Below are 55,545 nucleotides of genomic sequence, written 5' to 3'. Positions count from 1 at the left end.
TTGCCGGTCAGGAGACCGGCGGCGAGCGGCGAATAGGCCAGCAGGCCGACATCCTCGTTGACCGACAGCTCGGCGAGATCGAGGTCGAACAGCCGGTGCATCAGGCTGTATTCGTTCTGGATCGAGGCGACCCGCGGCAGGCCCCGCGCCTCGGCGAGCTGCAGGAATTTCTGCGTGCCCCAGCAGGTCTCGTTGGACAGGCCCACATGGCCGATCTTGCCGGCCTTCACCAGTTCGTCCAGCGCTTCCAGCACCTCGACCATGTTGGCCTCGACAGCGGCGGGGTCCTGGCCGCTCGGATCGTAGGTCCAGGACTGGCGGAAATGGTAGGAGCCGCGGTTCGGCCAGTGCAGCTGGTAAAGATCGATGCGGTCGGTCTGCAGGCGCTTCAGGCTGGCCTCCGCCGCCGCCCGGACGCTGGCGCCGGTGATCGGCTCGCCGCCGCGCACCTTGGCATTGCCCTGGCCGGTGATCTTGCTGGCAAGGACGACATCGTCACGCTTGCCGGACGCGGCGAACCACGTCCCGATGATCTCCTCGGTGCGGCCGACCGTCTCGGCGGTCATCGGCGTCGTCGGATACATTTCGGCGGCGTCGAAGAAATTGACGCCCGCCTCCACCGCGTAGTCCATCTGCTGATGGCCCTCGGCTTCGCTGTTCTGGCTTCCCCAGGTCATGGTGCCGAGACAGATCTCGCTGACGCTCAGGCCGGTCCGGCCGAGTGGACGGTACTTCATGCGTGTCCTCGCTGATGGGGAATCGTTCGGGCCGGACCCTAGCCAATTCTCCCCCCGGCACAAGCAAACGGCAGGGTTGCAGGGGTGACGGCGAGTTCAGTCGAAGGCTTCGGCGAGGTCGAGCAGCCGGAAACGCACTTCCTCACGCCCCCGGTACCTGTCCAGCGACAGGGTCCCGACGGCGTGGACCGGGCGGTCGCGGGAATTGAGGAGCCTCTGGCCAACTTCGGTTTCTGCCGTCTTGAAGGCGATCGCCGAGACGCGGGCGCCGTCGGCGCCGCGCAGGGTCGCCCGCACATGGCCATTGCCGACGATCGAGGAGGAATCAATCCGGTGCCGGGCGAGCGCGAAGATCGGTGACGCATGACCCGAGCCGAAGGGTCCGGCCCGCATGATCGTCGCATAGAGCTCGGGCGTCAGCCCGGCCGCGCTGACCGTGCCGTCGATCTTGAGCGAATCGCCCTCGCGCAACGCGGTCACGGCCGCAGCGGCGCGTTCTTCCAGGAAGCCGCGGAAATCGCCGAGCCGCTCCTTCTGGATGGTCACGCCGGCCGCCATCGCATGGCCGCCGCCCTTGACCAGCAGCCCTTCGGTCACCGCCTCGCGCACCAGCCGGCCGAGATCGAACCCGCCGATGGAGCGGCCGGAACCGGTGCCGCGGCCCGAGCCGTCGAAGGCGATGGCGAAGGCCGGGCGGCGATAGCGCTCCTTGAGGCGCGCCGAGATCAGCCCGACGATGCCCGGATGCCAGTCGTTCGAGCCGACGACCAGCACGGCCGGGCCCTCCCCCGAGCCGATCTCGGCGGCAACCTCGGCATCGGCCTCGGCCAGCATGGTCTGCTCCATCGCCTGGCGCTCCTCGTTGAGGGCGCTGAGGCGCGCGGCGATCTCGTCGCAGGCCGCGTCGTCGTCGAGGCAGAGCAGCCGGCTGCCGAGGGCGGCGTCGCCGATCCGGCCGCCGGCGTTGATCCGCGGTCCCAGCATGAAGCCGAAATGATGGGTCTCCATCGGTCCGGACAGGCGCGAGACCCGGCCGAGCGCCGCCAGTCCGCCATTGCGCTGGGCATGGGCGACCTTCAGTCCCTGCACCACGAAGGCGCGGTTGAGCCCGACCAGCGGGACCACGTCGCAGACCGTCGCCAGCGCCACGAGGTCGAGCAGGCCGAAGACGTCCGGCAGCTTCGACTGGGCCATGCCCCGCCGGCGCAACTCGCGCGACACCGCCACCAGCGTCATGAACACGACGCCGGCCGCGCACAGATGCCCCAGCCCCGAAAGGTCGTCCTGGCGGTTCGGATTGACCAGCACATTGGCGTCGGGAAGCTCGGGCCCGGTCTGGTGGTGGTCGAGAACGACCACGTCGACGCCCTCGGCGCGCGCCGCCTCGATCGCCTCGAAGCTGCCGGTGCCGCAGTCGACGGTGACGATCAGCGTCGCGCCGTCGGCCGCGAGTTCGCGCATCGCGGCAGGATTCGGGCCGTAACCCTCGGTGATCCGGTCGGGAATGCGGATCGCCGCGTCGATGCCGAAATGCTTCAGGTAACGCCAGAGCAGCGCCGAGGACGCCGCGCCGTCGACGTCATAGTCGCCGAAGATCGCCACGGTCTCGCGCCGGCCGATGGCGTCCGCGAGGCGGTCGGCGGCCGCGTCCATGTCGGTGAGGCGCGAGGGATCGGGCATCAGGTCGCGAATGCGCGGATCGAGGAAGCCCGTCGCATCCGCCTCGGCGATGCCGCGCGCCGCCAGCACCCGGCTGACGATGTCCGGCAGGCCCAGCGACTGCGCCATCTTCAGGGCGGCGCCTTCGGCCCGCTCGTCGAGCGCGTTCAGCCAGCGGCGACCGCCGATCGAGCGATCGACGTCGAGAAATGTGCGCAGGGGTGCGGCCATGGATGCTGTTGTGGCGATGGCGACGGGGCGGCGCAAGGCCGTCCCCGCGACTGCTCACAGATGAAACTTGGACTTGTCGTGGTGATAGGCGCGCATCTCGCGCACGGTGCGCGAGCGCGACCGCATCAGCAGCGTGTGGGTGACGATGCGGTCGTTGTAGAAGCGCACGCCGTCGAGGAGATTGCCGTCGGTCACGCCGGTCGCGGCGAAGATCACGTCGCCGGAGGCCATCTCGTTTGTCGAGTAGATCCGATAGGGATCGGAGATGCCCATCTTTTCGGCGCGGGCGCGCTTGTCGTTGGTGTTGAGCTGCAGGCGGCCCTGGATCTGCCCGCCGGTGCAGCGCAGCGCCGCGGCGGCCAGGACGCCCTCGGGCGCACCGCCAATGCCCATATAGATGTCGATGCCGGTCTGCTCGGGATCGGTGGTGTGGATGACGCCGGCAATGTCGCCATCGCCGATCAGGCGGATGGCGGCGCCGGCCTCGCGCACCGCCTCGATCAGCGGCGCATGGCGCGGCCGGTCGAGGATGCAGGCGGTGATCTCGGAGACCGCGACGCCCTTCGCTTTGGCCAGCGCCTGCAGATTGACCTCGGGCGGCTGGGCCAGATCGACGACGCCCTCCGGATAGCCCGGTCCGACGGCGATCTTCTCCATGTAGACGTCCGGCGCGTTGAGCAGGCTGCCGCGTCCGGTCATGGCGATGACGGCCAGCGAGTTGGGCAGGTTCTTGGCGCAGACCGTACGGCCCTCGAGGGGATCCAGCGCCACGTCGACCGCAGGCCCGTCGCCGGTGCCGACCTGTTCGCCGATGAACAGCATCGGCGCCTCGTCGCGTTCGCCCTCGCCGATGACGATGACGCCCTCAATGGCCAGCGTGTTGAGCTCCGAACGCATGGCATCGACGGCGGCCTGGTCGGCGGCCTTCTCGTCGCCGCGGCCGCGCAGATGCGCCGCCGCGACGGCGGCCCGCTCGGTGACCCGCGCGATTTCGAGCGTCAGAATCCGGTCCAGCGTGCCGGTCTCGTCAGGTGCCCTGGTCATCGCGCGTCTCTCCCTCGTCGCGTCCCCGCCGCCCGAATCCTGTCAGTGCCGGGCGTGCAGGCCTGATATGCGCCGGATGTGCGAAAGCACAATGTCACCGGTCACAATGCCGGAGAAGCCGCCTCCCGGGCCCTCCGGCGAATGAAGCGGTCAGTCGAGCGCCTCGATGCGGATCATCTTCGGCTCGCCGGACAGATGCCCGTCCTTGGACACCATCTCCAGCGCCTTGCGGACGGCCGCCTCGGTGGTCTCGTGGGTGACGAGCACGACCGGGGCGATCGACGCGTCGGCGGTCTCGTCGCGCCGCCGCTGGACGATCGATTCCAGCGAGATCTTGCTCTCGGCCATGCGCCGCGCGATCGAGGCGAAGGCGCCGACCCGGTCGAGCACCGACAGGCGAATGTAGTAGCCGCCCTCATGGGCGCGCATGCGGGCCCGCTTGTAGGGCGCCAGATTGGCCGCCGGCATGCCGAGCGTCGGCCGCAGGGTGCCGCCGGCGACGTCCATGATGTCCGACAGCACCGCCGAGGCGGTCGCCTCACCGCCGGCACCCGGGCCGGCCAGCAGGATCGAGCCGAGGAGGTCGCTGTCCACCGCCACCGCATTGGTCACGCCGTCGACCCGCGCCAGGGCGGAATCGGCCGGGATCATCGCCGGATGGACGCGCTGCTCGATGCCGGTATCGGTGCGCATGGCGACGGCAAGCAGCTTGATGCGGTAGCCGAGCTCGGCCGCGGCGGCGATGTCGTCGTTGGTCACCGTCTCGATGCCCTCGATGAACACCGATTCCAGGTCGAGCTCGCAGCCGAAGGCGAGCGAGGTGAGGATCGTCAGCTTGTGGGCCGCGTCGAAGCCGCCGATGTCGAAGGTCGGATCGGCTTCCGCATAGCCAAGCCGCTGGGCGTCGGCGAGGCAGGCCTCGAAGGCGATCCCCTCCTTCTCCATGCGGGTCAGCATGTAGTTGCAGGTGCCGTTGAGGATGCCGTAGACGCGGCTGACATCGTTGCCGACCAGCGCCTCGCGCATGGTCTTGACGATCGGGATGCCGCCCGCGACCGCCGCCTCGAACAGGATCTCGGTCTTCTTGCGGGCCGCCAGCCGCGCCAGGGTCACGCCGTGATGGGCGAGCAGCGCCTTGTTGGCGGTCACCACCGGCAGGCCGCGGTTCAGCGCCGCCTTCACCGAATCCAGCGCCGGGCCTTCCGATCCGCCGATCAGCTCGACGAAGACGTCGATGTCGGCCTCCGCCGCCAGCTTCACCGGATCGTCGAACCAGGCGAGGCCGGAACTGTCGAAGCCGCGGTCGCGGCTGCGGTCGCGGGCACAGACCGCGGTGGTGCGGATCGCACGGCCGGCCTTGTTGGCCAGCGCCTCGGCCCTGGTCTCGATCAGCCGGGCAAGGCTCGCGCCGACCGTTCCAAGCCCGGCAATGCCGAGCCGCAATGGGCTGTTCATGACGTCCCTGTCGATGTTTGCGTCGAAATAGCCGGCGAGGTCAGGAGCCGGCGCCGATGGGTTCGACCTTCTGCCCGGCTTCGGCGCCGGTGGCAAGAAAGCGCTTGATGTTGCGGGCCGCCTGGCGAATGCGATGCTCGTTCTCGACCAGCGCGATGCGCACATGGCTGTCGCCATGCTCGCCGAAGCCGATGCCCGGTGCGACGGCCACATCCGCCTTCTCGATCAGGAGCTTGGAGAATTCCAAGGAGCCCATGTGGCGGTAGGCTTCGGGCAGCGGGGCCCAGGCGAACATGGTCGAGGACGGCGACGGCACGTTCCAGCCGGCGCGGCCGAACGAATCGACCAGCACGTCGCGGCGGCGGCGATAGATGGTCCGCACCTCCTCGATCGCCTCGTCGCCGGCGTTCAGCGCCGCGGTCGCCGCGACCTGGATCGGCGTGAAGGCGCCGTAGTCGAGATAGGACTTCACCCGCGCCAGCGCCGCCAGCAGCCGCTCGTTGCCGACGGCAAAGCCCATCCGCCAGCCCGGCATGGAGAAGGTCTTCGACATGGAGGTGAACTCCACCGCCACGTCCATCGCACCCTCCACCTCGAGGATCGAGGGCGGCGGCGAGCCGTCGAAGAAGATTTCGGCATAGGCCAGATCCGACAGGACGACGATCTCGTGCTTGCGCGCGAAGGCGACGATCTCGCGATAGAAGTCGAGATCGGCCTCGAAGGCGGTCGGATTGGCCGGGTAGTTGAGGATGATGGCGATCGGCTTGGGGATCGAGTAGCGCACCGCCCGGTCGATGGCGACGAGGAAGTCGTCGTCCGGCTTGGCCGGGATCGCGCGGATCGTGCCGCCCGACATGATGAAGCCGAAGGCATGGATCGGATAGGTCGGGTTCGGGCACAGCACCACGTCGCCGGGCGCGGTGATGGCCTGCGCCATGTTGGCGAAGCCTTCCTTCGAGCCGAGCGTCGCCACCACCTGGGTGTTGGGGTTCAGCGTCACGCCGAAGCGGCGGGCGTAATAGGCCGCCTGCGCCTTGCGCAGCCCGGCGATGCCCTTGGAGGCCGAATAGCGGTGGGTGCGCGGATCGCGGATCGCCTCGCACATCTTGTCGACGATGAATTTCGGCGTCGGCAGGTCGGGATTGCCCATGCCCAGATCGACGATGTCGGCGCCGCCGGCGCGGGCCGTCGCCTTCAGGCGGTTGACCTCCTCGAAGACGTAAGGCGGAAGCCGGCGGATCTTGTGAAATTCTTCCATGATATTCGGTCCTCGGCGCAATGCCGGTCGGGGATTGGGCCGGTCGTCGGGTGGGCCGGTCGCGGAAATTTAGTCGGCGGAAGGCCTGTTACTGCCCGGCCTCGATCTGGCGCAAGACTTCCTCGGGCGTCGGCCCGGTGCGCGCCGGCCGCTTGCCGGCGGCGTCGCGCGGCGTCGGCTCGGTGGCCAGCACCGCTTCCATCTCCGCGGCCTGCTGCTGGCGCACCGACTGGGCGCGCTGGATCTTGCCGTCGAAGCCGCTCGGCTGCGCCGCCGCGTTGGCATGCTGGCCGGCCGTGGCGGCGAGCCGGGCCTGCTCGGCCTGCACCTCGGCATCGGTCAGCTGCTCGGCGGCGCGACCCGGATAGGCACCGAGCAGCGGATAGCCGTCCGCGTCGGTCCGCTGCGAACTCGGCACGTCCGGCGAGGCCGCGAGCCGCAGGGCGCCGACGGACGTGTTCTCCGACTGACAGGCGGCGGCCGGCAGCAGCGCCAGCACGATCGCGAACGGACGGATAACGGAAAGCGGAAGCATAGCCATCAGGCCTTCTTGAAACAGCGTCACACCTCATATCCTAGAGGTCGGGCTTTGACAAAAGCTTGGGTGCCCGATTGTGGCGGGAGCCGATCCTCGACACAATGGCCGGGCACCTCGGGCCAGACTGGGAACCAGCACGCCCGTACCGCATGGGAGGATGCCGCATGACGACGACCAAGCAGCCGAACGACGCCGGACCGCAAAACGGCGCCGGTCCCGACCCGGACTTCGTCGTCAAGGATCCGGAAGCCTTCGCGCGCAACATGGCGCATGTTCTGGAAGAGGTCGGCAAGGCGGCCTCGGCCTGGGTGGGCCCGCGCGAGCGCGGCGAGATCGTCGAGGACAATCCGGTGTCGCTGGGCGAGATCGTCCAGACCCTGTCGAAGGTGTCCGAATACTGGCTGACCGATCCGACCCGGGCGGTGGAAGCCCAGACCGCGCTCTTCTCCAACTACATGAATGTCTGGAACAACTCGATCCGGCGCATGGCCGGCGAGGCGCCGGTCAATCCGGTCGAGACGCCCAAGGGCGACAAGCGCTTTGCCGACAAGCAGTGGAGCGAGCACCTGTTCTTCGACTTCGTGAAGCAGGTTTACATCCTGACGACGCGCTGGGCCGACGACCTTTTGGAGCGCACCGAGGGCCTCGATCCGCACACGCGCCACAAGGCGGAATTCTATCTCAGGCAGGTGAGCAACGCCCTGTCGCCGTCGAATTTCGTCCTGACCAATCCCGAGCTCTACCGCGAGACCGTCGCCTCCAACGGCGAGAACCTGGTGCGCGGCATGAAGATGTTCGCCGAGGACATGCAGGCCGGCGGCGGCACCCTGCGCCTGCGCCAGTCCGACGCCTCGACCTTCAAGGTCGGCCGCGACATGGCCCTGACCCCCGGCAAGGTGGTCGCCCAGAACGACGTGTGCCAGATCATCCAGTACGCGCCGCAGACCGAGACCGTGTTCAAGCGGCCGCTGCTGATCGTGCCGCCCTGGATCAACAAGTTCTACATTCTCGACCTGAAGCCGGAGAAATCCTTCATCAACTGGCTCGTCGGCCAGGGCCACACGGTGTTCGTCATTTCCTGGGTCAATCCCGACGACCGGCAGGCGATGAAGGACTGGCAGGCCTATATCGAGGAAGGCATCGTCTTCGGCCTCGACACCGTAGAGGCGGCCACCAATCAGAAAGAGGTCAACACGATCGGCTATTGCGTCGGCGGCACGCTGCTCGGCGCCTCCCTCGCCTATCTGAAGGCGACCGGCGACACGCGGATCGCCTCGACCACCTTCCTGACCACCCAGATCGACTTCACCCATGCCGGCGATCTGAAGGTCTTCGTTGACGAGCCGCAGCTCCAGACGCTGGAGCGGGCGATGGAGAAGAAGGGCTATCTGGAAGGCTCGCAGATGGCGACGGCCTTCAACCTCCTGCGCTCGGGCGATCTGATCTGGCCCTATTTCGTCAACAACTACCTGCGCGGCAAGGAGCCGCTGCCCTTCGACCTGCTCTACTGGAACGCCGATTCCACCCGCATGCCGAAGGCGAACCATCTGTTCTACCTGCGCAATTGCTACCTGGAGAACCGGCTGTCGCGCGGCGAGATGGAGATCGGCGGCCACCGGCTGGACCTGTCGCAGGTTGATATCCCGATCTACAATCTGGCGACCAAGGAAGACCACATCGCCCCGGCCCGCAGCGTCTTCACCGGCTGCCGGGCCTTCGGCTCGAAGGTCACCTATGTCCTGTCCGGCTCCGGCCACATCGCCGGCGTCGTCAATCCGCCCGAGAAGAACAAGTACCAGTACTGGACGGGCCCGGCCCCTAAGGAGGTCGACACATACGAGGACTGGCTGCTGGCGGCGAAGGAGACGCCCGGATCCTGGTGGCCGCACTGGCAGGAATGGATCGCGCCGCTGTCCGGCACCAAGGTCAAGGCGCGCAAGCCCGGCGGCCGCAAGCTGAAGCCGATCGAGGATGCGCCCGGCAGCTACGTGCAGATCAAGGCCTGAGGCTATGATCGAATACAGTTAGCGTTGGATCAAAAGTGGGTATGCCCTGAATATATTCTTGCCCCGGCGCCCCTCGGTCGGGCGTGGGGGCCTTGTATAACGTGCCCTCAGCTCGTCGACAGCTTGCGTTCGGTCTTCAAGGATACGAGCTGAACCTATTGAGCGATCGTCTGATCGCCACCGTTTTGTTCGCGCCGAACGCTTAATAACAGCGGCGACCTTAACGGGTTTTCCTTGATTTGATGCGCTTTCTTGCTTCAATCGTTGTGACATTTTCCTTTCGCGATGTAACGATGGCTTCGCGCGTTCAGTCGTGTGTTCAATGCGGTCGCCTCTCCCAATTTGGTCTAGGGACAATGTATCCATTGAGTGCGGCAAGCGGTTAGGTAGGATCATTACTGCCCCTCTAAGTACCCACCCTTCACGCCGCATTGCTGCGTAATCCTCGTAGTCAAGGATGTTTATATTAACCGACCGAACCATCACGCCCCCTCCCACCTGCATTCATTTCGATCTCACACCATTTCAGCCAATGGCGCAAAACCAAGTGGCAACAGGGAGAGGTGTTCTCTCGAATTGACGCCGGCCGACCGCCGCCGCTATCGGCAGCCATGGTCAGCTTCCCCTCTCCGCTCATCCCGGCGCGCCTCGTCCTGCGCTACAAGCGCTTCCTCGCCGATGTGGTGATCGACGGCGAGAGCGAGCCCGTCACCGTTCATTGCCCGAATCCCGGCGCGATGATGGGGCTGAAGGCGGAGGGCTCGCGGGTCTGGCTGTCGCGCTCGACCAATCTGAAGCGCAAGCTGCCGCTGACCCTGGAGATCGTCGAGGCCGACGGCACGCTGGTCGGCATCAACACCGCCCTGCCGAACCGTCTTGCCGAAGAGGCCATCGCCGCCGGGCTGGTGCCGCCGCTTGCCGGACTCGGCACGGCCCGCCGCGAGGTGAACTACGGTCGCCGGTCGCGCGTCGACCTGCTCTACCAGGCGCCGGACGGCCAGCCGATCTATGTCGAGGTCAAGAACGTCCACCTGATGCGCCGGCCTGGGCTGGCCGAATTTCCCGACTGCGTGACCACCCGCGGGGCCCGACATCTCGACGAACTCGGCGATCGCGTGGCGGCCGGCGACCGGGCGATGATGCTCTACATCGTCCAGCGCGGCGACTGCGACCGGGTGGCCTTCGCCGCCGATCTCGACCCGGCCTATGCCGCGGCATTCGCCCTCGCCCGCGAACGAGGGGTTGAAGCCCATGCCGTTCGGTGCGACATCAATCTGTCAGATATCCGACCCACGACCATCCTTCCGATCGTCGACAGCGCGCGCCAGCCATGACCACCTATCTCGAAGCCGAAGCGAATCCGACCCGCAACACGGGGGCGATCCGTCTCTATGACGAAGCGGCCTTCGCCGGCATGCGCAAGGCCTGCCAGCTCACGGCCCGCTGCCTCGACGGGCTGGCCGGCATCGTCGAGCCGGGCGTGACGACGGATGCGATCGATCGCTACGTGATGGAGTTCGGCCTCGCCAACGACGCGGTGCCCGCGACGCTGAACTATCGCGGCTACACCAAGAGCGTCTGCACCTCGATCAACCACGTGGTCTGCCACGGCATTCCCAACGACAAGGCCCTGAAGGAAGGCGACATCGTCAATATCGACGTCACCTTCATCGTCGATGGCTGGCATGGCGATTCCTCGCGCATGTATCCGGTCGGCCGGGTCAAGCGCGCCGCCGAACGGCTGTGCGACGTGACCTACCGCTCGCTGATGATCGGCATCGAGGCGGTGCGGCCGGGCGGCCATATCGGCGACATCGGCGAGGCGATCCAGACCTATGCCGAATCCGAGCGCTGCTCGGTGGTGCGCGACTTCTGCGGCCATGGCGTCGGCAAACTGTTCCACGACGCGCCGAACATCCTGCATTACGGCCGCCGCGGCGAAGGCGCCGAGATACGCCCCGGCATGATCTTCACCATCGAGCCGATGATCAATATCGGCCGCCCGCATGTGAAGATCCTCTCCGACGGCTGGACCGCCGTGACCCGCGACCGGTCGCTGTCCGCCCAGTACGAGCACACGGTCGGCGTCACGGAAACCGGCTACGAGGTGTTCACCCTGTCGCCGGGCGGCTTCGACACGCCGGGCCTGACGGTCGAGCCGCTGACCGCCGCCGCGGCCAGCTAGTTCCGGCACGATGACCTCCGCGGCCTCCGACGACGAACCGGTAATGACCGGTCTTCAGGAGGCCGGCACGCCATCGGGCGGACGCTCACGCAAATCTCAAGACGCGGCGAAGACCGACCATCATCTCGGCCATCGCGACCGGCTGCGCGCCCGCTTCACTGATGCCGGCGCCGATGCCCTGGCCGATTACGAACTGCTCGAACTCGTCCTTTTCCGCACCATTCCGCGCCGCGACGTCAAGCCGATCGCCAAGGCGCTGATCGCCCGCTTCGGCTCGCTGGGCGAAGTGCTGAACGCGCCGCCGCGGCGGCTGACCGAGGTGCCGGGCGTCAAGGACAGCGTCGCGCGCGACATCGCCATCGTCGCGGCGATCAACCAGCGGGCCATGCGCTCGGCCGTCAGGCAGCGCGAGGTGCTGTCGTCCTGGTCGGCGGTGCTCGACTATTGCAAGGCCGCCATGGCCTACGAGACCCGCGAGCAGTTCCGCATCCTGTTCCTCGACAAGAAGAACGCCCTGATCGCCGACGAGGTGCAGGGCACCGGCACGGTCGACCACACGCCGGTCTACACCCGCGAGGTCGTCAAGCGCGGGCTGGAACTGTCGGCCACCGCCATCATCCTCGTCCACAACCACCCGTCGGGAGACCCGACCCCGTCACGGGCCGACATCGAGATGACCCGCACCATCATCGACACGGCGAAGCCGCTCGGCATCGCCGTCCACGACCACATCATCATCGGCAAGAACGGCCATGCCAGCCTGAAGGGGCTGCGCCTGATCTGAGGATGAGAGCCACCCGCCCGCCGCCGCCTCGTCCGGCGGCAGCGATGCGAGGGGTGCCTTCGCTCAGTGCAAGTGACCGCCATCCTTGACCAGCCGGATCTCGCGCGGCCGGATCAGGCCGGCATGCATGACCCGGACGGAGTGGATCGCCGCCTCGATCTCGCGGTCCCAATGATCGAGGAAGCGCTTCAGGCGCGGATAGCTCGGGGCCATGTCCTCGAACTGCCAGGAAAAGCTCTGCAGGAAGTCGGGATGATCCGGCATCCGGTAGAGAACTTCGGCTGTGGTCAGGCCGAAGCCCTTCAGCATGTTCTCGAACTGGGGATCGACGTTGCGGGTGTGCATCGGCAAGCTCCTTGGCTGTGCCGGCCGGCATGAACCGGCACCTGGATGCTCTGCCCCTATGGTTAACGCTTCGTTAAAGCCTGGCAAGCCGGTCGCGCATCCGTGACCCGCAAACCGAACCTCGCGGCGACTTGCCCGCCCCTGCCCCGGTCAGCCGCGTGCGACGCGGAGGGTCGAACGTCCGCCGTCGATGCCGATGACCTGCCCGGTGATCCAGGACCCGGCATCGGTGAGCAGGACCTCGCCCATCGCCGCGATGTCGTCGGGCCGGCCGAGACGCGGCAGCGGATGCATCTTGGCCACCGCCTCGGCCATCTTCTCGCTCGATGCGACGCGCTTGCCGAGCGGGCTGTCGACCAGCGACGGCGCGATGGCATTGACCCGGATCTGCGGCGCGAACTCGGCGGCGAGCGAGCGGGTCAGCCCGACGACGGCGCCCTTGGCCATGGCGATCGAGGCATGGGCGGCAAAGCCCTGATCCACTGCAACCGTGGAGAACAGGAGGACGCTCGCCCCGTCCGGCGCCTTCTGCAATGCCGGAAGCGACGCCTGAATCGCTTTCGCAGCAGCCAGCGCGTTCAGGTTGAAATCATTAAGAAAGTCCTCGCCCTTCAATCTGGCGAAGGGCTTCAGATTGATCGTGCCGACCGCGTAAACCAGCCCGTCGAGGATCTCCCCCGCCGCCTCGGCCGCTGTTGCGATGGCGTTGTCGTCGGTCACGTCGCAGGTCACTGTCTGCGCCCCGATCTCGCCGGCCAGCGCCTGCAGTTCCTCGTCGTTGCGGCCGGCAAGGACAAGGTCGTGACCGGCCGTCGCCAGGCGCCGGGCGATGGCTTCGCCGATACCGCCATTGCCGCCGTAGATGAGATATCTGCCCATGATCGTGCCGGCCTTCCCTGATTGCGTCGAGACCGGCAGATGCCGCCGCAGGCCGAACGATCAACTGCGACGCGATGGCGCGCCGAGGCGACGTGTCAGGCGGAGACGATGGCGCCGCCCGCCGCGCGCATGGCTTCCGGCGTATCGACATCGACGCTGGCCGCCGCGCCGATCTCCACCGTGACCAGGGCGTCCGGATGCGCCGCAATCACCGATTGCGCGCCGACATCGCCGGCAATCGCCGCGATCTCGTCGGCAAAACCGGTGGCGAGAAGCACCGGGTTGCGCCGCTTGCCACCATCCGAGGCGGCGACGATCGCGCCTCTGCCCTCGGGCGCGAAGGCGGCGATCAGCCGGTTGAGATCGGCGGGCTCGAGTTGCGGCTGGTCGGCGAGCATGACGAGCACGCCATCCGCGCCCGCCGCCACGGCCTCCGCAAAGCCCGCCTTCAGCGACGTTGAAAGGCCGTCGGCATAGGCGGGGTTCTCGATGAGCGACAGATCGAGCCCGGCGAGCGCCGCGCCGATCTCGGCGCGCATATGGCCGACGACGACGCGAACATGGCGAGCGCTCGAGGCGAGCGCGGTCTCGGCCGAGCGGCGCACCAGCGGCACGCCGTCGAAGGTGGCGAGCAGCTTGTTCGGTCCGCCCATGCGGCTGGACCGGCCCGCGGCGAGGATCACCACGTCGACGGCCGGCCGGGCATCATCCGGCATCTGCCGGGCCTCGCGTCTCGCTTTCCTTCGGCAGCGCCTCGCGCGGCTGCGGACGCGAGGCGATCTCCATCAGGAGACCGCCGACGCCCATGCGCCTGATATCCTCGCCCGACACCGCAAGATCGGCCAGCAGGCGATTCAAAACCCAGTCGAATCCGTTTTCCTTGGGACTGCGGGCGCAGCCCGGCGCGCCCAGCACCGGACGTCCCTCCAGTCGGCCGAGCAGCAACAGATTGCCGGGATCGACCGGCATGCCGAGATGGTCGACGGCGCCGCCGGCCGCCACGATCGCCGCCGGGATCACGTCGCCGGCGTCGATCACCGCCGAGGCGCCGAAGACCAGCGTGATGTCGGCGGGCCCGAGCCCTTCGAGCGCGTCCCTGAGCGCCACCGTGTCGTGGGCGCAGCGGATCTCCTCGCTGATTGTCGAGCCGGACAGCGCCAGCCGCGCCTCCGTCGCCCGCCGCGTCTTGTCGAGGACGCTCGGCTTGACGCCCGGCAGTTCGGTCTGGATCAGCGCCACGCGCCGCGCCGCGAAGGGCGCCAGCCGGAAGGCCGCCCTCTCCGCGACGAGCTGCACCGCCCTATCGACGGCCGCGCCGGGGACGGCGAGCGGGATGATCTTCACCGTTGCCACCATCTGGCCGGCATCGACCGGGGCATGTTCGGCCAGCGTCGCCAGCGTGATGCCCGGGTCGATAGCGTTCAGCGCATCGACGACGCGGCGATCCGGCAGGAACAGCCCGGCAGGCTCGGCGAAGAGATTGACCCGCCCGGTGGCGGCGGCCCCGGCCCGCACGCCGGCGCCGGCCAGTGCCGCGCCGATCGCGGCGGCGGCCTCGTCCTCGGTCAGGTCGCCCGGCTCCAGCCGCGCCGCCACCACCGTCGCGATCCCCGCCGCGCGCAGCCGCGCGACATCGTCGGCGGACAGCCGCGTGCCCTTCTTCAGGCGGCCACGGTCGAGCGCCTTGGAATGGGCGAGGATCGCGCCCTCGGCATCGGCAAGAGCCACCTCCCCGAAGATCATGCGGCCTCGGTCTCGCCCCGGCGATCGGCGAACATCTTGCGCTTGCGAAAAGCCTCGACGACCGAGGCCATGATGGCGACGGCGATCTCGCCCGGCGTGGCGGCACCGATATCGGCGCCGATCGGCGCCTCGATCCGCTCGATCAGATGCGGCGCGATGCCGGCCTCCACCAGCCGGTCGACGCGTTTGGCATGGGTCTTCCGGCTCCCCAGCGCGCCGATATAGAAGCAGCCGGCTTTCAGCGCCGCGATCAGCGGATAATCGTCGATCTTGGGATCATGGGTGATCACGCAGACCGCCGTATAGGCGTCGAGCGGACGATCCTTGAGCACGTCCTCCGGCCATTCGGCATGGAGGGCGATGTCGGGAAAGCGCTCCGGCGTGGCGAAGGCGGTGCGCGGATCGATGATCTCGATATCGTAGCCGGCCAGCCGCGCGATCGGCGCCAGCGCCTGGCTGATATGGACGGCGCCGATCACCACGAGCCGCGCCGGCGGCAGATGGGCGTTGAGAAACGCCTCGCCGTCGCCGGTCTGGACGATCCCCGACTTGCCGGAGCGGATCACCCGGCCGATCTCTTCGGCCAGCGGATCGGCCGCCACCTCGGCCTCGCGCACCAGACGCTGCGTGCCGGTGGCGAGCTCGGTCACGACGACCGCGGCCCGCCGGGCCTCGCGCTCTGCATTGAGTGCGGAAAGAAGCGCGCGGTCCATCAGTTCACCCGTTCGACATAGACCCGGATCCGGCCGCCGCAGGACAGCCCGACGCGCCAGGCGGTCTCGTCGGCCACGCCGAATTCCAGCATGCGCGGCGCGCCGGCCTCGATCACGTCCACGGCTTCGGCGACCACCGCCCCCTCGACGCAGCCGCCGGAGACCGAGCCCTCGAAATTGCCCTCGGCATCGATCACCAGATGGCTGCCGGTCGGACGCGGCGCCGAGCCCCAGGTCTCCACGACGGTGGCCAGCGCGAGGCTGCGCCCCTCTCCTGCCCAGGCTTCCGCGGTCTTCAGGACGTCGAATTCGGGTTGGCTCATCTTGCGTCTTCCTTCAAGCATCCTGCCGGTCCGCCTGCGGCTCAGGCCGCCGCGGCTGCGCGATCGGCCGCCGCGATCCAGCGGCGCGGATCGGTGTTGCGGTCGCCGCCCTCCGACAAGGCCGCGCAGAGCGCGCCCATCGCCTCCAGCGAATGCACCGCGCGGAACTCGTCGACATGCGGCAGCATGGCCCGCACGCCCTTCGCCCGTGCCGAGAAACCGTCGAACCGCAAGAGCGGGTTCAACCATATCAGCCGCCGGCTGGATTTATGCAGCCGCTCCATCTGTTGCGAGAGGTCATCGACACTGTCGCGTTCCAGCCCGTCGGTGATCAGGATCGTCACCGCGCCCTGCGTCAGCACCCGGCGCGACCAGACCCGGTTGAACTCGGCCAGCGCCTCGCCGATCCGCGTGCCGCCGGACCAGTCCCGCACCGCGCCGGCGCAATCGGCCAGCGCCTCGTCGGGGTCCTTGTGGCGCATCTGGCGGGTGACGTTGGTCAGCCGCGTGCCGAACAGGAAGGTGTGCACGCCCCGCCGCTGCTCGGTCAGGGCATGCAGGAAATGCAGGAAGATCCGGCTGTACTGGCTCATCGAGCCGGAGATGTCGGCCAGCACCACCAGCGGCGGATGCACCTCGCGCGGCGAGCGGAACTTCGGCAGGACAAGGTCGCCGCCGGTACGCATCGACGCGCGCATCATCGCCCGCGGGTCGATCTTGGCACCGCGCGGATCGCTGCGGAAGCGCCGCGTACGCACCCGGTCCTGCGGCAGCCGCAGGGCGGCGATCGCCCGCTTGGCCTCCTCGACCTCGGCGACGCTCATCTGGGCGAAGTCCTTCTGGCGCAGCACCTCGTTGCCCGAGACCGTAAGGCTCGCGTCGATCTCGATTTCCGGCTTTTCCTGCTTCGTCACCCGCTCCTTGGCGCCCTCGAACATCGCCTCGGCGGCGCGGTCCTCGCCGGCGCGCTTCTTCTCCGGCTTGGACGGCCGCGGCGGCGCGGTCGGCGAGAACATCGCGATCATCTTCTCGATGAGTTCGCGCGAGCGCCAGAACAGCCGGAACGCCTCGTTGAAGACGGCGTCGTCCTCGTGCCGCGAGACCAGCACGGCATGCAGGGTCCAGTAGAAATCGTCGCGCGAGGACAGGCCCGCCGCCTTCACCGCCGCGATGGCATCCAGCGTTGCCGACGGACCGAGCTTCAGCCCGGCCTTGCGCAGCGCGCGGGCGAAATAGGCGATGTTGTCGGCCAGCCGGCCCTCGGGGTCGGCAATTGCCGGCGCGCCATCCTCCGGGTCCGAATCCGCCATGGCGTCAGGACGCCTTCGCCAGTTCGCGCTTCACCTCGGTCAGGATCTCGCGGCTTTCGCCCCGTTCCATGCGCTGGATGTCGTCCTGGTATTTCAGCAGCACCCCGAGCGTGTCGGAGACATGGGCCGGGTCGAGGGCGATGGCGTTCAGCTCGGTCAGGGCATTGGCCCAGTCGATCGTCTCGGCGACGCCCGGCGCCTTGAACAGGTCGATGCCGCGCAGCCGCTGGACGAAGGCGACCAACTCCGCCGCCAGCTCGGCATTGGCGCGCGGCGCCTTGCGGCGCACGATATCGAGCTCGCGGTCCGAAGCCGGATAATCGACCCAGTGATAGAGGCAGCGGCGCTTCAGCGCGTCGTGGATCTCGCGGGTGCGGTTGGTGGTGATGATGACGATTGGCGGCTCGGCGGCGCGGATGGTGCCGAGCTCGGGGATGGTCACCTGGTTGTCGGAGAGGATCTCCAGCAGGAACGCCTCGAAAGCCTCGTCGGTCCGGTCGAGTTCGTCGATCAGCAGCACCGGCGCGCGGCCCGGCTCGCCCTCCAGCGCCTGCAGGATCGGCCGGCGGATCAGGAAGCGTTCGGAGAAGATCTCCGAGCGCATGGCGTCGCGGGAAATGTCGCCCGAGGCCTCGCGCATGCGGATCTCGATCATCTGCGCGGCGTAGTTCCACTCGTAGAGCGCCGAGGAGACGTCGAGCCCCTCGTAGCATTGCAGCCGGATCAGCGGCCGGTCGAGCGCGGCGGCCAGCACCTTGGCGATCTCGGTCTTGCCGACGCCCGCCTCGCCTTCCAGGAACAGCGGCCGGCCCATCTTCAGAGCGAGGAACAGCACCGTCGCCAGCGCCCGGTCCGCCACGTAGTTCTGGCTGTCGAGCAGCTGTTCGGTCTCGTCGATGGATGCCGGCAATGAATGTGTCACGTCGCTTCCTTCACGCAGATGGCGTCGTCGGCCGGCTCGCGGCCGCTCAGAGGTGGCGGTAGGCCCGGTCGAGATAGACCAGCGACGCCGCCCTTGGATTGGTGCGAACCGCCACGACCTCGCCGATCAGCACCCGGTGGGTGGCGACGACGCTCGCCTCGATCAGCCGGCAGTCGAAACTTGCCAGCGCCGAGGTGAGGACGGGCGCGCCGGTCTGCAGCGTGTCCCACTCCGCCTTGGCGAACCGATCTTCCGGCGCCAGCTGGCCCTCGCCGGCGAAGGCCCGGGCCACCGGCTCGTCGGCGGCGGCGACCAGATTGACGGCGAAATTGCCATTGGCCTCGAAGCGGTCGTTCTCCGGGCTCGACATGTTGAGGCACACCAAAAGCGTTGCCGGCGAATCGGAGACCGAGCAGGCGGAAGAGACCGTCAGGCCCCGCTGGCCGGCCGGCCCGTCGGTGGTCACCAGATGTACCGCCGCCGCAAAGCGGCTCATCGCGTCGCGGAAGCTGTCGCGGTCGATTGTCGAAGTCGTCAGCAAACCATCGTCCATACATTGCGGGAGCGAATCCCGGAGCTTTGCGGGTAAACATAGGGCGCGCGGATCGGTTTCGCACGGGGGCGCGCCGCAATCCCGCCGGCAACGCACTGTCCTTTGCGGTGGGCGTGCCTGCCGGCCGGCGAAAGCCGATTCCGCTCGGCCGCTCGCTGCTGTAGGCTCGCCCCATGACCATGCTGCAGTTCCGTCCCGGCCCCTTCGGCCCCACCGCCCTCCTCGCCATCCTGACTGTTGCCGGCCTCTGGTCCGCGTCCCCGGCAGTCGCCCAGACGGCCGATGCCACGACCGCGAGCCCACCGGTGCTGCTTGGCGTCGCCGCGCCGCTGAGCGACAGCCAGGCGATTCTCGGCACCCAGCTCGTCGCCGGTGCGCGGGCCGCCGCCGGCACGACTGGCCAGGGCGCCGGCATCGAGATCGTCGAGGCCGACACCAAATGCTCGACCGAGGGCGGGCGGCAGGCCGCCGAGACCTTCGTTGCGATGAACGCGAGTGCCGTGGTTGGCTTTCTCTGCGCCGAGGCGATCGAGGCGGCGCTGCCGGTGCTGACCGAGGCCGGCATTCCGGTGATCGATGTCGGCGTGCGCGCCAACCGCCTGACCGACCGGCGCGAGCGCACCGGCCATCTGGTCTGGCGCATCGCCCCGCGCTCCGACGCCGAGGCCGCGGCGATCGCCCGGACCCTGACCGATCGCTGGGCGGGCGAGCCGCTGGGCCTGATCGACGACGGCTCCATCGCCGCGCGCGGCCTAGCCGACACGGTGCGGCGGCTCCTCGGCGACCGCGGCATCGAACCCCAGAGCGTCGACAATTACCGCCCGGCCGAGGAGAAACAGTTCGGCCTCGTGCGCCGGCTGGAACGCACCGGGATCAGCCGCTTCTTCATTGCCGGCAACCGGCCTGACGTGGCGATCATCATCCGCGACGCAGCCGCCAACGGTCTGGCGCTGCAGGTGATCGGCGGCGAGGAACTGCTCGACGAGACCAGCCTCGACGCGCCGCTGCCCGAGGGCGTCATCGCCGTCGCACCGCGCACCAGCTTCCCCGAACTGGCATCCGCCGAGGACGCAGATGCGGACCTGCCGCCGCAGGGTTATTTCGGTCCGGCCTTCGCCGCGACCGAGATCGCCGTGACGGCCGCCCGCCGCGCCGCCGAGACCGGCCGCCCCCTGCCCGACATCCTGAAGGCCGACAGCTTCCCGACACGTCTCGGCGAGATCCGCTTCGACGCCAAGGGCGATTCCGATCTCGATCTCTACCGGGTGTTCGAATGGCGCGGCGGCCGCTTCGCCGAAGCCGGCGGGAGCTGAGACCCTGACCGGCGTCTGGCGCCCGGGACCGCGCAACAGCCTGACGGATATCGCGGGCGTCCGTGTCGGCCATGGCGGTGATGCGGCGCTGAAGAGCGGCACGACGGCGGTGCTGTTCGACCGGCCGGCAGTCGCCTCCGTCGCCGTTCTCGGCGGCGCGCCGGGCACCCGCGAGACCGATCTGCTGGCGCCCGAAAACACCGTTGCCGGCATCGACGCGCTGGTGCTGTCGGGCGGCTCCGCCTTCGGCCTCGATGCCGCCTCTGGGGTGCAGGCCTTCCTGCGGGAGGCCGGCCGCGGCTTTGCCGTCGGCGATGTGCGCGTCCCCATCGTGCCGGCGGCGATCCTGTTCGACCTCGCCAATGGCGGCGACAAGCGGGCCGGCTGGGACCGCTATCCCCCCTATCGCGAGTTCGGCTATGCCGCAGCCAGCAGCGCGTCCGCCGACTTCGCCATCGGCACGGCCGGCGCCGGCATCGGCTGCACCACCGCGACCTTCAAGGGCGGCCTCGGCACCGCCTCGACGCTGCTGCCAAGCGGCATCGTCGTGGCCGCCCTCGTCGCCGTCAACGCGGTCGGGTCCCCCACCATCGGCACCGGCCGGCATTTCTGGGCAGCCCCATTCGAGATGGCGGACGAGTTCGGCGGCCTCGGCCTGCCCATGCCCCTGCCGGCGGATGCGGCCACGGTTCGCACCAAGCTCGCCCCGCGCCCCGGCACCAACACCACGATCGGGATCGTCGTCACCGACGCCGTGCTCGACAAGGCGGCGGCCAAACGCCTGGCGATCGCCGGGCAGGACGGCTTCGCCAGAGCAATCTGGCCCGCCCACACCGATTTCGACGGCGATCTGGTCTTCGCGGCGGCCACCGGCACCAGCGGCATCGGGCCGGCCCCCATCGATCGAATGGAGCTCGCCGCCGCGGCCGCAGCGACCATGGCGCGCGCCATCGCCCGGGGCGTATCGGCGGCGAACGCGACGGCGTATGATCGGCTGCCGGTCTGGTCGACGGCCTAGGGCGGACCGGACACAACGACATCGGGAGAGACCACATGCCGACGCGGTTCACGACGGGTCTTTTTCGCTGGCTGGTCCTGGCGGCCCTCGCCCTCGCCCCGACCATGGCGAAGGCCGGCGATTTCGCGAGCCTCGAATCCTACGGCTTCTCGTCCAACGGCCAAGTCTACGCCTTCGGCCAATCGGGCATCCATGACGGTTCGGGCTTTCCCTATGCCCATATCTTCTTCCTGGATCTGACCGAGGACCGGTTCATCGCCCCCTCGCCGATCCGCGTGCGGCTCGACGACGAGAACGCGACCCTCGACATGGCGCGCGAGGAGGCCCGCAGCCGGGCCGCGCCGCTGTTCGCCGAGCACGATCCCCGGCCCGAGGCAGGCCTGCTCGTCTTCGCGAAGCCTGCGACCGAACTGTCGGACGATCCGCACCGGGCGCGCTTCCTGCCCCGTGCCATCGCCCCCTCGCCGGATCGCCCGGTCGAGCTGCGGATCGAGACGGTGTCCCTCGCCGGCCCGAGCTATTGCGGCGATTTCGGCGAGACGGTCGGCTACCGGCTGGTGCGGATCGCCGCCGAGCCCGGCGCCACGGCGCGCCTCGTCCATGAGGATACGAGCATTCCCGAGAGCCGCGGCTGCCCGCTCGACTACAGCATTGCCGAAGTGCGGGTGCTCGAGCGCCCCGAGGGCGGCTTCGCCGCGGTCGCCATCATCGCCGTCGAACAGGTCGGCTTCGAAGGCCCGGACCTGCGCTACATCGCCAATCCCGTACCGATGGACTGAACACCGAGTCCGTTGAGGCGATTCGAAACGTCTGGTAGACGGCGCGCATCCCTTCTCCTGCTCGTCTTCGAAAGATATCAGCCGATGATCCCTCGCTATTCCCGCCCCGACATGGTCGCCGTCTGGTCGCAGGAGACGAAATTCCGGATCTGGTTCGAGATCGAGGCCCATGCCTGCGATGCGCTGGCGAAGCTTGGCGTGATCCCCGAGAGCGCCGCGAAGACCATCTGGGAAAAGGGCGGCGCCGCGACCTTCGACATCGACCGGATCGACGCGATCGAGGCCGAGACCAAGCACGATGTCATCGCCTTCCTGACCCATCTGTCCGAGATCGTCGGCCCCGACGCACGCTTCGTGCACCAGGGCATGACCTCGTCCGACGTGCTCGACACCTGCTTCAACGTGCAGCTGACCAAGGCGGCGGACATCCTGCTCGCCGACATGGACGCGCTGCTGGCCGCGCTGGAGCGCCGCGCCTTCGAGCATCGCGACACCATCACCATCGGCCGCTCGCATGGCATCCACGCCGAGCCGACCACCTTCGGCGTCAAGCTGGCGCTTGCCTATGCCGAGTTCGAGCGCTGCCGCGAGCGGCTGGTCGCGGCCCGCGCCGAGATCGCCACCTGCGCCATTTCCGGCGCCGTCGGCACCTTCGCCAACATCGATCCGCGGGTCGAGGCGCATGTCGCCAAGGCCATGGGCCTGACCGTCGAGCCGGTCTCCACCCAGATCATTCCCCGCGATCGCCATGCGATGTTCTTTGCCACCCTCGGCGTCGTCGCCTCGTCGATCGAGCGCCTCGCAACGGAAGTCCGCCATCTGCAGCGCACCGAGGTGCTGGAAGCCGAGGAGTATTTCTCGCCCGGCCAGAAGGGCTCGTCGGCCATGCCGCACAAGCGCAACCCGGTGCTGACCGAGAACCTCACGGGCCTTGCCCGCATGGTGCGTTCCTACGCCATGCCGGCGATGGAGAACGTCGCGCTCTGGCACGAGCGGGACATCTCCCACTCCTCGGTCGAGCGCTATATCGGCCCGGACGCGACGATCACGCTGGACTTCGCCCTTGCCCGCCTCACCGGCGTCGTCGACAAGCTGCTGGTCTATCCCGACCGGATGCTGGCCAATCTCAACAAGTTCAAGGGCCTCGTCCATTCCCAGCGGGTGCTGCTGGCGCTCACCCAGGCCGGCGTGTCGCGCGAGGATTCCTATCGCCTGGTCCAGCGCAACGCCATGCGGGTCTGGGAAGAGGACAAGGACTTCCTGACCGAGCTCCTGGCCGATCCGGAGGTTACCAAGGCGCTGCCCGAGGCGACCATCCGCGAAAAGTTCGACCTCGGCTACCACACCAAGCATGTCGGCACGATCTTCGAACGGGTCTTCGGCCGCGCCGGCTGACGCGCCGCATCCGGAACAATCGACGCCACCGGCGGTTGGCAGGATGAGGGCTGTGCCCGGCATCCGGCAACCGCCGGTCGCGGCCGATCAACCGGGAGGAAGAGCCATGTCCACGCCCCGCGGCCCCTCGCGCCCGAACCGGCGCCATCACACGCTCTGGATCGCACTGACCGTCATCGTCGTCGCCGCGATCGCCTATTTCCTGTTCTTCACCGCCACCCCCGACGAGGGCACGCGCGACGCGGTCGGCGTCTCGACCGAGACCAGCGAGCCCCCCGCGAACGAGGCGCCCGTCACCCTTCCGACCGACTGACGGCCCGAATGGCGCGGCGCTTTGCCCTTTCGGGCCGGACGATCCTCCTGACCGGCGGGTCGAGCGGTGTCGGCGCCGCGCTCGCCGAGCGGCTGGTGGCACTGGACTGCAAGATCGTCGTCTGGTCGCGGCGCCCGCCCGACCCCGCTCACCCGTCGCTCATTCACGAGCCGGTCGATCTGGCCGACATGACGGCGCTGGACGGCGCCCTCGACGGTCTCCTGGCGCGCCATCCGGACCTCTCCGTCGTCATCAACAATGCCGGCATATCCGAGCGCGGCGACCTCACCCGCAGCGACCCCGCGACGCTGGACGCGCGCGCCGAGGCCCAGATCGCCGTCAATCTGCGGGCGCCGATCCGCATCTGCCAGCGTCTCTTCGCGCCGCTGAGCCGGCTGGACAGCGCGATGATCGTCAACAACACCAGCGGGCTGGCCGTCGCCCCGACCGTTCCCCACCCGGTCTATTGCGCCACGAAGGCGGGCCTGCGCAGCTTCACCCAGTCGATGCGCTACCAGGCCGAGAAGGCGGGCGGCCGGCTCGCCATCACCGAGATCCTGCTGCCCGTGGTGGAGACGCCGATGACCGCGAGCGTCCCGCGCGGCCGCATGCCCGTCGACAAGGCGGCGGACCGGATCATGCGCGGCCTGGCCCGGGCCGAGCCGGAGATCTGGGTCGGGCAGACGGCACTGCTGCGCCGCCTCGTCGGCCTGTCCCCTGCCCTCGCACGACAACTTCTCAAGGTAGCAACTGGTTAGCTACCGGGACGGGTTTCGCAAGCCGCGCCTTGACACACCTGACGACCGACCGCATCTGGGTCCGATGCGAGTTGCAGATGCCGATATTCTCATCGTGCCCGGATACAAGGGCTCACCCGAAGACCACTGGCAAAGCCGGTGGGAGCGCAAGCTGTCGACCGCGCGCCGCGTCCAGCAGGCCGAATGGACCAAGCCGGTGCGCGACGACTGGACCCGGACCATCGCCGACGCCGTCAACGAATCGACGCGGCCGATCGTGCTGGTCGCCCATTCGCTCGGCGTCGCCGCCACGGTGCAGGCGATCCCGCAGTTCCGCAACCGGATCTCGGGCGCGTTCCTGGTCGCGCCTCCGGATGTCGAGAACGATGCGATCCGGCCACGCCATCTGATGACCTTCGGCCCCTATCCCCGCGACCCGCTGCCCTTTCCGAGCGTCGTGGTCGCCAGTCGCGACGATGCGTTCTCGTCGCTGGAAAGCGCCGAGGACATTGCCGGCGCGTGGGGATCGCTGTTCATCGATGCCGGCGAGGCAGGCCATATCAATGCCGACAGCGGCCATGGGCCATGGCCGGAAGGTCTCCTGACCTTCGGCAAGTTCATGTCGCGACTGACCGTGCCCGCCTGACGCCGCGAACGACGCCAGGCATTTCAGGTCAGGCTCAGGCGGACGCCGCCTTCGCCAGGGCAGCCGCCCCGGCCGACAGCACGCCGAAATCCGATCCGACGCAGGCCATCCGGTAGCCGTAGCCGCGATAGCGCTTGGCGTCCTCGGCCGTCATCGCATAGATCGCCGCGATCTTGCCGGCCGCGGCAGCCGAGGCCGCGAGATTGCGGATCGTCGCTTCCGTCTTCTCGCTGCCCGGATCGAGCGTGCCGTCCCCGGACAGGGCGATCGACAGATCCGACGGGCCGACGAAGATGCCGTCGAGCCCCTCGATCGCGAGGATCTCCGGCAGATTGTCGAGGGCAGCGGCCGTCTCGATCATGGCGAAGGCCAGCGTCTCGGTGCGAGCCTCGGGCACGTAGCCGCCGCGGTTCCCGTAAGCGTGCAGCTGCGCCGCACGGGTCGGGCCATAGGAGCGCAGGCCGACCGGCGGATATTTCACCGCCGCAACGAAGGCGCGCGCATCCTCGGCCGTCTCGATCATCGGCATGATCAGGCCCGTGGCGCCGAAATCCAGGCACCGCGCGCCCAGCGACCGGTCCTCGATCGGCAGGCGCACCAGCGCCGGCTTGTCGAGAAGGACGGCGCGCTCGATCGCCACCCGCAGGGAGCCGACATCGAAGAGGCCATGCTGGACGTCGAAGGTCGCCACGTCGAAATCGGCGCGCAGGAACGCCTCGTGCACGAGCGGCTCGGGCATGCCGAGCCAGCACGACAGCACGAAGCCGCCTTCGCCGAGGCGGCTGCGAAGTTTGGGAAGGGCCATTCTATTCGGTGTGGACTTGCGTCTCGGCCTCGCCGAGGAACTGGGCCATGTGCCGCCGGATCTGGTGGTCCGACTGGTCCACGCCAGCGTCGTCGAAATCCTTGCGGATCTTCTGGAAGACGTCGTTGTCGCCGGCCTCGATGAAGTCCGCCTTGATGACCTCCTGTGCGTAGGCCTTCGCGTCGTCGCCGGTCTTGCCCAGAAGCTCTGCCGCCCAGAGGCCGAGCAGCTTGTTGCGCCGGGCCTCGATACGGAAGCGAAGTTCCTGGTCATGGGCGTAGCGCGACTCGAAGTCCCGCTCGCGGTCGTTCAGCGACATCGTATCCTCCTTGTACAATCGGCCGGACGAAACCCTTCGGCCTAGCTGATCCTTACCGGCTGCGGCCGATGTTTTGAAGCCGCATTCGGCTGTGAACAGGCGCTTGCGCCCTTGATTTGTGCGCACAACCGCACGACTTCCCGAGCAAGCCATCCCTCGACGATTGTTAAGGTCCGCCGTTTGGGCTAATGAGCGGCATAGTCGTCAGACGTCTTCGCGCCGGGCCAGGGCCGGCGCCTCCACCACGATAGAGCTGCATAATGACACGTCGCCGCCGTATCTACGAAGGCAAGGGCAAGATCCTCTACGAGGGCCCCGAACCCGGCACCCTGGTCCAGTTCTTCAAGGACGATGCCACCGCCTTCAACAAGAAGAAGCACGAGGTTGTCGACGGCAAGGGCGTCCTCAACAACCGCATCTCCGAATACATCTTCTCCCACCTGAACAAGATGGGCATCCCGACTCACTTCATTAAGCGGCTCAACATGCGTGAGCAGCTAATCAAGGAAGTCGAGATCATCCCGCTGGAAGTGGTGGTGCGCAACGTCGCGGCCGGCTCGCTGGCCAAGCGCCTCGGCATCGAGGAAGGCACGGTGCTGCCGCGCTCGATCATCGAGTTCTACTACAAGGCCGACGCGCTCGACGATCCGCTGGTCTCCGAAGAGCACATCACGGCCTTCGGCTGGGCGAGCCCGCAGGAGATCGACGACATCATGGCGCTGGCCATCAGGGTCAACGACTTCCTCTCCGGTCTCTTCCTCGGCGTCGGCATCCAGCTCGTCGATTTCAAGATCGAGATGGGACGCCTGTTCGAGGGCGACATGATGCGGATCATCGTCGCCGACGAGATCTCTCCCGATTCCTGCCGCCTGTGGGACGTGCAGACCCAGGAGAAGCTCGACAAGGATCGGTTCCGCCGCGACATGGGCGGCCTAGTCGAAGCCTATCAGGAAGTCGCGCGGCGTCTCGGCATCATGAATGAAAACGAGCCACCCCGCCCCTCGGGGCCGGTACTGGTCAAGTGAGGCGGCGCCGTGCCGTCAAGCAGCCGGTACCGGCGCTGAAACTGGTCTATTCGAGAGACAGGCGGATATCGTGATGAAGGCACGCATTGTCGTCACGCTGAAGAACGGCGTTCTGGACCCCCAGGGCAAGGCCATCGAGGGCGCGTTGGGCCATCTCGGCTTCGACGGGGTCGGATCGGTCCGCCAGGGCAAGGTCTTCGACGTGGAACTCCACGGCACCGATGGCGAGACCGCACAGGCCCAGCTTGACGCCATGTGCGACAAGCTGCTCGCCAATCCGGTGATCGAGAACTACACCGTCGAGATCGCCTGAGAGCGTCGACGGCCTCGTTTCGACCGTTCCGAGCGGTGGCTGTCGCCTGAGGCAGCCGCCGGATCGTCCTCACCTTTCGAGCCGCACCCATGAAAACAGCCGTCGTCCTCCTTCCCGGCCTCAATCGCGATCGCGACATGATCGCCGCCCTGACCGCCATCACCGGTCGGGCGCCGCAGACGGTCTGGCAGACGGAGACGACGATCCCCGATGTCGATCTCATCGTCATCCCGGGCGGCTTCTCCTTCGGCGATTATCTGCGCTGCGGCGCCATCGCGGCGCGGGCACCGGCGATGCGGGCGGTCGCCGAGGCGGCAGCGCGCGGCGTGCCGGTGCTGGGCGTCTGCAACGGCTTCCAGATCCTGTGCGAGGCAGGCCTCCTGCCGGGCGCGCTGATGCGCAACAACACGCTGCGCTTCGTCTGCCGCGACGTGAAGCTCGAAGTGGTGACCGCCGCCACCCGCTTCACCGGCAACTACACCGACGGCCAGATCATCCGCTGCCCGGTCGCCCATCACGACGGCAACTACTTTGCCGACGACGAGACGCTGGCCCGCCTCGACGGCGAGAACCGCGTCGTCTTCCGCTACGCCGAGGGCACCAATCCAAACGGTGCGATCCGCGACATCGCCGGCATCGTCAACGCCGACGGCAACATCCTCGGCATGATGCCGCATCCCGAGAACCTCATCGAACCCGAGCATGGCGGCACCGACGGCCGCGCGATCTTCGAGAGCGCGCTCGGCATCACCTCGCGTCTCGCCGCGTGAGCCATCCCGTCCTGCGGCCCGCCGCGCTTCTGGCCGCCCTCGCCCTGTCCGCACTGCTGGGCGCCTGCGCGGCCAAGCCCGGCGCTGCGACCGGCGATGCCGCCGCGGGCGACGACACCGGCCTCGACCGGATGGAACGCCTGACGCTGACGGCCAATCGCTGCTGGTTCAAATCCGGCGACGCCGCCTTCGCGCCCTACAGCCTCGCGCCGGAACTCTCGTCCTTCTCGGGCCGGCCGCGCTTCCTGCTGGTGCCGCGCGGCAAGCCGGAATCGAAACCCCTTCTGGTCGTCGAAGGCCGCAAGGGCTCGACCGCCATCGACACCTACGGTCCGCTGATGGGCGAGCCCGTCGCGGCCCGCATCTCGGCCGACCTGTCCCGCTGGCGCGCCGGCGCGGATGGCTGCTCGGCCTGACATGCGACGCCTGCGGACCCTAGCGGCGATGCTGGCGGGCTTCGGCCTCAGCGCCTGCCTGTCGGGCGAATCCGCTTCGCTGGCCGAGCTCGCCGCCCCGGTCGCGGCGCCGGCCTTTGCCGGCCCCGCGCGTCCCGGCCCGGCCGAGATCGACTATGCGAACGCCACTGCCGCCGGCATCTATCGCCGCCGCAGAGCCGAGCGGTCCGCGACCTTCCTGACCGACCGCGATCTCGGTGGCTATGGCCTCTGCCTGCGCTCGCCGGCCGCCGGCGGCGGCATGGACCATGCGCTGATCCTCTTCACCCGCCGCCTCGACGGCGATGCGATCTCGCAGGTGGACGACGACACGCTGGTGCTGCGCCGCCCGGCCGATACGGCGCCCTGCCGGTCCGGCGACATCGCCTATGTCCCGGCGGGCCAGCGCTAGGCGGCGCTCGCCGTAGCTGCTCCAACCGCCGGCCGATCTTACCAGCGCTGCTTGACCGGCTCGACCCGCGCCGCGGGATCGTCCTTGTAGGACCGGATCGAGGCCTCCAGCGCCGTATATTCGCGGCAGCCATTCTCGAAGGCACCGTCGGAAAAGGTCAGCGCCACGCGCCGACACTCGCCGCGCAGCCGGATCAACAGGATGCCGGCGTCGCGCACCCGTCCGAGATCGAGATAGGCCTCGCCGAGATAGGCCATGGCACCCCGGTGATGCGGATTGATCGACAACGCCCGTCCATAGGCGTCGAGGGCGCGCTCGTGATTGCCGGACTTGCGCAGCGAATAGGCCAGCAGCGTCCAGGCATTGTCGTGATGCGGCCGCCGCGCCACGACCTTTGCGAAGGCGGTGATGGCGGCGGGCCAGTTTTCCGCGTCGAAGGCTTCGACGCCATCGGCATAATCGGCATCGCCCGAGCGCACGGTCGGGCTCATCTCGCCGGAGAACACCGCGCCAGCGTCCTGCGATGTGCCGGCCGTGACCATCAGGCCGAGGAACAGGGATGCGGCAAGCTGCAAAGCCGCTCGTCTCGCCATGGTCGCCATCGGGTTCTCCCTGCCTGTGCCGGTCCCCGGCAGGATGAGACCATCGATCGGCGCGGCGCGAAACCGGCATCGGGTGCGGCAGAGCGTCTCGCCGCCAGGCCGATCGCCGGGCCCGATCTCCGGCAGCAACGGGGGAACACCGGCCAAGCCCCTTTGTGTGCGCCGCGCCAGATGGTAACAGGCGCGCAGGACCTTGCCGGAACGTCGCCCCAGGACACGCCATGAACGCCGAGACCCCCATCACCCCGGAACTGATCGCCGCGCACGGGCTGAAGCCGGACGAGTACGACCGCGTCCTGGCGCTGATCGGCCGCGAGCCGACCCTGACCGAACTCGGCATCTTCTCGGCCATGTGGAACGAGCATTGCTCGTACAAATCCTCCAAGCGCTGGCTGCGCACCCTGCCGACCAAGGGCGAGCGCGTCATCCAGGGCCCCGGCGAGAATGCCGGCGTCGTCGATATCGGTGACGGCCTCTGCGTGGTCTTCAAGATGGAGAGCCACAACCACCCCTCCTATATCGAGCCCTATCAGGGCGCGGCGACCGGCGTCGGCGGCATCCTGCGCGACGTCTTCACCATGGGCGCCCGGCCGATCGCGGCGATGAACGCCCTGCGCTTCGGCGCGCCCGACCATCCGCGCACCCGCCACGTCGTGGCCGGCGTCGTCGCGGGCGTCGGCGGCTACGGCAATTCCTTCGGCGTGCCGACCGTCGGCGGCGAGGTCAATTTCCACCCGCGCTACAACGGCAACTGCCTTGTCAACGCCTTCGCCGCGGGCCTCGCGAAGACCGACGCGATCTTCTACTCCAAGGCCGAGGGCGTCGGCCTGCCGGTGGTCTATCTCGGCGCCAAGACCGGCCGCGACGGCGTCGGCGGCGCGACCATGGCCTCGGCCGAGTTCGACGACACCATCGAGGAGAAGCGCCCGACCGTGCAGGTCGGCGACCCCTTCACCGAGAAGTGCCTTTTGGAAGCCTGCCTCGAGCTCATGCAGACCGGCGCCGTCATCGCCATCCAGGACATGGGTGCGGCGGGCCTGACCTGCTCAGCCGTCGAGATGGGCGCCAAGGGCGACCTCGGCATCGAGCTGGACCTCGACCAGGTGCCGGTCCGCGAGGCGAAGATGAGCGCCTACGAGATGATGCTGTCGGAGAGCCAGGAGCGCATGCTCATGGTGCTGCGTCCTGACAAGCGCGACGAGGCCGAGGCGATCTTCGTCAAATGGGGCCTCGACTTCGCGGTGGTCGGCCGCACCACCGACGATCTGCGCTTCCGCATCATGTGGGAGGGCCGCGAGGTCGGCAATCTGCCGATCAAGGAACTCGGCGACGAGGCGCCGGAATACGACCGTCCGTGGATCGAGCCGGTACCGGCCGCGCCGATCGCCGCCGCCGACATTGCCGAGCCGGCCGATTACGGCGCCGCGCTCATCAAGCTGCTCGGCTCGCCGGATTTGTGCTCGCGCCGCTGGGTGTTCGAGCAGTACGACACGCTGATCCAGGGCAATTCGCTGCAGCGGCCGGGCGGCGACGCCGGCGTCGTCCGCGTCGACGGCCATCCGACCAAGGCGCTGGCCTTCTCCTCCGACGTGACGCCGCGCTATTGCGAGGCCGACCCGCTGCAGGGCGGCATGCAGGCGGTCGCCGAATGCTGGCGCAACCTGACCGCCGTCGGCGCCGAGCCGCTCGCCTCCACCGACAATCTGAACTTCGGCAATCCCGAAAAGCCGGAACTGATGGGCCAGTTCGTCAAGGCGGTCGAGGGCATCGGCGCGGCCTGCGAGGCCCTCGCCTTCCCGATCGTCTCGGGCAATGTCTCGCTCTACAACGAGACCCACGGCCAGGCGATCCTGCCGACCCCGACCATCGGCGGCGTCGGCCTGATCGAGGACCGCAGCCGCACCGCCACGATCGGCGGCATGCAGGATGGCGAGACGCTGGTGCTGATCGGCGCCGACGGCACGCATCTGGGCGCCACGGTCTATCTGCGCGAGATCGACGGCCGCGAGGCCGGCTCCCCGCCGCCGGTTGATCTGGCCGCCGAGAAGCGCCACGGCGACTTCGTGCGCGGTCTGATCCGCGACGGCCGGGTCGCCGCCTGCCACGACCTCTCCGACGGCGGCCTCGCCATCGCGCTGGCCGAGATGTGCATGGCCTCCGGTCGCGGCGCCAGCATCGATGCCGGCGACGGTTCCGACCATGCCCGCCTGTTCGGCGAGGACCAGGCCCGCTACGTCGTTGCGCTGAAGGCCGGGGACGTCGCCGCGGTGGAAGCGGAAGCGGCTGCGGCAGGCGTGCCGGTCCGCCGCCTCGGCACGGTCGAGGGCGACCGGCTGGTCGTCGCCGGGCGTCTCGACCTGACGGTGGAAGAGCTGACGATCGCCCACGAGACCTGGTTCCCGGCCTACATGTCCGGCGAGATCGTCGAGCCGGCCGCCGCCGCCTGAGCGAAGGCCCCTCCCCGGTCCGCCCGATTGATCGCGGACCGGGCGATACCTATCATCAGGCCCGGCCGCGATTCCGGACCCGGCCGAAGGAGATCCAGCACATGCCCATGAACGCCCGCGACATCGAGACAATGATCAAGGACGCCATCCCCGATGCCGACGTGACGATCCGCGATCTGGCGGGCGACGGCGACCATTATGCCGCCGAGATCGTCTCGGAGAGCTTCCGCGGCAAGTCGCGCGTCCAGCAGCATCAGATGGTCTACCAGGCGCTGCGAGGCAACATGGGCGGCGAACTGCACGCCCTGGCCCTACAAACCAGTGCGCCGAAGTAATATGTCGGGGTGACGAGGACGAGGTTTCCCGTCGCCGACGATTTCGCATCGTGCCGCGGACGCCATCTGACAACGGATGACATGGCGCACGATGCAGGACGAGACCCGCGCGGGTTGCCCGCGCGCTTGCGTGCCGGTCCGACCGGCCGCCTGACAGACACCTTGCTTTCGACGAGCGAGGCGATTGAAATGGACGCACGGCAGAAGCGCTGAAGGCCGCTGCACCAGTGTCCGCGAACCCTGAGCAAAGGACCGCATCCATGACCGCCATCAACGAATGGATCGACAACGAAGTGAAGACCAACGACGTCGTCGTCTTCATGAAGGGCACGCCCGCCTTCCCGCAGTGCGGCTTTTCCGGCCAGGTCGTGCAGATCCTCGACTATCTCGGCCTTGAGTACAAAGGCGTGAACGTCCTCTCCACCGACGAACTGCGCCAGGGCATCAAGACCTACAGCGAGTGGCCGACGATCCCGCAGCTCTACGTGAAGGGCGAGTTCGTCGGCGGCTGCGACATCATCCGCGAGATGTTCCAGGCCGGCGAGTTGCAGACCTTCCTGGTCGACAAGGGCATCGCCACCACCGCACCGGCGCCCGCCGCCGGCTGACCCTCTTGGCGCGCCGCGGGACATCCCGCGCGCCTGCCCCATATCCCGATCCGCGGCCCGTGCGTTCTTGAGCGTGCGGGCCGCTTTCGGTTGACACAGCGTCGCCCGCTTCAGGCCGCCGAATTGCTAAGCCATGCTTGCGGTTTTGTGCAGTGCGAAATACATCTGCGCGGATCGATCCCACGAGGCTGATGATGTCCAACGCGTCCCCCAACGCCGAAACGCGCGGGCTTCCCTATTGGGAACTCGTCACCATGGTCGCCTGCCTGATGGCGCTCAATGCGGCGGCGATCGACATCTTCATTCCCTCGCTGCAGGAAATGGGCGCGGCCCTCGGCGTCGACGACGCCAACCAGCGCCAGTTCGTGATCACCGCCTACATTCTCGGCTTCGGCGGCGCGCAGATCCTCTACGGCACGCTGTCCGACCGGTTCGGTCGCCGGCCGATCCTGTTCTTCGGCCTGGCCGTCTACATCCTCGCCTCGATCGCCGCGATCTTCTCCCCCACCTTCGGCATCCTCCTGGCGCTGCGCGCCCTGCAGGGCATCGGCGCGGCCGCGACCCGGGTCATCGCCATCTCGGTGGTGCGCGACTGCTTCGGCGGCCGCCGCATGGCCAGCGTGATGTCGCTGGTGATGATGGTCTTCATGGCGATCCCGGTGATCGCGCCGAATATCGGCCAGGCGATCATGCTGTTCGGCTCGTGGCGCGAGATCTTCGTGGCGATCGCCATCTTCGGCGCCTTTGTCACGGTCTGGGCCGCCTTGCGCCTGCCGGAGACCCTGAGCCCCGACGACCGGCGCGAGCTCACCGGCAAGCGCATCGTCGAGGCGTTCCGCATGGTCCTGACCAACCGGGTCGCCTTCGGCTACACGGTCTCCACGGCCCTGATCTTCGGCGTCCTGTTCGGCTTCATCAACCAGGCCGAGCAGATCTATACCGGCCTCTACGGCCTTGGGCCTATCTTCACCGTCGTCTTCTCGGCGACCGCCGTGTTCATGTCGGCCGCCTCGTTCCTGAACTCGAAGCTGGTCGAGAAGCTGGGGATGCGGCGGCTGTCGCATGGCGCGTTGATCGGCTTCCTGTCGCTGGCCGCCCTGCACCTGGTCGTCGCCTACGCCATGGGCGGCGCGGCGCCGCTGTGGTTCTTCGTGCCCATCATGACGCTGAATTTCTGCCTGTTCGGCTTCATCGGCACGAACTTCAACGCGCTGGCCATGGACCCGCTCGGCCATGTCGCGGGCACCGCATCCTCGGTGCTGGGCTTCATGCAGACCTTCGGCGGCGGCCTGTTCGGCGCGGCGATCGGCTATTTCTACGACGGCACGGTGCTGCCGATGCTGGTCGGCTTCATCATCCTGTCGGTCTCGTCGCTGATCTGTGTGGTGCTGGCCGAAGGGCGGTTGTTCGACGCCAAATACGACACGCCGACCGCGGGCACCGCGCCGACGGGCACCGGCGCCGAATAGCAGCTGCCGCGCGCTTCAGGGCGATCGCGGGCTCTGGCCGGCGTCGCCGCCTATCGCGGCAGCAGGCCGTCCCGCGCGGCGGCCCAGACACTGGCGTCGCAGGCGGCAATGACAACGCCTTCCTTGTCGCGCGGCGTATAGGGCGAGCCGTCAGGCTTGCCGACATGGCCGCCGGCTTCCGCGACCAGCAAGCAGCCGGCTAGATGATCCCAGGGCATCAGCTTGGAATAGACGCTGAAATGCGAGCCGCCGGAGGCCAGCAGCCGGTATTCGTGGCCGGCGCAGCGATAGTTGCCGGTGATCTTCACCCCGGCCAGGCGCGGCAGCAGTGCGGCCTTCTCGTCGGGCGGAAAATAGCTGGTGCTGATGCAGCCGATGGTCTCGGCCAGCGGCAGGGCGGCCGCGGTCGACAGCCGCCGCGTCTCGCCCGAACGCGTGCGCTGGAACGCACCGGCGCCCTTCTCGGCGATCATGACGTCGTCGCCCACCGGATCGTAGATGATGCCGCCGACGGTCTCGCCGCGCAGCACCACCGCCGCCATCACCGCGAAGAGCGGCAGGCCGGCGGCGAAATTCGCCGTGCCGTCGACCGGGTCCACCACGATCGCCAGTTCGGCGTCGTCGAGGCGATCCAGCAGCGCCGGGTCGGCGGCGACCGATTCCTCGCCGAGGAACAGGGCGTCTGGCGCCAGCGACCGGCATTCGCGGGCGATCCAGCGCTCGGCCGCCTCGTCGGCCTCGGTGACGAGGTCCGTCGCCGAGGTCTTCTGCCGGATATCGGCCTCCGACAGATTGCGGAAGCGCGGCATGATCTCCGCGATCGCCGCCTCCCGCAGGATATGGGCCAGGCGGTCGATATCGATGGGTGCGGTCATGACGGAAGGCCTTCGGCTGAGGGTCAGGTCGTGGGGGAAGCGGGCGCCAGTCCGGCGAAGTCGAACAGCGACGGATCGAGGAGATGGCCGGGCCGCACATTGGCCAGGGCCCGCAGCATCACCTGCTTGCGGCCCGGGAAGCGGCGCTCGAGATCGGCGATCATCTGCTTGGTCACGTTGCGCTGCAGCCCGTCCTGGCTGCCGCAGAGATCGCAGGGAATGATCGGGAACGCCATCGCCGCCGAGAACCTGGCGATGTCCTCCTCCACCGACCGGATCAGCGGCCGCAACACCATCAGGTCGCCCTCGTCATTGATGAGCTTGGCCGGCATTGCCGACAGCCGCCCGCCATGGAAGAGGTTCATGAAGAAGGTCTCGAGGCAGTCGTCGGCATGGTGGCCGAGCACCAGCGCCTCGCAGCCCTCCTCGCGGGCGATGCGGTAGAGATTGCCCCGCCGCAGGCGCGAGCACAGCGCGCAATAGGTGGCGTTCGACGGCACCTTCTCGGTGACGACGGAATAGGTGTCGCGATATTCGATCCGGTGAGGAATGTCGTAGCGGGTCAGGAAATCCGGCAGCACGTGCTTGGGGAAGTTCGGCTGTCCCTGGTCGAGATTGCAGGCGAGAAGATCGACCGGCAACAGGCCGCGATATTTCAGGTCCGACAAAAGCGCCAGCAGGGCGTAGGAATCCTTGCCGCCGGACAGGCCGACCAGCCAGCGCGCGCCCGGCCGGGCCATGGCATGCGCCTCGATGGTCTCGCGCATCTCGCGCAAAAGCCGCTTGCGCAGCTTCTTGAAGGTCACCGACGACGGACAGTCGCGAAACAGCGGATGCGCCGAGCCGGCGCCATCCTCGGCAGCCGGCGCCGCCGCGTCGTCGTCCTGCGCGCTTGCCGCGCGCGCGGTCTCCAGATCGAGCATCCCCGCCTCCGTCGTCACGGGCTTCGTCTAGCCGCAGACCGCCCAAAACAAAAGGCCGCCCAGAGGACGGCCTTTCGCAGAACTCGCATGCACCGAGAAATCAGCGCGAATAGAACTCGACCACGAGGTTCGGTTCCATCTGCACAGGGTACGGCACGTCGTGCAGGCCCGGAACGCGCTGGTAGGTCGCGACCATCTTCTGGTGATCGACCTCGATGTATTCCGGCACGTCGCGCTCGGCGAGCTGCACGGCCTCGAGGATGATCGTCAGCTGCTTGGACTTCTGACGAACCTCGATCACATCGCCCGGCTTGCAGACGTAGGACTGGATGTTCGTGCGCACGCCGTTGACGTTGACATGGCCGTGATTGACGAACTGACGGGCCGCGAAGATCGTCGGCACGAATTTCGCACGATACACGACGGCGTCGAGGCGGCTCTCGAGCAGACCGATCAGGTTCTCCGAGGTGTCGCCCTTACGGCGCGCGGCCTCTTCGTAGATCTTGCGGAACTGCTTCTCGGAGACGTCGCCGTAATAGCCCTTGAGCTTCTGCTTGGCGCGCAGCTGCACGCCGAAGTCGGAAACCTTGCCCTTGCGGCGCTGGCCATGCTGACCCGGGCCGTACTGGCGCCGGTTCACCGGGGACTTCGGACGACCCCAGATGTTCTCGCCCATGCGGCGATCGATTTTGTACTTCGCTGATGCGCGCTTGCTCATCGCATTTCCTTCAACAAAACGAGGCCCCGCGGACAATCCGAGGACCTTCTGAGGAAACGCGCCCTCCTCTGCCCGCTGTTGCGGACTGACAGGACGACATTGGCACGAGGCGATGCCGTCCACGGGACACGTCAAAAACCGGCTGGAACGGGTCCAACCGGCTGGGCTGTTCCATACGGGGGCGGCCGGAAACTGTCAACCGGGCCGCCCGCCGGATCAGTATTTGGCGATCACCCAGATCGCATGGATGATGCCGGGGATGTAGCCGAACAGCGTCAGGATGATGTTGATCCAGAAGTGCTTGCCGAAGCCGACCTGCATGAACACGCCGACCGGCGGCAGGATGATCGCGAGAATGATGCGGATGATGTCCATGGGGTCTGGTCCTCTTGTACGGGTGTCGGTCTCTGCAACGCCGCTTGTCCCGGCTCGTTCCCCGCAGGCCGTCTTGAAGGGATAGCGCAGCTTGATCTTTGCGCCCGGCGATGCCACCCGTTGCAACCTGCCGATACGGAAGGGGGACGGGATGGGGCGACGGATGAGGGTGTTGCCGCTGGTGCTGGGCGCAGGGGTGCTGCTCAGTGCCTGCGCCACATTGTCGGAAGAGGAGTGCGTCACCAGCGACTGGCGCACTCTTGGCGAATCGGACGGGGCCAATGGCCGGCCGGTCAATTTCGTTGCGCAGCACCAGGCCGCCTGCAGCAAGCACGGGATCGAACCCGACCTGTCCGCCTGGCGCAGCGGCTGGGACGCCGGCATCGTCAGTTTCTGCACGCCGGAAAACGGCGCCCGGATCGGCGCGCGGGGCGGCAGCTACCAGAATTCCTGCCCGCTCGACCTGAAGGCCGGCTTCGAGGAACCCTACCGCGCCCACAAGCGCGTCTATGACGCCGACCGGCGGGTCAACGACCTGCAAGGGCGCATCGACCGCCTGCGTGACGAGATCGACACGCTGGACGACGAGAAAGCGGAGCGCGGCAAGCGGCGCGAGCTGCGGCGGCTGCGCGACGATCTGTGGGACGCCGAGGACGATCTGCGCCGGGCCCAAGAGGATCTGCTGCTGGCTCGCTTTGCCGAGCGGGCAGCCGGCTAGGCGGCGCCGTCCGCCACTTCGAGACCGAAGCCGCGCACCAGCCGGCGCATCTGGTAGCCGGGTGTGCCGCCGGTGAAATGCGCGCGGTCGAAACCTTCGGGGAGTTCGCCCGAGCCCGGCCTGCACAGCGAGCGCGCCCGCCGGGCGATCGCCTCGGCCGGGTCGAGCCAGTCCACCGGCCATGGCGCCAGCCTGCGAAAATGATTGGCGATCAGCGGATAATGGGTGCAGGCGAGAACGACGATGTCGGTCCGCTGGCCGCCGGCCTCGACGAAGCACGGGGCGATCTCCGCCGCCATCGCGTCGTCGAGCTCCTGGCCGCCGCTTGCCTCGCTGTCGAGGAGCGAGCGTTCGGCCAGCCGCGCCAGCTCCGGCGATCCCACCAGCCGCACCTCGCAATGGGTGGCAAAGGCCTCCACGAGATCGCGCGTATAGACGCGGCGGACCGTGCCGGGCGTCGCCAGGACGCTGACGAGGCCCGACCGGGTGCGCTCGGTGGCCGGCTTGATAGCCGGCACCGTGCCGACGAAGGGAATGGCGAAACGGGCGCGCAATTGCGGCAGCACCAGCGTCGAGGCGGTGTTGCAGGCGATGACCGCAAGGCTCGGTTCGTAGATGTCGATGAGCTCGGCGAAGAGGTCGAGAATGCGCGCGACCAGCGGCTCCTCCTCCCAGTCGCCATAGGGAAAGCCCGCATCGTCGGCCACATAGATGAAGCGCCGGTCGGGCATCGCCGTCCGCAATTCGCGCAGCACGGTCAGCCCGCCAATGCCCGAATCGAAGACGAGGATCGGCGCGTTCACAGGGCCGGCTTTCCGGTCCCGTCCGGCGCCGGGTCGGCCCCCTCCGGCGCATCGTCCCCGGCATGGCCGCCCTCGGCCTTGTCCGCCGGCGCGAGGCCCCCCTTGGCAATGACATAGTCGAAGGAGCGGATGACGCCGCGCATGGTGCGCACCTCCGGCTCGGAGAAGCCGGCCTTGGTCAGCATGGTGCGCAGCTTCTGGGCCAGCGCCTCGCGCTTGTGCTCGGGGTAGAAATAGCCGTTGCGGTCGAGCGAGGTCTCCAGATGCTCCAGCAGCCGGTGCAGGTCCTCCTTGCGCGCCGGCGGCACCTCGGGCGCCGAGAAGCGCGGCTTGGTGACATCCGCCGAGCCGGCCATGCGCCAGGCATAGCTCATCAGGAGCACGGCCTGGGCGATGTTCAGCGAGGCGAAATCCGGATCGACCGGGAACGTCACGATCTCGTCGGCAAGGCCCACTTCCTCGTTGGACAGGCCGAAGCGCTCGCGTCCGAACAGGATGCCCGCCGGCTGGCCGCCGCCAATCCGCGCCCGCAGATTGGCGGCCGCCGTCTCGGGCTCGCGCACCGGCTTGAAGCTGTCGCGGGCCCGCGCCGTCGTCGCATAGACGAAGGTGAGGTCGGCCACCGCCGCCTCGACGCTGTCATACAGCCGGGCCGCCTCGATCACGTGGTCGGCACGCGAGGCTGCCGCCACCGCCCGCTCGTTCGGCCAGCCGTCGCGCGGGCTCACGAGGCGCAGGTCGGACAGGCCGAAATTGGCCATCGCCCGCGCCACCATGCCGATATTCTCACCGAGCTGGGGCTCCACGAGCACGATGGCAGGCCCGGCCTCGGGCTTCTTGTTGGGCGACTGGTTCTCGGGCACGCTGGCGACATCCTCTGTTCGGCTCGCTGATACCGCGCCACGCCCGCCACGCCAAGCGGGGCGCAAGAGCATCCCCAGCCGCGCGGTTCCTCACGGCGTCGCGCCGTCCACCCCCTCCCAGGCGATGCGGCGCAGCGGATCGGGATCGGCCTCGACACGGTCGCGGCGGGCCGACAGGACTAGCGTCTCGCGGGTCTCGCTCCGGTAGGCCGGCCAGTCGTCGCCCGGGGGGCCGCCATTGACGAAGGCCATCCAGCGATCGCGCATCCGTATCGCCAGTTGCTGGCGCGCGGGATCCGGCAGCACGCCGAGATAGACGCTGCGGAACGGCTTCAGAAAATCCTCGAACAGCAGCGGCAGATCGACCGAATGGGTCGCCCCGAGCCGCGACAGCAGCCCCTTCGCCTCCCAGTCCAGCCGGTACATGTAGGTGAGCGCGCGCTGCGACTGGCTGTCGGCCATGTGGATCGCCGCCATGCGGAAGAGGAGATCCGTGCCGAAGGCGATGCGCCCGGCCCTACCCGCGGGATAGAGCGCGGCGATCCTCTCGGCCGCCGCCTCCCCCGCCGTCTCGGCCACCCACCGGGTCAGGGACGGCTTGTCGCTGTCGATCTTGAAGATCGGCAGCTCGCTGAAGAAGGAGAACTCGTCGCGATTGGTGCCGATCAGGAGCGGCACCGGCTTCATGGCGCGGTAGAGCGCGGGCAGCGGGCCGTCCGGCAGTTCACCGCAGTCGAAATGCGGCCGCGAGGGGATGCCGGGGAATTCCGCCGTGACCTTGCGCGCGGCGAGACCGAAGGCTCGCGGCGCCAGCCGGAACAGACGCTCGCGATCGGCCTCTGCACCGAGGACCGCCAGGGTGCGCTCGCCGATCTCCATCGCCTGGGCGCGCGGATAGAACAAATTGAGCCCGCCCGACTGCATGATCGCCCGCGAGAACAGCCCATGCGATCCCGGCGCCGCCATGTGGAAGGCGACGGAGGCCGCCCCGGCGGATTCGCCGGCGATCGTCACCCGTTCCGGGTCGCCGCCGAAGGCCGCGATGTTGTCGCGCACCCAGGCGAGCGCCAGCCGCTGGTCGAGCAGCCCGGCATTGGCGGCAAAGCGCGCGTCGCCGGGAAACAGTTCGGCAAAGCCGTTGAAGCCGAAGACGCCGAGCCGGTAGTTCAGCGTCACCACCACCGCGTCGCCGCGGCGGGCGAGATCGGCGCCCGGATATTGCGATCCCGAGCCGATGATGAAGCCGCCGCCATGGATGAAGACGAGGACCGGCCGCGACCCGCGCGTGTCCGGCGTCCAGACATGCAGGTTGAGGCAGTCCTCGCTGAAAGTCCGCTTCAGCCCGGCAAAAGTGGCGAAGGGTTCGGCCAGGGCACGGCGCTGGGGCGCTGCCGGCCCGTAGGCATCTGCGTCGAAGGTCCCCCGGAACGGCGCGGGGGCGCGAGGCGCGGCAAAGCGCAGGCGTCCGACCGGCGGCGCGGCATAGGGAATGCCCAGAAAGCACGTGATGCCGCCGATGCGGTTGCCCCGAACCCGGCCGCAGGGCGCCTCCGCCACCACCGATGCTGTCATGCGCGAACTCCTGTGCGGTTGGTGGCGGGCCGCACCGGCCCACCGGCGGCGAGCGGCGCGGCCCATGCTTTGCGTCCACCGATACGGGTGTTATAGGGCGCCGTGAGTTTCGGGCGTGGCACCGCGTCCTGCATCCATGCGGCCGCTCAGGGCCGCGTTTTCATTGCTTCAGGGGGAAGACAGAGATGGCGAAGATCAAGGTCGACAATCCGGTCGTGGAACTCGATGGCGACGAGATGACCCGGATCATCTGGCAGTTCATCAAGGACAAGCTGATCCATCCCTATCTCGACATCGACCTTGAATATTACGACCTCGGCATGGAGAACCGCGACGCCACCGACGACCAGGTGACGGTGGATGCGGCCAACGCCATCAAGAAGCACGGCGTCGGCGTCAAATGTGCGACGATCACCCCGGACGAGGACCGCGTCGCCGAATTCGGCCTGAAGAAGATGTGGCGTTCGCCCAACGGCACGATCCGCAACATCCTCGGCGGCGTCATCTTCCGCGAGCCGATCATCGCCAAGAACGTGCCGCGCCTGGTGCCCGGCTGGACCCAGCCGGTGATCGTCGGCCGCCATGCCTATGGCGACCAGTACCGCGCCACCGACTTCAAGTTCCCCGGCAAGGGCAAGCTGTCGATCAAGTTCGTCGGCGAAGACGGCGAGACCATCGAGCACGAGGTGTTCGACGCCCCGGCCGCCGGCATCGCCATGGCCATGTACAATCTCGACGAGTCGATCCGCGACTTCGCCCGCGCCTCGCTGAACTATGGCCTGCAGCGCGGCTACCCGGTCTATCTGTCGACCAAGAACACCATCCTCAAGGTCTATGACGGCCGCTTCAAGGACATCTTCCAGGAGGTGTACGAGGCCGAGTTCGAGGACAAGTTCAAGGCCGCCAAGATCACCTACGAGCACCGCCTGATCGACGACATGGTGGCCTCCAACCTGAAATGGTCGGGCGGCTATGTCTGGGCCTGCAAGAACTACGACGGCGACGTGCAGTCCGACACCGTGGCCCAGGGCTTCGGCTCGCTCGGCCTGATGACCTCGGTGCTGATGACGCCGGACGGCAAGACCGTGGAAGCGGAAGCCGCCCACGGCACCGTCACCCGCCACTACCGCCAGCATGAGCGCGGCGAGCAGACCTCGACCAACTCGATCGCCTCGATCTTCGCCTGGACCCGCGGCCTCGCCCACCGCGCCAAGCTCGACGACAACGCCGCCCTCGCCGAGTTCGCCTCGACGCTGGAGAAGGTCTGCGTGTCGACCGTGGAGAGCGGCCACATGACCAAGGACCTGGCGCTGCTGATCGGTCCGGACCAGCCGTGGCTGTCGACCACCGGCTTCCTCGACAAGGTCGACGAGAACCTGCAGAAGGCCATGGCCTGATCGCCAGCCCGACAGCTGAATGACGAAACGCCCGGCCTCACCGCCGGGCGTTTTCGTATGGGGAGACGGGAGGCGACGCCGCTCGCAGGGTCAGTCGGGGCGCGCTGGCACGAACGCGGAGCCGCTCACGGTCCCCAGACAGACGCAGACCGGCACGGGCAAACTGGCACGAACGCAAAAGGGGCGCCCGCGGCGCCCCTTGATCCTCGATAGCCATGTGCGGTCGGCCTCAGCCCGCCGCGGCCTCGATCGCCGCTTCGACGGCAGCGATGGCCGCGTCGGCCTTGTCGGCATCGGGACCGCCGGCCTGCGCCATGTCGGGCCGGCCACCGCCGCCCTTGCCGCCGATCGCGACGCTCGCCTCGCGCACCAGCGCCACCGCGTCGAAACGGTCGGTCAGGTCCGCCGTCACGCCGACGACGACGCTGGCCTTGCCGGCATCGACGCTGACAAAGGCGACGACGCCCGAGCCCAGCTGCGTCTTGGCCTCGTCCACCAGGCCCTTCAGATCCTTGCCGGCAACGCCGTTGAGCACACGGCCCACGAAACCGACCCCGGCCACGACCTTCGACGCCGAACCACCCTCGCCGCTCGCCCCGTCGCCGGCCAGCGCCAGCCGCTTGCGGGCTTCCGCCAGTTCGCGCTCGAGCCGGCGCCGCTCTTCGACCACCGCTTCCAGGCGCGCCGGCGCATCGGCCGGCGAGACCTTGAGGATCGACGCCATCTGCCGGACGCGGGCATCCTGCGCGAGGAGATGATCCCGCGCCGCCTGGCCGGTCAGCGCCTCGACCCGGCGCACGCCGGCCCCGACCGCGCTCTCGCCCAGGATATGGACGAGGCCGATGTCGCCGGTGGCATTCACATGGGTGCCGCCGCACAGTTCGATGGAGAAGGTCTTGCCGGCCTTCTCGCCTTCCTCGCCCGTGCCCATGGACACGACCCGCACCTCGTCGCCGTATTTCTCGCCGAACAGCGCCATGGCGCCCGATGCAATGGCGTCATCCACCGCCATCAGCCGAGTCTCCACCGGGGCGTTCTGCAGGACGATGCCGTTGGCCAGCCGCTCGACCTCGGCGAGCTCGGCGGCCTCGATGGGCTTGGGATGCGAGAAGTCGAAGCGCAGCCGCTCCGGCGCGACCATCGAGCCCTTCTGCGCGACGTGACTGCCGAGGATCTCGCGCAGGCCCTCATGCAGCAGATGCGTCGCCGAATGGTTGGCGCGGATCTTGGTGCGCCGGCCATGATCGACGATCAGGTCCAGCGGCATGCCCGGCTTCACCGTGCCCGACTTCACCTTGCCGCGATGGACGAACAGCCCGTCGGCGAATTTCTGCGTGTCGGCGATGACGATCTCCACGCCGTCGCCGCGCATGATGCCGGTGTCGCCGAGCTGGCCGCCCGATTCGCCGTAGAACGGCGTCTGGTTCAGGATGATGGCCACCTCGTCCCCGGCACCCGCTGCCGGCACCTCGGCGCCGTTGCGCACCACTGCCATGACCGAGCCCTCGGCCCGCTCGGTGTCGTAGCCGAGGAACTCCGTCGCGCCGACGCGCTCGCGGATCGGGAACCAGATCGTCTCGGACGCGGCTTCACCGGAGCCGGTCCAGCTCTTGCGCGCCTCGGCCTTCTGCCGCTCCATGGCGGTATTGAAGGCGTCGAGATCGACCTCGATGCCGCGCTGGCGCAGCGCGTCCTGGGTCAGATCCAGCGGGAAGCCGTAGGTGTCGTAGAGCTTGAAGGCGGTCTCGCCGGACAGCTTGGCGCCGGCATCCATGCCTTCGGTCGCGTCGGTCAGCAGCGACAGGCCGCGGTCGAGCGTCTGCAGGAAGCGCCGCTCCTCCAGCTTCAGCGTCTCGGAGATCAGCGCCTCGGCCCGCACCAGCTCGGGATAGGCGCGGCCCATCTCGGCGACCAGCGTCGGCAGCATCTTGTAGAGCACCGGCTCGCGTGCCCCGAGCATCTTGGCGTGGCGCATGGCCCGCCGCATGATCCGGCGCAGGACATAGCCGCGGCCCTCGTTCGAGGGCAGGACGCCGTCGGCGATCAGGAAGGCGGTCGAGCGCAGGTGGTCTGCGATGACCCGGTGGCTGGCGACGCTGTCACCCTCGGCGCGCGAGCCGATGGTCGCCTCGACGCTGGCGATCAGCGCCTTGAACAGGTCGATGTCGTAATTGTCGTGGACGCCCTGCAGGATCGCCGCGATGCGCTCCAGCCCCATCCCGGTGTCGATCGACGGGCGCGGCAGCTCGACGCGATTGTCGGCGCTGAGCTGCTCGAACTGCATGAAGACGAGATTCCAGATCTCGATGAAGCGGTCGCCATCCTCGTCCGGGCTGCCCGGAGGGCCACCGGGGATGCCCTCGCCATGGTCGAAGAAGATCTCCGAGCACGGGCCGCACGGGCCGGTCTCGCCCATCGCCCAGAAATTGTCGGAGGTCGAGATGCGGATGATGCGGTCGTCGGACAGGCCGGCGATCTTGCGCCACAACGCCGCCGCTTCCTCGTCCTCGGAATAGACCGTGACCAGCAGCCGGTCGGCCGGCAGCGCGAATTCCTTGGTGATCAGGTTCCATGCGAGCTCGATCGCCCGGTCCTTGAAATAGTCGCCGAAGGAGAAATTACCCAGCATCTCGAAGAAGGTGTGGTGCCGCGCGGTGTAGCCGACATTGTCGAGATCGTTGTGCTTGCCGCCGGCGCGCACGCATTTCTGCGAGGTCGCGGCGCGCTGATAGGGCCGCGTCTCGACGCCGGTGAAGACGTTCTTGAACTGCACCATGCCCGCATTGGTGAACATCAATGTCGGGTCGTTGCGCGGCACGAGCGGCGACGAGGCCACCCGCTCGTGATCGTTCTTCGCGAAATAGTCGAGGAACGCGGACCGGATTTCGTTGACGCCACTCATGAATGCGACCTTCGGAATACCTGCGGGGAAGAGCCCGTCGCCGCGGCGCGCACGCCGTCAGCCTCGGGCAAAGGCGCGTTGTACAGAGGCCCGCTCCGCCTGTCCATCAGACCCCCCAACGCGAAACGGCCCACCCGGATGGGCAGGCCGTCGCTCATGTCGTGCTGCCGTCGCCGATCAGGCGTCGGAATCGTCGCCCGGGCCGGTATCGTCCAGAAGCTGCTCGGCGAGAAGCCCGGCATTCTGGCGGATCAGTGTCTCGATCTCGTCGGCGACGGCCGGATTGTCGCGTAGGAACGACTTGGCGTTCTCGCGTCCCTGCCCCAGCCGCTGGCTGTTGTAGGAGAACCATGCGCCCGACTTCTCGACGATGCCGGACTTCACGCCCAGATCGACCAGTTCGCCGGTCTTGGAGACGCCCTCGCCATACATGATGTCGAACTCGACCTGCTTGAACGGCGGCGCCAGCTTGTTCTTGACCACCTTGACCTTGGTCTGGTTGCCGGTGACCTCGTCGCGGTCCTTGATCGCGCCGATGCGGCGGATGTCGAGACGGACCGAGGCGTAGAACTTCAGCGCGTTGCCGCCCGTCGTTGTCTCGGGCGAACCGAACATGACGCCGATCTTCATGCGGATCTGGTTGATGAAGATGACCATGCACTTGGAGCGCGAGATCGAACCGGTGAGCTTGCGCAGCGCCTGGCTCATCAGCCGGGCCTGCATGCCGGGCAGCGAATCGCCCATCTCGCCCTCGATCTCGGCGCGCGGCGTCAGCGCGGCGACCGAATCGACCACCAGCACGTCGATCGCGCCCGAGCGCACCAGCGTGTCGGTGATCTCCAGCGCCTGCTCGCCGGTGTCCGGCTGCGAGATCAGGAGGTTCTCCAGATCGACGCCCAGCTTGCGGGCATAGACCGGGTCGAGCGCGTGCTCGGCATCCACGAAGGCGCAGACGCCGCCCTTCTTCTGGGCTTCGGCAATGGTGTGCAGTGCCAGCGTCGTCTTGCCCGAGCTTTCCGGGCCGTAGACCTCGACGACACGTCCCTTGGGCAGACCGCCAATGCCGAGCGCGATGTCGAGACCCAGCGAACCGGTGGAAACAGTCTCGATCTCGACGATCTTTTCGTTCTCGCCGAGCCGCATGATAGAGCCCTTGCCGAAGGCTCTCTCGATCTGCGACAGGGCGGCGTCGAGCGCCTTGTTCTTGTCCAACGAATTATCCTCGACAAGCCTGAGTGAATTCTGTGCCATGAGAGACGAGACCTTATTCCACGCGTTGGACGGGGGTGCAATGACGAGCCGCACCATCACCATGTACTCTTTTTGTTCCCGTTCCGCAAGCCTGCGATCCCCGTTTGTTCCGTTTTCGCGCGCTGCCGCGAATCGCTTCCCGGCGATAAATTTCTGAAGTTTTGATGAAGAGCCCGCCCATGACCGCCCCCCTGATCTATGTCGCCGGTGCGGCCCATATCGACCGGCGCGCGATCTCGGACGCGCCCTTCATCCCGCACGCCTCCAATCCCGGACGGCTGGTGGATTGTCCCGGCGGCGCGGCGTTCAACGCGGTTCAGGCCATGGTCCAGGCCGGTGCGACGATCAGCCTGCACAGCGCCCGCGGCGGCGATCCGGACGGGCGCCGCGTCACCGACGCGATCCGCGCCCTCGGCGTCACCGACCTGTCGGTCACCTGGCTCGACCGCATGACCCCCACCTACACCGCCGTTCTCGACGACAAGGGCGAACTCGTCGCCGGCGTCGCCGACATGGCGCTCTACGACCTCCTGGTGCCGCGGTTGTTCACCAAGAGCGCCGTGCGCGCGGCGATCGGCAAGGCCGACGGCGTCCTCGTCGACGCCAATCTGCCGTCCGGCGCGATCGCGACGATCACCCGGGAGGCGGCGGGCAAGCCGGTCGGCGCGATCGGCGTCTCGCCGGCCAAGATCGGCCGCCTGCAGGATTCGCTCGCCAATATCTCGGCGCTGTTCCTCTCCTATGCCGAGGCCGCCAGCCTGGTCGAGGCGACCACCGGCACCAGCCCGCAGCTGATCGCCGAGTTGCTGGGCGAGCTCGGCGTCCACCGCGCCGTGGTGACCGATGGCCCGCGCGAGGTGATGATCATCGACGGCGAGACCGTTTTGCTGCAGCAGCCGCCCACGGTCGTTCCGAAAGATATCACCGGCGCCGGCGACAATCTGGCCGGCACCGCCTTTGCGGCTTTGTGCGCCGGCACGCCCTGGCTCGACGCCGTGCGCGCCGGCATCGTCGCCGCCTCGTTGCGGATTTCGTCCGATCCGTTATCCCCGGACGCATTGTCGCGGAGGATCGCCGAGGGCGTCGCCGCGCTGCATGACCCCCGCGCACCGGAGCCTGCGTCTTGACCACCGCCCTGCCCTATACGGCCTCTGCCAATGTCGCCGCCGCGCTTGCTTCGAACGCGCCGATCGTCGCGCTGGAATCGACCATCATTACCCATGGCATGCCCTATCCGCGCAATCTCGCCATGGCCGAGCGGGTCGAGGCGATCGTCCGCGAGGAAGGGGCCGTCCCGGCGACCATCGCCGTCCTCGACGGACGCCTGCGGATCGGGCTCGAGCCCGCCGAGCTCACGGCACTGGCGACTGCGAGGGACGTTCTGAAGGTGTCGCGCGCCGACCTCGCCTATGCCCTGGCCACCGGCCGCACGGGCGCGACCACGGTGGCCGCGACGATGATCGCCAGTGCGCTCGCCGGCATCGGCGTCTTCGCCACGGGCGGCATCGGCGGCGTCCATCGCGGCGCCGAGACCAGCTTCGACATCTCCGCCGATCTCGAAGAGCTGGCGCGCACGCCGGTCATCGTCGTCTGCGCCGGCGCCAAGGCGATTCTCGATCTGCAAAAGACGCTGGAAGTGCTGGAAACCAAAGGCGTTCCGGTGGTCGGCTACGGCACCGACGATCTGCCGGCCTTCTGGTCGCGCAGCTCCGGCCTGCCGGTGCCGCTGCGCCTCGACAGCGCCGCCGAAATCGCCGGCTTCCAGGCTGCCCGCGACAGTCTCGGCATCGATGGTGGCATGCTGGTGACCAACCCGCTCGACGCAGCCGCGGCGATCGATCGCGACGAGGTCGACGGCTGGATCGCCCAGGCGCTCGCCGATGCCGAGGCGGAAGGGATCACCGGCAAGGCCGTCACGCCTTTCCTCCTCGCCCGCATCTTCACCCTCAGCGGCGGTCGCTCGCTGGAGGCCAATATCGCGCTGGTCGAGGCGAATGCCCGGCTTGCGGCCCGCATCGCGGTCGCCCGGCAGGGCTGAGCCGCCGGGACGGCCGGAAGCCTATTCGTCGAGCATGTTCTTGACCGCCACGGCCAGCTCGCGCAGCGAGAAGGGCTTGGCGAGGAAGCCGAACTTCTCGCCCTCGGGCAGGTTCTTGGCGAAGGCGTCCTCGGCATAGCCGGAGACGAAGATGAACTTCAGCTCCGGCCGCGTCTTGCGCATTTCGCGCAAGAGCGTCGGGCCGTCCATCTCGGGCATGACCACGTCGGAGACGACGAGCTCGATCTGGCCGTCGAGTTCTTCCATCACCTCCAGCGCCTCGATGCCGGACGCCGCCTCGTGGACGTCGTAGCCGCGCATCTTCAGCGCGCGCACATTGCCGGCCCGCACATGGTCCTCGTCCTCGACGAGCAGGATCGAGGCGGTGCCCGACAGGTCGACCTTGGCGTTCACCGGCGCGGCCACCGCATCGCTCTTGGCCGCCGTCACCTGCGCCGGGATATGGCGCGGCAGGAAGATGCGGAAGGTCGTGCCCTCGCCGGGCTTGGTGTCGACGAAGATGAAGCCACCCGACTGCTTGACGATGCCGTAGACCATGGAGAGGCCGAGGCCGGTGCCCTTGCCGATGTCCTTGGTGGTGAAGAAGGGCTCGAAGATGCGCTCGGCGACCTCGACCGGCATGCCCGTGCCGGTATCGGAGATCTCGGCGAGCACATAATCGCCCTCGGTCATTTCCGCGTAGCCGAAGGCCGCGGCCTCCGCCGCCTCGACGTTGCGGGTCGAGATGGTGATGGTGCCGCCGTCCGGCATCGCGTCGCGGGCGTTCTGCACCAGGTTGGTGATCACCTGCTCGAACTGGCCGATATCGGCCATGACCGGCCACAGGTCGCGCGCATGATGGCGCTCCAGCTTGGCATGGTCGCCGCTGACCCGCTTCAGGAGGAGATGCATGTCGGCGACCACGTCGGTCAGGTTCAGCATCTTCGGCCGCATGGTCTGGCGGCGCGAATAGGCCAGCAGCTGGCGCACCAGCGAGGCGGCGCGATTGGCGCTCTGCTTGATCAGCAGCAGGTCCTGGAACGAGGGATCGCCGGTGCGGTGGTTGAGCAGCAGGAAGTCGACCGAAGCGGTGATGATCGTCAGGACGTTGTTGAAGTCGTGGGCAATGCCGCCGGCCAGATTGCCAATGGCCTGCATCTTCTGGCTCTTGGCGAACTGCTCCTCAAGGGCCCGCTGCTCGGTGATGTCGACGCCGTAGAGAATGACCACTTCTTCGGTGTCCGACCCCGAATTCGGGATCGGGCTGACATAGAAGCGCACGGCGCGGGTCCGCTCGCCCTCGATTTCGGCGTCGATCGGCGGGACGCCCGCCTGCCCTTCCATGGCCGAGCCGAGCGCCTGCTGGAAGCCGTCGCGGCCGGCCGCCAGAATACTGGATTCGATCGCCGCGGTGCCGTTCGCCGCCTCGTTGCCGAAGATCTGCCGGAACACTGCATTCGAGCGCACCGCGCGACCCTGCCGGTCGAGGACGGCGATCGCCATGGGCGAGGAATTGAAGAAGCGGGTGAACCGGGCCTCGGCGACCTCGACGGGGCTGGCGGCATGGTTGTCGCCGCTGCGGTTGAGGACCAGCGTGCGCACCGTGCCCGGCGCGGCCACGTCGTCGGCGACCGGCTTGCGCAGGAGGCGCACCGGCAGGCTGCGTCCCGACTTGGTGATCAGGTCGAGGTCGATGGCGGTGGTGTCCAGCGCATCGGCGCCGTCCTGCGGCAGGGTCAGGAGCGGATGCGACGCCTCGGGCACGAATTCCAGGATCGAGCGGCTGAACGGCCGGAACTCGACCAGATCGACGCCGAGCCAGTCGGCCAGCGTGGCGTTGAGATAGGCGATCTTCAGATTGCCGTCGGTGGCGAAGAAGCCGGCCGGCGCGCGGTCGAGATAGTCGATGGCGTGCTGCAGATCCTGGAACGAACTCTCCTGGTGCTTGCGCTCGGAGGTGATGTCGAGGATCTGCCAGGCGTGCAGCGTGCCGTTCGAGGTGTTCAGCGGGCGCACCGAGGCGCGGTACCAGTGCGGCGTCGGGTCGGTGCTGTCATACAGGCTGCGCGGCAGGCGGAACTCGCGCTGTCCGGTGCGGTTTTCCCGCGCCAGATTGGCGAGGTGGTAGATCGCCTCGGACGCTTCGGTCTCGCGCGCCAGGAGCCGCTCCAGCGTCTTCACGCCGGCGGCACTGGTGGCGCCGGTGATCTCGCCATAGGCCTTGTTGGCGTAGATGATCCGGCCCTTGCGATCGAGGATCAGCATGCCGGTGCGGGCGGTGTCGAGAAAATCCTTGGCGATGGACGCTTCGGCGATCCGGCCGGTGAACTGCACGAAGCCCAGCGCGGTCGCGAAGATCGCCGCAAGACCGGCCATGGCGAGGCCGCCGAAGATGATCAGCAGCGCGATGCCGCCATAGGCGTTGCCAAGAAGCGCCAGCAGCGCCGCCAGCACCATCAGCGAGCCGCCCAGCATCAGAAGGCGCCTGACGCCCGAGGCTGCCGTGGCCCTGTCGATCAGCGGCCGGTCTGCAGACCCCGTCGTCGCCCCTCCATCCATCGTGATTCGCTCCTTGTCCGCGCCGCCATGACTATGAATCAAAAGCAGATTCGACGCGAGAGTGCCCCAGGGTGCTTTTATTCGGCCTGTGGCCGCGGAAAATCCCGGCGACGCCTTCGCGTGCGCCGTCCAACGCTTTATGAACGTCCAAGCTGGCGTTGCCCTTGCCCATGGGGTTCATCCCGCGGAAGGTTGCCCCAAATGTGAAATCGGGCGTGCTCCTCCGCCCAGAGTAGAAGGAAGCCCGCCCCATGCCGCAGTGGATCGTCGATCTCGTCGGGGAAGGCCTCGCGCCGATCGTCTGGGTGGCCATCGTCGCCGTCATCGTCTGTGGTCTGGCGATGGCGATGATCGTTCTCGCCAAGAAGGCCTTCGGCGGACGGATCGGCACCCAGTTCAAGGGCCGCGCGCCGCGTCTGGCGGTGATGGACGTCACCCGCATCGACGAGAAACGCAAGCTGGTGCTGGTGCGCCGCGACGAGATCGAGCACCTGATCCTCATCGGCGGCCAGAACGATGTGCTGCTGGAGGGCAACATCCTGCGGGTGCCGGCCGCCGCGCGTCCGCATGGCGACTGGAACACCTCGCGCTCCGACGAGATCGAGGAGGAGCGCTTCGCCAGGAACCATCGCCACGAGCCGGAGCTGCCCGCTGTCGCCGAACGGGCCCGGGCGCCCGAGCCGCGGATCGACGCGCAGGCCCCGCGCGAGACGAAGCCGACGCCGCCCGAACGCGCTGAAGCCCCCTCCCCGGAGGTAACCGACCGTCGCTCGCCTCCGCCGGTCGCAACGCCGTCGCCGCTGGCCGCCGCAAGTCTGGCCACTGCGGCAACGGGTGCCGCCGCAAATGGTGCCGCCGCGTCCGTTGCGGTCGACAGCCCGTCGCCGGATACCAGGCGTCCCGCGGCCGCCGCCATGCCGGAACCGGCGGCGCCGCCGGCGCCGCCCAGGGCACCCGTTGCGGCGCGCCCGGTGACCCAGCCGCGCTCCATGGCGACGCCGACGGCCACGCGTGCGCCCGACATCGGCCCTGCGACCGCGCAGCAGGACACGGCCGCCGGCCCGGCCCCCGCCAGCCGCGTCGAGCCGCGCTTTGCCGCGGCCAGAAGCCAGCCGGAGCCATCGGCGCCCGATTCCGAGACCGCCCGCACGCAATTGCGCGCCCAGATGAACCGCTCGCAGTCGCCGGAATTCTCGCGGGTTCAGGACGCGACCGCGCCGGCGATCGCCGTCGAGCCGGCCGATTCCCCGGTGGCGGCGCGCCAGCCCCTGTCGGTCCGCAGCTTCGCGAGCGCCATCCAGCAGCGCAAGGCGCCGCCTGAAATGCCGCCGCCGGCCACACCAGCCACGCCGGCGCCGACGGCTCGGCCGGCTCCGGCGGCCCCGGCTTCGGCGGCTCCGGCTTCGGCAAGTGGCCGCGGCGCTGCGACAGCCGCCACCGCGTCCACTGCCTCTGCCGCCTCCGCGGCCCCATCGGTCGCGTCGCCGGCCCCCGAGCCGCAAGCGCCGAAGCCGGAGGTGGCGCCGGCCGCAAAACCGGAGGCGCCTGCCGCCTCCGCATCTGCGCCCGCCAAAGCCCCCGCCATCGAGGCCGAACGCGCCGACCCGAGTCTCGAGGATTTCCTGTCGGCCGAACTCGATACCGATTTCGGTGATGACGACGGCGACGAGGATGTCGCTCCGCCGCGTGGCAATGCCCCGGCTCCCGCGGTCGATGTACCCGTGACGGACCGGCCGGAGCGCACGCCCGAATCCCGCGACGTGCCGAAGGTCGACGCCACCTCGCGTTCCCCCGGCGCGTCGACCTGGCCGCAGGCGCCGACCCCGGTCGTCGCCAAGGCCGAGGATGCGAAGCCGTCACCGGCCCCCGCCCCGTCGATCGACGCCCCCAGCCGCGAGCCGGCGGCCTCCCCACGCCCGATGCCGGAACCGGCGCGGGTGGAACCGGAGACGCGCGCCGACCGCGAGACCCCGGACGATTCGGCGCCGGATGCGCCCGCGACGGGCGATCAGGCCCCCGAGCGTCGCCTGACGCTGGAAGAGGAGATGGAGCGCCTGCTGGGCGACTTCAGCTTCGACGCCAAGGGCGAACGCAAACCCAATTGATGCAGGAATGCCCTCTTGGCGCTGATCACGCGCAGGCGGGCATTCCGCCACCCTGAGGGGTGGACGGCCGGTACGCTGAAACTGTCGGGATTGGAACGCCGAACCGGAACGGTGCGGCCTGGAACGGGGAAGCTGGTCGTTCGAAGGGCGGCCCCCGTCAGGGGACGACCGGTCGGCTATTCGTCGCGATAGACCTTCTCGCGGCGCTCGTGCCGCTCCTGCGCTTCCAGCGACATGGTGGCGATCGGCCGGGCATCGAGCCGTTTCAGGCTGATCGGCTCGCCGGTCTCCTCGCAATAGCCGTAGGTGCCGTCCTCGATGCGCTCCAGCGCCGAATCGATCTTGGCGATCAGCTTGCGCTGGCGATCGCGGGCCCGCAGCTCGATGGCGCGGTCGGTCTCGGAGGAGGCGCGGTCGGCGGCATCGGCCTGATTGCTGTTGTCGCTGGCCAGTCCCAGGAGGGTCTCGCGCGATTCCCGCAGGATCTCGGCTTTCCACGCCAACAGCTTCTTACGGAAGTAGTCCTTCTGACGGTCGTTCATGAACTGCCCGTCTTCGGACAAGGTCGCATCGATATTGAGTAACTGGCTCATCACGCACCTCCGTTTCCGTAATTCGGGCTTATAGCGACGCTTGTCTCCGGGAACAAGTTAACTCCGGCATCCTACATCCAGAATATGAAGACGTTTCTAAGAGACGGATTTCGCAAGGATTTCCGAGCGCTCTATCCCTCGTCTGGATGACGTGGCGATGACGTGGCGATGACGCGGCGGCGATGAATGCCGTCCTGCGTCGAACCGGCCGCCGGTTCCGCCCCGAACCGCGCCCCCGACCGACATGCCGACAGCGGCGGCGAGGCCGCCGATTGCCCGGACCGCATTTATCGGCATAGTCCCTCGCCATGTCCTCCGCCCCGACGTCCCGCCTCTACATTCTCCGCCATGCCCATGCGGGCTGGGCCCGCCCCGGCGAAAGCGACCATGATCGCAGGCTGGACGCCCGCGGCCGCGCCGAATGCGAGCGGCTGGTCGTCTTCCTGCGCCGCGAAGCGTTCGCCTTCGACACCATCCTCTGCTCGACGGCGGCGCGCACCCGCGAGACCCTCGACCTGATTCGACCGGCCCTGCCGTCCGGCCTTGCCGAAGCGGAGCTGTCCTCGCTCTACGGCGGCGAGATCTCGGCCTATTACGAGGCGGTGCGCGGACAGGCGGAGGCGGCCGCGCTTCTCGTCATCGGGCACAATCCAATGATCGAGGAATTCACCCTGTCGCTCGCCGGCAGCGGCGATCGCGCGGCACTCGCCACGGCGAGCCAGGGCTTCCCCACCGGGGGTCTGGCAATCGTCGAGTTCGAGCGTCCCCTGTCCCGGATCGCACCGGGCGCCGGCCGGTTGTGCCGCCTGTTCGATCCCGACGAGGCCGGCTGAGCGGCAGGCCGCGGGCCGGCGCGCCTTTCGAGGTGCCCCCGGCGGACCTATATCGGGGCCTGACGACCGACCCGGAGCCCAGAGAGGACCCCCGCCCCGCCCATGACCTCCCTTGCCGACGAAGCCCGGCTCGTCTTCGATACCTTCACCGACCGCACCACCGGCCTGTTCCACCCCACGCTGCGGCTGGGGGTCACCGGCCTGTCGCGCGCCGGCAAGACCGTCTTCATCACCGCGCTCGTCCACAATCTGCTGCATGGCGGGCGGCTGCCGCTGTTCGAGGCGCAGGCGGGCGGCCGCATCCTGCGCTCCTTCCTCGAGGAGCAGCCGGACGATGCCGTGCCGCGCTTCCAGTACGAGGAGCACATCCGCACCATCCTCGAGGACCGGCTCTGGCCGAACTCGACGCGGGCGATTTCCGAGCTGCGCCTGACCATCGAGTATGAATCGGGCTCCGGCTGGGGCCGGATGTTCTCCGGCGGCCGGCTGTCCATCGACATCGTCGACTATCCCGGCGAATGGCTGCTCGACCTGCCGCTCCTGGAAAAGGACTTCGCGACCTTCTCGGCCGAATCGCTGGAGCGCGCACGCCTGC

At 68.3% G+C, this 55,545-nt stretch carries 56 protein-coding genes (2 of these 56 running past the window's edge); 27 read left to right on the top strand and 29 right to left on the bottom strand.

Going from position 1 to position 55,545, the window contains the following annotated elements; translation table 11 throughout:
- The 6 genes from J3367_RS04145 to J3367_RS04120 form a co-directional block, all read right to left on the bottom strand.
- Positions 1-737: the 5' portion of an aldo/keto reductase gene (locus tag J3367_RS04145; protein WP_024348565.1), read on the bottom strand. 310 nt of this gene lie to the left of the window's left edge; the window shows 737 of its 1,047 coding nt (coding positions 1-737); its start codon is at positions 735-737; its stop codon lies off the left edge, out of view.
- Between the two features lie 96 nt (positions 738-833).
- Positions 834-2,627, bottom strand: a complete 1,794-nt coding sequence (gene recJ / locus J3367_RS04140) for a single-stranded-DNA-specific exonuclease RecJ (protein ID WP_024348566.1) — start codon at positions 2,625-2,627, stop codon at positions 834-836.
- Positions 2,628-2,681: 54 nt separating this feature from the next.
- Positions 2,682-3,671: a class II fructose-bisphosphatase gene (gene glpX, locus J3367_RS04135; protein WP_024348567.1), complete on the bottom strand. Its 990-nt coding sequence runs from the start codon at positions 3,669-3,671 to the stop codon at positions 2,682-2,684.
- 150 nt (positions 3,672-3,821) lie between these two features.
- On the bottom strand, positions 3,822-5,126 hold the full coding sequence (locus J3367_RS04130) for a homoserine dehydrogenase (RefSeq protein WP_024348568.1): 1,305 nt from the start codon (positions 5,124-5,126) through the stop codon (positions 3,822-3,824).
- A gap of 40 nt (positions 5,127-5,166) precedes the next feature.
- Positions 5,167-6,384 (bottom strand): LL-diaminopimelate aminotransferase, encoded by a 1,218-nt coding sequence (locus J3367_RS04125; RefSeq protein ID WP_024348569.1) that lies wholly within the window; start codon positions 6,382-6,384, stop codon positions 5,167-5,169.
- Between the two features lie 88 nt (positions 6,385-6,472).
- A complete protein-coding gene (locus J3367_RS04120; RefSeq protein WP_155898333.1) occupies positions 6,473-6,925 on the bottom strand; it encodes a hypothetical protein in 453 nt (150 codons plus the stop codon).
- A 161-nt stretch (positions 6,926-7,086) separates the two neighbouring features.
- On the opposite strand from J3367_RS04120, the gene phaC reads away from it, so the two are divergent.
- From phaC to radC, 4 genes are all read left to right on the top strand, one after another.
- Positions 7,087-8,928 (top strand): class I poly(R)-hydroxyalkanoic acid synthase, encoded by a 1,842-nt coding sequence (gene phaC, locus J3367_RS04115; protein WP_024348571.1) that lies wholly within the window; start codon positions 7,087-7,089, stop codon positions 8,926-8,928.
- A gap of 611 nt (positions 8,929-9,539) precedes the next feature.
- Positions 9,540-10,262, top strand: coding sequence for a DNA/RNA nuclease SfsA (gene sfsA / locus J3367_RS04110; RefSeq protein WP_024348572.1), 723 nt, complete (start codon positions 9,540-9,542; stop codon positions 10,260-10,262).
- Positions 10,259-11,113, top strand: a complete 855-nt coding sequence (gene map, locus J3367_RS04105; RefSeq protein WP_421460239.1) for a type I methionyl aminopeptidase — start codon at positions 10,259-10,261, stop codon at positions 11,111-11,113. Before sfsA ends, map begins: the two co-directional genes overlap by 4 nt.
- Before the next feature lie 43 nt (positions 11,114-11,156).
- Positions 11,157-11,897 (top strand): RadC family protein, encoded by a 741-nt coding sequence (gene radC / locus J3367_RS04100; RefSeq protein ID WP_024348574.1) that lies wholly within the window; start codon positions 11,157-11,159, stop codon positions 11,895-11,897.
- A gap of 63 nt (positions 11,898-11,960) precedes the next feature.
- Here radC and J3367_RS04095 read toward each other — a convergent pair whose 3' ends face one another.
- The 9 genes from J3367_RS04095 to J3367_RS04055 all read right to left on the bottom strand — a co-directional run bounded on the left by J3367_RS04095 (position 11,961) and on the right by J3367_RS04055 (position 18,673).
- On the bottom strand, positions 11,961-12,242 hold the full coding sequence (locus J3367_RS04095; protein WP_051141474.1) for an usg protein: 282 nt from the start codon (positions 12,240-12,242) through the stop codon (positions 11,961-11,963).
- Between the two features lie 150 nt (positions 12,243-12,392).
- On the bottom strand, positions 12,393-13,121 hold the full coding sequence (locus tag J3367_RS04090) for an SDR family NAD(P)-dependent oxidoreductase (RefSeq protein ID WP_024348576.1): 729 nt from the start codon (positions 13,119-13,121) through the stop codon (positions 12,393-12,395).
- A gap of 95 nt (positions 13,122-13,216) precedes the next feature.
- Entirely contained in the window at positions 13,217-13,837 is a 621-nt protein-coding gene (locus J3367_RS04085) for a nucleotidyltransferase family protein (protein ID WP_024348577.1), read from the bottom strand.
- The gene (locus J3367_RS04080) at positions 13,827-14,864 is read right to left on the bottom strand and encodes a molybdopterin-binding protein (RefSeq protein ID WP_024348578.1); all 1,038 of its coding nucleotides are present in this window, start codon (positions 14,862-14,864) and stop codon (positions 13,827-13,829) included. The genes J3367_RS04085 and J3367_RS04080 overlap by 11 nt, the downstream gene beginning before the upstream one ends.
- Positions 14,861-15,577: an XdhC family protein gene (locus J3367_RS04075; protein WP_024348579.1), complete on the bottom strand. Its 717-nt coding sequence runs from the start codon at positions 15,575-15,577 to the stop codon at positions 14,861-14,863. The genes J3367_RS04080 and J3367_RS04075 overlap by 4 nt, the downstream gene beginning before the upstream one ends.
- On the bottom strand, positions 15,577-15,900 hold the full coding sequence (locus J3367_RS04070) for an XdhC family protein (protein ID WP_024348580.1): 324 nt from the start codon (positions 15,898-15,900) through the stop codon (positions 15,577-15,579). The genes J3367_RS04075 and J3367_RS04070 overlap by 1 nt, the downstream gene beginning before the upstream one ends.
- A 41-nt stretch (positions 15,901-15,941) precedes the next feature.
- The gene (locus tag J3367_RS04065) at positions 15,942-17,210 is read right to left on the bottom strand and encodes a vWA domain-containing protein (protein ID WP_421460235.1); all 1,269 of its coding nucleotides are present in this window, start codon (positions 17,208-17,210) and stop codon (positions 15,942-15,944) included.
- 4 nt (positions 17,211-17,214) lie between these two features.
- A complete protein-coding gene (locus tag J3367_RS04060; RefSeq protein ID WP_029702470.1) occupies positions 17,215-18,132 on the bottom strand; it encodes an AAA family ATPase in 918 nt (305 codons plus the stop codon).
- 46 nt (positions 18,133-18,178) lie between these two features.
- Positions 18,179-18,673, bottom strand: a complete 495-nt coding sequence (locus J3367_RS04055) for a flavin reductase (RefSeq protein ID WP_024348583.1) — start codon at positions 18,671-18,673, stop codon at positions 18,179-18,181.
- 185 nt (positions 18,674-18,858) lie between these two features.
- On the opposite strand from J3367_RS04055, the gene J3367_RS04050 reads away from it, so the two are divergent.
- From J3367_RS04050 to J3367_RS04020, 7 genes are all read left to right on the top strand, one after another.
- Positions 18,859-19,998, top strand: coding sequence for a branched-chain amino acid ABC transporter substrate-binding protein (locus tag J3367_RS04050; RefSeq protein WP_029702473.1), 1,140 nt, complete (start codon positions 18,859-18,861; stop codon positions 19,996-19,998).
- A 4-nt stretch (positions 19,999-20,002) separates the two neighbouring features.
- Positions 20,003-21,016, top strand: a complete 1,014-nt coding sequence (locus J3367_RS04045) for a P1 family peptidase (RefSeq protein WP_024348585.1) — start codon at positions 20,003-20,005, stop codon at positions 21,014-21,016.
- Between the two features lie 35 nt (positions 21,017-21,051).
- Positions 21,052-21,795 (top strand): DUF2259 domain-containing protein, encoded by a 744-nt coding sequence (locus J3367_RS04040; protein ID WP_024348586.1) that lies wholly within the window; start codon positions 21,052-21,054, stop codon positions 21,793-21,795.
- A gap of 84 nt (positions 21,796-21,879) precedes the next feature.
- Positions 21,880-23,190, top strand: coding sequence for an adenylosuccinate lyase (purB, locus tag J3367_RS04035; RefSeq protein ID WP_024348587.1), 1,311 nt, complete (start codon positions 21,880-21,882; stop codon positions 23,188-23,190).
- A 106-nt stretch (positions 23,191-23,296) separates the two neighbouring features.
- The gene (locus tag J3367_RS04030; protein WP_024348588.1) at positions 23,297-23,503 is read left to right on the top strand and encodes a hypothetical protein; all 207 of its coding nucleotides are present in this window, start codon (positions 23,297-23,299) and stop codon (positions 23,501-23,503) included.
- Between the two features lie 8 nt (positions 23,504-23,511).
- The gene (locus J3367_RS04025; protein WP_024348589.1) at positions 23,512-24,261 is read left to right on the top strand and encodes an SDR family NAD(P)-dependent oxidoreductase; all 750 of its coding nucleotides are present in this window, start codon (positions 23,512-23,514) and stop codon (positions 24,259-24,261) included.
- 64 nt (positions 24,262-24,325) lie between these two features.
- Positions 24,326-24,886: an RBBP9/YdeN family alpha/beta hydrolase gene (locus J3367_RS04020; protein WP_009209039.1), complete on the top strand. Its 561-nt coding sequence runs from the start codon at positions 24,326-24,328 to the stop codon at positions 24,884-24,886.
- A gap of 34 nt (positions 24,887-24,920) precedes the next feature.
- Here J3367_RS04020 and J3367_RS04015 read toward each other — a convergent pair whose 3' ends face one another.
- Positions 24,921-25,691, bottom strand: coding sequence for an HpcH/HpaI aldolase family protein (locus tag J3367_RS04015; protein ID WP_421460231.1), 771 nt, complete (start codon positions 25,689-25,691; stop codon positions 24,921-24,923).
- 1 nt (position 25,692) lies between these two features.
- Positions 25,693-26,010: a DUF1476 domain-containing protein gene (locus J3367_RS04010; protein ID WP_024348591.1), complete on the bottom strand. Its 318-nt coding sequence runs from the start codon at positions 26,008-26,010 to the stop codon at positions 25,693-25,695.
- 260 nt (positions 26,011-26,270) lie between these two features.
- Between J3367_RS04010 and purC the strand changes: the two genes are divergently transcribed.
- From purC to J3367_RS03985, 5 genes are all read left to right on the top strand, one after another.
- Positions 26,271-27,035: a phosphoribosylaminoimidazolesuccinocarboxamide synthase gene (gene purC / locus J3367_RS04005; protein WP_009209036.1), complete on the top strand. Its 765-nt coding sequence runs from the start codon at positions 26,271-26,273 to the stop codon at positions 27,033-27,035.
- Positions 27,036-27,105: 70 nt separating this feature from the next.
- The gene (gene purS, locus J3367_RS04000; protein WP_024348592.1) at positions 27,106-27,348 is read left to right on the top strand and encodes a phosphoribosylformylglycinamidine synthase subunit PurS; all 243 of its coding nucleotides are present in this window, start codon (positions 27,106-27,108) and stop codon (positions 27,346-27,348) included.
- Between the two features lie 89 nt (positions 27,349-27,437).
- A complete protein-coding gene (purQ, locus tag J3367_RS03995) occupies positions 27,438-28,118 on the top strand; it encodes a phosphoribosylformylglycinamidine synthase subunit PurQ (RefSeq protein WP_024348593.1) in 681 nt (226 codons plus the stop codon).
- Complete coding sequence (locus tag J3367_RS03990) at positions 28,115-28,534, top strand: hypothetical protein (protein WP_035694389.1); 420 nt, start codon at positions 28,115-28,117, stop codon at positions 28,532-28,534. Before purQ ends, J3367_RS03990 begins: the two co-directional genes overlap by 4 nt.
- 1 nt (position 28,535) lies before the next feature.
- A complete protein-coding gene (locus J3367_RS03985; protein WP_421460226.1) occupies positions 28,536-28,964 on the top strand; it encodes a hypothetical protein in 429 nt (142 codons plus the stop codon).
- 38 nt (positions 28,965-29,002) lie between these two features.
- On the opposite strand, the gene J3367_RS03980 is transcribed toward J3367_RS03985, so the two are convergent.
- Positions 29,003-29,566, bottom strand: coding sequence for a tetratricopeptide repeat protein (locus J3367_RS03980; protein ID WP_081651762.1), 564 nt, complete (start codon positions 29,564-29,566; stop codon positions 29,003-29,005).
- 221 nt (positions 29,567-29,787) lie between these two features.
- Between J3367_RS03980 and purL the strand changes: the two genes are divergently transcribed.
- The 4 genes from purL to J3367_RS03960 all read left to right on the top strand — a co-directional run bounded on the left by purL (position 29,788) and on the right by J3367_RS03960 (position 34,425).
- Positions 29,788-32,013 carry a phosphoribosylformylglycinamidine synthase subunit PurL gene (purL, locus tag J3367_RS03975; RefSeq protein WP_024348597.1) on the top strand — a complete coding sequence of 742 codons (2,226 nt, stop codon included), beginning with the start codon at positions 29,788-29,790 and terminating at the stop codon, positions 32,011-32,013.
- A 101-nt stretch (positions 32,014-32,114) separates the two neighbouring features.
- On the top strand, positions 32,115-32,348 hold the full coding sequence (locus J3367_RS03970) for a BolA family protein (protein WP_024348598.1): 234 nt from the start codon (positions 32,115-32,117) through the stop codon (positions 32,346-32,348).
- A gap of 260 nt (positions 32,349-32,608) precedes the next feature.
- Positions 32,609-32,956 (top strand): Grx4 family monothiol glutaredoxin, encoded by a 348-nt coding sequence (gene grxD / locus J3367_RS03965; RefSeq protein WP_024348599.1) that lies wholly within the window; start codon positions 32,609-32,611, stop codon positions 32,954-32,956.
- A 194-nt stretch (positions 32,957-33,150) separates the two neighbouring features.
- Positions 33,151-34,425, top strand: coding sequence for a multidrug effflux MFS transporter (locus tag J3367_RS03960; RefSeq protein WP_024348600.1), 1,275 nt, complete (start codon positions 33,151-33,153; stop codon positions 34,423-34,425).
- Between the two features lie 50 nt (positions 34,426-34,475).
- Here the strand turns inward: J3367_RS03960 and J3367_RS03955 are convergent, their stop codons facing one another.
- The 4 genes from J3367_RS03955 to J3367_RS03940 form a co-directional block, all read right to left on the bottom strand.
- Entirely contained in the window at positions 34,476-35,300 is an 825-nt protein-coding gene (locus J3367_RS03955) for an inositol monophosphatase family protein (RefSeq protein ID WP_024348601.1), read from the bottom strand.
- Positions 35,301-35,323: 23 nt separating this feature from the next.
- Positions 35,324-36,223, bottom strand: a complete 900-nt coding sequence (gene ttcA, locus J3367_RS03950) for a tRNA 2-thiocytidine(32) synthetase TtcA (protein ID WP_024348602.1) — start codon at positions 36,221-36,223, stop codon at positions 35,324-35,326.
- Positions 36,224-36,323: 100 nt separating this feature from the next.
- Positions 36,324-36,941, bottom strand: coding sequence for a 30S ribosomal protein S4 (rpsD, locus tag J3367_RS03945; protein WP_024348603.1), 618 nt, complete (start codon positions 36,939-36,941; stop codon positions 36,324-36,326).
- A 216-nt stretch (positions 36,942-37,157) separates the two neighbouring features.
- Entirely contained in the window at positions 37,158-37,316 is a 159-nt protein-coding gene (locus J3367_RS03940) for a YqaE/Pmp3 family membrane protein (protein WP_035694391.1), read from the bottom strand.
- Positions 37,317-37,479: 163 nt separating this feature from the next.
- On the opposite strand from J3367_RS03940, the gene J3367_RS03935 reads away from it, so the two are divergent.
- The gene (locus J3367_RS03935; protein WP_029702478.1) at positions 37,480-38,034 is read left to right on the top strand and encodes a DUF2799 domain-containing protein; all 555 of its coding nucleotides are present in this window, start codon (positions 37,480-37,482) and stop codon (positions 38,032-38,034) included.
- On the opposite strand, the gene murI is transcribed toward J3367_RS03935, so the two are convergent.
- The 3 genes from murI to J3367_RS03920 form a co-directional block, all read right to left on the bottom strand.
- Positions 38,031-38,837, bottom strand: a complete 807-nt coding sequence (gene murI / locus J3367_RS03930) for a glutamate racemase (RefSeq protein WP_024348605.1) — start codon at positions 38,835-38,837, stop codon at positions 38,031-38,033. The two genes, J3367_RS03935 and murI, sit on opposite strands and share 4 nt — an antisense overlap.
- A complete protein-coding gene (locus tag J3367_RS03925) occupies positions 38,834-39,700 on the bottom strand; it encodes an RNA methyltransferase (protein WP_024348606.1) in 867 nt (288 codons plus the stop codon). Before J3367_RS03925 ends, murI begins: the two co-directional genes overlap by 4 nt.
- Positions 39,701-39,790: 90 nt before the next feature.
- The gene (locus J3367_RS03920; protein WP_024348607.1) at positions 39,791-41,272 is read right to left on the bottom strand and encodes a carboxylesterase/lipase family protein; all 1,482 of its coding nucleotides are present in this window, start codon (positions 41,270-41,272) and stop codon (positions 39,791-39,793) included.
- A gap of 185 nt (positions 41,273-41,457) precedes the next feature.
- Between J3367_RS03920 and J3367_RS03915 the strand changes: the two genes are divergently transcribed.
- Positions 41,458-42,669 (top strand): NADP-dependent isocitrate dehydrogenase, encoded by a 1,212-nt coding sequence (locus tag J3367_RS03915; protein WP_024348608.1) that lies wholly within the window; start codon positions 41,458-41,460, stop codon positions 42,667-42,669.
- Positions 42,670-42,898: 229 nt separating this feature from the next.
- On the opposite strand, the gene alaS is transcribed toward J3367_RS03915, so the two are convergent.
- Together alaS and recA are read right to left on the bottom strand one after the other, a co-directional pair.
- On the bottom strand, positions 42,899-45,571 hold the full coding sequence (gene alaS / locus J3367_RS03910; RefSeq protein WP_024348609.1) for an alanine--tRNA ligase: 2,673 nt from the start codon (positions 45,569-45,571) through the stop codon (positions 42,899-42,901).
- 177 nt (positions 45,572-45,748) lie between these two features.
- Positions 45,749-46,822 carry a recombinase RecA gene (recA, locus tag J3367_RS03905; RefSeq protein WP_009209020.1) on the bottom strand — a complete coding sequence of 358 codons (1,074 nt, stop codon included), beginning with the start codon at positions 46,820-46,822 and terminating at the stop codon, positions 45,749-45,751.
- A 179-nt stretch (positions 46,823-47,001) separates the two neighbouring features.
- On the opposite strand from recA, the gene J3367_RS03900 reads away from it, so the two are divergent.
- Together J3367_RS03900 and J3367_RS03895 are read left to right on the top strand one after the other, a co-directional pair.
- The gene (locus J3367_RS03900; protein WP_024348610.1) at positions 47,002-47,949 is read left to right on the top strand and encodes a PfkB family carbohydrate kinase; all 948 of its coding nucleotides are present in this window, start codon (positions 47,002-47,004) and stop codon (positions 47,947-47,949) included.
- Positions 47,946-48,860 (top strand): pseudouridine-5'-phosphate glycosidase, encoded by a 915-nt coding sequence (locus J3367_RS03895; protein WP_024348611.1) that lies wholly within the window; start codon positions 47,946-47,948, stop codon positions 48,858-48,860. Before J3367_RS03900 ends, J3367_RS03895 begins: the two co-directional genes overlap by 4 nt.
- Before the next feature lie 21 nt (positions 48,861-48,881).
- Here the strand turns inward: J3367_RS03895 and cckA are convergent, their stop codons facing one another.
- On the bottom strand, positions 48,882-51,419 hold the full coding sequence (gene cckA, locus J3367_RS03890; RefSeq protein WP_024348612.1) for a cell cycle histidine kinase CckA: 2,538 nt from the start codon (positions 51,417-51,419) through the stop codon (positions 48,882-48,884).
- A 251-nt stretch (positions 51,420-51,670) separates the two neighbouring features.
- Here cckA and J3367_RS03885 point away from each other — a divergent pair, with 251 nt between their 5' ends.
- Positions 51,671-53,524: a flagellar biosynthetic protein FliO gene (locus J3367_RS03885; RefSeq protein ID WP_024348613.1), complete on the top strand. Its 1,854-nt coding sequence runs from the start codon at positions 51,671-51,673 to the stop codon at positions 53,522-53,524.
- Positions 53,525-53,700: 176 nt separating this feature from the next.
- On the opposite strand, the gene dksA is transcribed toward J3367_RS03885, so the two are convergent.
- Positions 53,701-54,117 (bottom strand): RNA polymerase-binding protein DksA, encoded by a 417-nt coding sequence (gene dksA / locus J3367_RS03880; RefSeq protein WP_024348614.1) that lies wholly within the window; start codon positions 54,115-54,117, stop codon positions 53,701-53,703.
- A 308-nt stretch (positions 54,118-54,425) separates the two neighbouring features.
- Between dksA and J3367_RS03875 the strand changes: the two genes are divergently transcribed.
- Positions 54,426-54,950 carry a SixA phosphatase family protein gene (locus J3367_RS03875; protein ID WP_024348615.1) on the top strand — a complete coding sequence of 175 codons (525 nt, stop codon included), beginning with the start codon at positions 54,426-54,428 and terminating at the stop codon, positions 54,948-54,950.
- A 102-nt stretch (positions 54,951-55,052) separates the two neighbouring features.
- A protein-coding gene (locus J3367_RS03870; protein ID WP_024348616.1) for a YcjX family protein crosses the window boundary here: on the top strand, positions 55,053-55,545 show its beginning. The gene runs 953 nt beyond the window's last position; only the first 493 of its 1,446 coding nucleotides appear in the window; it begins with the start codon at positions 55,053-55,055; its stop codon lies beyond the right edge, outside the window.

Origin of the sequence: Aurantimonas sp. NFXS3, from assembly GCF_049132005.1 — a bacterium.
GTDB lineage: Bacteria > Pseudomonadota > Alphaproteobacteria > Rhizobiales > Rhizobiaceae > Aurantimonas > Aurantimonas coralicida.
Note: the sequence above shows the minus strand (reverse complement) of the source record. Positions and strands in the feature narration are given on the sequence as shown.

Bases quoted from the DNA above. Each gene is read 5' to 3' on its own strand.
- recJ (WP_024348566.1), bottom strand. From the start codon at position 2,627: ATGGCCGCACCCCTGCGCACATTTCTCGACGTCGATCGCTCGATCGGC.
- glpX (WP_024348567.1), bottom strand. From the start codon at position 3,671: ATGACCAGGGCACCTGACGAGACCGGCACGCTGGACCGGATTCTGACG.
- J3367_RS04130 (WP_024348568.1), bottom strand. From the start codon at position 5,126: ATGAACAGCCCATTGCGGCTCGGCATTGCCGGGCTTGGAACGGTCGGC.
- J3367_RS04125 (WP_024348569.1), bottom strand. From the start codon at position 6,384: ATGGAAGAATTTCACAAGATCCGCCGGCTTCCGCCTTACGTCTTCGAG.
- J3367_RS04120 (WP_155898333.1), bottom strand. From the start codon at position 6,925: ATGGCTATGCTTCCGCTTTCCGTTATCCGTCCGTTCGCGATCGTGCTG.
- phaC (WP_024348571.1), top strand. From the start codon at position 7,087: ATGACGACGACCAAGCAGCCGAACGACGCCGGACCGCAAAACGGCGCC.
- sfsA (WP_024348572.1), top strand. From the start codon at position 9,540: ATGGTCAGCTTCCCCTCTCCGCTCATCCCGGCGCGCCTCGTCCTGCGC.
- map (WP_421460239.1), top strand. From the start codon at position 10,259: ATGACCACCTATCTCGAAGCCGAAGCGAATCCGACCCGCAACACGGGG.
- radC (WP_024348574.1), top strand. From the start codon at position 11,157: ATGACCGGTCTTCAGGAGGCCGGCACGCCATCGGGCGGACGCTCACGC.
- J3367_RS04095 (WP_051141474.1), bottom strand. From the start codon at position 12,242: ATGCACACCCGCAACGTCGATCCCCAGTTCGAGAACATGCTGAAGGGC.
- J3367_RS04090 (WP_024348576.1), bottom strand. From the start codon at position 13,121: ATGGGCAGATATCTCATCTACGGCGGCAATGGCGGTATCGGCGAAGCC.
- J3367_RS04085 (WP_024348577.1), bottom strand. From the start codon at position 13,837: ATGCCGGATGATGCCCGGCCGGCCGTCGACGTGGTGATCCTCGCCGCG.
- J3367_RS04080 (WP_024348578.1), bottom strand. From the start codon at position 14,864: ATGATCTTCGGGGAGGTGGCTCTTGCCGATGCCGAGGGCGCGATCCTC.
- J3367_RS04075 (WP_024348579.1), bottom strand. From the start codon at position 15,577: ATGGACCGCGCGCTTCTTTCCGCACTCAATGCAGAGCGCGAGGCCCGG.
- J3367_RS04070 (WP_024348580.1), bottom strand. From the start codon at position 15,900: ATGAGCCAACCCGAATTCGACGTCCTGAAGACCGCGGAAGCCTGGGCA.
- J3367_RS04065 (WP_421460235.1), bottom strand. From the start codon at position 17,210: ATGGCGGATTCGGACCCGGAGGATGGCGCGCCGGCAATTGCCGACCCC.
- J3367_RS04050 (WP_029702473.1), top strand. From the start codon at position 18,859: ATGACCATGCTGCAGTTCCGTCCCGGCCCCTTCGGCCCCACCGCCCTC.
- J3367_RS04040 (WP_024348586.1), top strand. From the start codon at position 21,052: ATGCCGACGCGGTTCACGACGGGTCTTTTTCGCTGGCTGGTCCTGGCG.
- purB (WP_024348587.1), top strand. From the start codon at position 21,880: ATGATCCCTCGCTATTCCCGCCCCGACATGGTCGCCGTCTGGTCGCAG.
- J3367_RS04030 (WP_024348588.1), top strand. From the start codon at position 23,297: ATGTCCACGCCCCGCGGCCCCTCGCGCCCGAACCGGCGCCATCACACG.
- J3367_RS04025 (WP_024348589.1), top strand. From the start codon at position 23,512: ATGGCGCGGCGCTTTGCCCTTTCGGGCCGGACGATCCTCCTGACCGGC.
- J3367_RS04020 (WP_009209039.1), top strand. From the start codon at position 24,326: ATGCGAGTTGCAGATGCCGATATTCTCATCGTGCCCGGATACAAGGGC.
- J3367_RS04015 (WP_421460231.1), bottom strand. From the start codon at position 25,691: ATGGCCCTTCCCAAACTTCGCAGCCGCCTCGGCGAAGGCGGCTTCGTG.
- J3367_RS04010 (WP_024348591.1), bottom strand. From the start codon at position 26,010: ATGTCGCTGAACGACCGCGAGCGGGACTTCGAGTCGCGCTACGCCCAT.
- purC (WP_009209036.1), top strand. From the start codon at position 26,271: ATGACACGTCGCCGCCGTATCTACGAAGGCAAGGGCAAGATCCTCTAC.
- purQ (WP_024348593.1), top strand. From the start codon at position 27,438: ATGAAAACAGCCGTCGTCCTCCTTCCCGGCCTCAATCGCGATCGCGAC.
- J3367_RS03985 (WP_421460226.1), top strand. From the start codon at position 28,536: ATGCGACGCCTGCGGACCCTAGCGGCGATGCTGGCGGGCTTCGGCCTC.
- J3367_RS03980 (WP_081651762.1), bottom strand. From the start codon at position 29,566: ATGGCGACCATGGCGAGACGAGCGGCTTTGCAGCTTGCCGCATCCCTG.
- purL (WP_024348597.1), top strand. From the start codon at position 29,788: ATGAACGCCGAGACCCCCATCACCCCGGAACTGATCGCCGCGCACGGG.
- J3367_RS03970 (WP_024348598.1), top strand. From the start codon at position 32,115: ATGCCCATGAACGCCCGCGACATCGAGACAATGATCAAGGACGCCATC.
- grxD (WP_024348599.1), top strand. From the start codon at position 32,609: ATGACCGCCATCAACGAATGGATCGACAACGAAGTGAAGACCAACGAC.
- J3367_RS03960 (WP_024348600.1), top strand. From the start codon at position 33,151: ATGTCCAACGCGTCCCCCAACGCCGAAACGCGCGGGCTTCCCTATTGG.
- J3367_RS03955 (WP_024348601.1), bottom strand. From the start codon at position 35,300: ATGACCGCACCCATCGATATCGACCGCCTGGCCCATATCCTGCGGGAG.
- ttcA (WP_024348602.1), bottom strand. From the start codon at position 36,223: ATGCTCGATCTGGAGACCGCGCGCGCGGCAAGCGCGCAGGACGACGAC.
- rpsD (WP_024348603.1), bottom strand. From the start codon at position 36,941: ATGAGCAAGCGCGCATCAGCGAAGTACAAAATCGATCGCCGCATGGGC.
- J3367_RS03940 (WP_035694391.1), bottom strand. From the start codon at position 37,316: ATGGACATCATCCGCATCATTCTCGCGATCATCCTGCCGCCGGTCGGC.
- J3367_RS03935 (WP_029702478.1), top strand. From the start codon at position 37,480: ATGAGGGTGTTGCCGCTGGTGCTGGGCGCAGGGGTGCTGCTCAGTGCC.
- J3367_RS03920 (WP_024348607.1), bottom strand. From the start codon at position 41,272: ATGACAGCATCGGTGGTGGCGGAGGCGCCCTGCGGCCGGGTTCGGGGC.
- J3367_RS03915 (WP_024348608.1), top strand. From the start codon at position 41,458: ATGGCGAAGATCAAGGTCGACAATCCGGTCGTGGAACTCGATGGCGAC.
- alaS (WP_024348609.1), bottom strand. From the start codon at position 45,571: ATGAGTGGCGTCAACGAAATCCGGTCCGCGTTCCTCGACTATTTCGCG.
- recA (WP_009209020.1), bottom strand. From the start codon at position 46,822: ATGGCACAGAATTCACTCAGGCTTGTCGAGGATAATTCGTTGGACAAG.
- J3367_RS03900 (WP_024348610.1), top strand. From the start codon at position 47,002: ATGACCGCCCCCCTGATCTATGTCGCCGGTGCGGCCCATATCGACCGG.
- cckA (WP_024348612.1), bottom strand. From the start codon at position 51,419: ATGGATGGAGGGGCGACGACGGGGTCTGCAGACCGGCCGCTGATCGAC.
- J3367_RS03885 (WP_024348613.1), top strand. From the start codon at position 51,671: ATGCCGCAGTGGATCGTCGATCTCGTCGGGGAAGGCCTCGCGCCGATC.
- dksA (WP_024348614.1), bottom strand. From the start codon at position 54,117: ATGAGCCAGTTACTCAATATCGATGCGACCTTGTCCGAAGACGGGCAG.
- J3367_RS03875 (WP_024348615.1), top strand. From the start codon at position 54,426: ATGTCCTCCGCCCCGACGTCCCGCCTCTACATTCTCCGCCATGCCCAT.